The sequence below is a fragment of the Bacillus sp. R45 genome, assembly GCF_021729365.1.
Lineage (GTDB): Bacteria > Bacillota > Bacilli > Bacillales > Bacillaceae > Bacillus > Bacillus velezensis.
Map to the genome: position 1 here is coordinate 3,640,477 of NZ_CP091421.1, position 56,790 is coordinate 3,697,266.

General features: G+C 47.6%; 60 protein-coding genes and 2 pseudogenes (1 of these 62 only partly in view). 27 read left to right on the forward strand and 35 right to left on the reverse strand.

The window, feature by feature from the left end:
- Positions 1-119 precede the first annotated feature (119 nt).
- Entirely contained in the window at positions 120-932 is an 813-nt protein-coding gene (locus tag L3V45_RS18085) for a bifunctional hydroxymethylpyrimidine kinase/phosphomethylpyrimidine kinase (protein WP_003150959.1), read from the forward strand.
- Between the two features lie 30 nt (positions 933-962).
- Here L3V45_RS18085 and L3V45_RS18090 read toward each other — a convergent pair whose 3' ends face one another.
- The 5 genes from L3V45_RS18090 to L3V45_RS18110 all read right to left on the reverse strand — a co-directional run bounded on the left by L3V45_RS18090 (position 963) and on the right by L3V45_RS18110 (position 5,506).
- Positions 963-1,238: an LOG family protein gene (locus L3V45_RS18090; protein ID WP_046341456.1), complete on the reverse strand. Its 276-nt coding sequence runs from the start codon at positions 1,236-1,238 to the stop codon at positions 963-965.
- A gap of 63 nt (positions 1,239-1,301) precedes the next feature.
- Positions 1,302-2,741 (reverse strand): sucrose-6-phosphate hydrolase, encoded by a 1,440-nt coding sequence (locus L3V45_RS18095; protein WP_025853636.1) that lies wholly within the window; start codon positions 2,739-2,741, stop codon positions 1,302-1,304.
- Positions 2,738-4,120 carry a sucrose-specific PTS transporter subunit IIBC gene (locus L3V45_RS18100; protein WP_003150956.1) on the reverse strand — a complete coding sequence of 461 codons (1,383 nt, stop codon included), beginning with the start codon at positions 4,118-4,120 and terminating at the stop codon, positions 2,738-2,740. The genes L3V45_RS18095 and L3V45_RS18100 overlap by 4 nt, the downstream gene beginning before the upstream one ends.
- A 217-nt stretch (positions 4,121-4,337) precedes the next feature.
- On the reverse strand, positions 4,338-5,168 hold the full coding sequence (locus L3V45_RS18105; protein ID WP_024085942.1) for a PRD domain-containing protein: 831 nt from the start codon (positions 5,166-5,168) through the stop codon (positions 4,338-4,340).
- Between the two features lie 23 nt (positions 5,169-5,191).
- A complete protein-coding gene (locus L3V45_RS18110; protein WP_003150952.1) occupies positions 5,192-5,506 on the reverse strand; it encodes a hypothetical protein in 315 nt (104 codons plus the stop codon).
- Positions 5,507-6,031: 525 nt separating this feature from the next.
- On the opposite strand from L3V45_RS18110, the gene L3V45_RS18115 reads away from it, so the two are divergent.
- Entirely contained in the window at positions 6,032-8,443 is a 2,412-nt protein-coding gene (locus L3V45_RS18115) for a S8 family peptidase (protein WP_025853637.1), read from the forward strand.
- Positions 8,444-8,484: 41 nt separating this feature from the next.
- Here L3V45_RS18115 and L3V45_RS18120 read toward each other — a convergent pair whose 3' ends face one another.
- The 4 genes from L3V45_RS18120 to L3V45_RS18135 all read right to left on the reverse strand — a co-directional run bounded on the left by L3V45_RS18120 (position 8,485) and on the right by L3V45_RS18135 (position 12,350).
- The gene (locus L3V45_RS18120) at positions 8,485-9,486 is read right to left on the reverse strand and encodes an LLM class flavin-dependent oxidoreductase (RefSeq protein WP_015387532.1); all 1,002 of its coding nucleotides are present in this window, start codon (positions 9,484-9,486) and stop codon (positions 8,485-8,487) included.
- Positions 9,487-9,649: 163 nt separating this feature from the next.
- A complete protein-coding gene (gene nfsA / locus L3V45_RS18125) occupies positions 9,650-10,399 on the reverse strand; it encodes an oxygen-insensitive NADPH nitroreductase (RefSeq protein WP_201489111.1) in 750 nt (249 codons plus the stop codon).
- 103 nt (positions 10,400-10,502) lie between these two features.
- Entirely contained in the window at positions 10,503-11,690 is a 1,188-nt protein-coding gene (locus tag L3V45_RS18130; protein ID WP_003150942.1) for an FtsW/RodA/SpoVE family cell cycle protein, read from the reverse strand.
- A gap of 201 nt (positions 11,691-11,891) precedes the next feature.
- The gene (locus L3V45_RS18135; RefSeq protein ID WP_024085944.1) at positions 11,892-12,350 is read right to left on the reverse strand and encodes a GNAT family N-acetyltransferase; all 459 of its coding nucleotides are present in this window, start codon (positions 12,348-12,350) and stop codon (positions 11,892-11,894) included.
- Between the two features lie 293 nt (positions 12,351-12,643).
- Between L3V45_RS18135 and ywcE the strand changes: the two genes are divergently transcribed.
- Positions 12,644-12,904, forward strand: coding sequence for a spore morphogenesis/germination protein YwcE (gene ywcE, locus L3V45_RS18140; protein WP_003150937.1), 261 nt, complete (start codon positions 12,644-12,646; stop codon positions 12,902-12,904).
- A 43-nt stretch (positions 12,905-12,947) separates the two neighbouring features.
- Here ywcE and qoxD read toward each other — a convergent pair whose 3' ends face one another.
- From qoxD to qoxA, 4 genes are read right to left on the reverse strand one after another with little or no spacing between them, the layout of a single operon-like run.
- A complete protein-coding gene (qoxD, locus tag L3V45_RS18145; protein ID WP_003150932.1) occupies positions 12,948-13,316 on the reverse strand; it encodes a cytochrome aa3 quinol oxidase subunit IV in 369 nt (122 codons plus the stop codon).
- 1 nt (position 13,317) lies between these two features.
- The gene (gene qoxC / locus L3V45_RS18150) at positions 13,318-13,932 is read right to left on the reverse strand and encodes a cytochrome aa3 quinol oxidase subunit III (protein ID WP_003150930.1); all 615 of its coding nucleotides are present in this window, start codon (positions 13,930-13,932) and stop codon (positions 13,318-13,320) included.
- Positions 13,933-13,946: 14 nt separating this feature from the next.
- Positions 13,947-15,896 carry a cytochrome aa3 quinol oxidase subunit I gene (gene qoxB, locus L3V45_RS18155; protein ID WP_012118743.1) on the reverse strand — a complete coding sequence of 650 codons (1,950 nt, stop codon included), beginning with the start codon at positions 15,894-15,896 and terminating at the stop codon, positions 13,947-13,949.
- A gap of 27 nt (positions 15,897-15,923) precedes the next feature.
- Positions 15,924-16,889, reverse strand: a complete 966-nt coding sequence (gene qoxA, locus L3V45_RS18160) for a cytochrome aa3 quinol oxidase subunit II (protein ID WP_014306059.1) — start codon at positions 16,887-16,889, stop codon at positions 15,924-15,926.
- A gap of 502 nt (positions 16,890-17,391) precedes the next feature.
- Here qoxA and L3V45_RS18165 point away from each other — a divergent pair.
- A complete protein-coding gene (locus L3V45_RS18165) occupies positions 17,392-17,637 on the forward strand; it encodes a GlsB/YeaQ/YmgE family stress response membrane protein (RefSeq protein ID WP_003150926.1) in 246 nt (81 codons plus the stop codon).
- A gap of 16 nt (positions 17,638-17,653) precedes the next feature.
- Here the strand turns inward: L3V45_RS18165 and galT are convergent, their stop codons facing one another.
- The 4 genes and pseudogenes from galT to L3V45_RS18185 all read right to left on the reverse strand — a co-directional run bounded on the left by galT (position 17,654) and on the right by L3V45_RS18185 (position 20,523).
- Positions 17,654-19,195 carry a UDP-glucose--hexose-1-phosphate uridylyltransferase gene (galT, locus tag L3V45_RS18170; RefSeq protein WP_236837139.1) on the reverse strand — a complete coding sequence of 514 codons (1,542 nt, stop codon included), beginning with the start codon at positions 19,193-19,195 and terminating at the stop codon, positions 17,654-17,656.
- 82 nt (positions 19,196-19,277) lie between these two features.
- Positions 19,278-19,387: pseudogene (locus L3V45_RS19700) on the reverse strand (galactokinase family protein); the annotation flags it as partial.
- Between the two features lie 46 nt (positions 19,388-19,433).
- Entirely contained in the window at positions 19,434-19,820 is a 387-nt protein-coding gene (locus L3V45_RS18180) for a GtrA family protein (RefSeq protein WP_032857211.1), read from the reverse strand.
- 79 nt (positions 19,821-19,899) lie between these two features.
- Positions 19,900-20,523, reverse strand: a complete 624-nt coding sequence (locus tag L3V45_RS18185) for a TetR/AcrR family transcriptional regulator (RefSeq protein ID WP_003150919.1) — start codon at positions 20,521-20,523, stop codon at positions 19,900-19,902.
- A 335-nt stretch (positions 20,524-20,858) separates the two neighbouring features.
- On the opposite strand from L3V45_RS18185, the gene L3V45_RS18190 reads away from it, so the two are divergent.
- The 3 genes from L3V45_RS18190 (at position 20,859) to L3V45_RS18200 (ending at position 22,592) form a co-directional block, all read left to right on the forward strand.
- Positions 20,859-21,020 (forward strand): anti-repressor SinI family protein, encoded by a 162-nt coding sequence (locus tag L3V45_RS18190; protein ID WP_003150917.1) that lies wholly within the window; start codon positions 20,859-20,861, stop codon positions 21,018-21,020.
- Positions 21,021-21,237: 217 nt separating this feature from the next.
- On the forward strand, positions 21,238-21,918 hold the full coding sequence (locus L3V45_RS18195) for a class I SAM-dependent methyltransferase (protein WP_003150915.1): 681 nt from the start codon (positions 21,238-21,240) through the stop codon (positions 21,916-21,918).
- Positions 21,918-22,592 carry a glycosyltransferase family protein gene (locus L3V45_RS18200; RefSeq protein WP_043867536.1) on the forward strand — a complete coding sequence of 225 codons (675 nt, stop codon included), beginning with the start codon at positions 21,918-21,920 and terminating at the stop codon, positions 22,590-22,592. The genes L3V45_RS18195 and L3V45_RS18200 overlap by 1 nt, the downstream gene beginning before the upstream one ends.
- Before the next feature lie 20 nt (positions 22,593-22,612).
- Here the strand turns inward: L3V45_RS18200 and L3V45_RS18205 are convergent, their stop codons facing one another.
- From L3V45_RS18205 to cidR, 6 genes and pseudogenes are all read right to left on the reverse strand, one after another.
- Positions 22,613-23,215: a DsbA family oxidoreductase gene (locus L3V45_RS18205; RefSeq protein WP_003150913.1), complete on the reverse strand. Its 603-nt coding sequence runs from the start codon at positions 23,213-23,215 to the stop codon at positions 22,613-22,615.
- A gap of 87 nt (positions 23,216-23,302) precedes the next feature.
- Positions 23,303-24,559, reverse strand: coding sequence for an iron uptake transporter deferrochelatase/peroxidase subunit (gene efeB / locus L3V45_RS18210; protein ID WP_032857177.1), 1,257 nt, complete (start codon positions 24,557-24,559; stop codon positions 23,303-23,305).
- A gap of 18 nt (positions 24,560-24,577) precedes the next feature.
- Positions 24,578-24,900: pseudogene (locus tag L3V45_RS18215) on the reverse strand (Efem/EfeO family lipoprotein); the annotation flags it as partial.
- A gap of 63 nt (positions 24,901-24,963) precedes the next feature.
- Complete coding sequence (gene thiE / locus L3V45_RS18220; protein ID WP_003150910.1) at positions 24,964-25,638, reverse strand: thiamine phosphate synthase; 675 nt, start codon at positions 25,636-25,638, stop codon at positions 24,964-24,966.
- Positions 25,635-26,453: a hydroxyethylthiazole kinase gene (thiM, locus tag L3V45_RS18225; protein WP_236837141.1), complete on the reverse strand. Its 819-nt coding sequence runs from the start codon at positions 26,451-26,453 to the stop codon at positions 25,635-25,637. Before thiM ends, thiE begins: the two co-directional genes overlap by 4 nt.
- 2 nt (positions 26,454-26,455) lie before the next feature.
- Positions 26,456-27,364 (reverse strand): cidABC operon transcriptional activator CidR, encoded by a 909-nt coding sequence (gene cidR / locus L3V45_RS18230; protein ID WP_236837143.1) that lies wholly within the window; start codon positions 27,362-27,364, stop codon positions 26,456-26,458.
- A gap of 106 nt (positions 27,365-27,470) precedes the next feature.
- On the opposite strand from cidR, the gene L3V45_RS18235 reads away from it, so the two are divergent.
- The 4 genes from L3V45_RS18235 (at position 27,471) to L3V45_RS18250 (ending at position 29,760) form a co-directional block, all read left to right on the forward strand.
- On the forward strand, positions 27,471-27,857 hold the full coding sequence (locus tag L3V45_RS18235) for a CidA/LrgA family holin-like protein (RefSeq protein WP_007407725.1): 387 nt from the start codon (positions 27,471-27,473) through the stop codon (positions 27,855-27,857).
- Entirely contained in the window at positions 27,839-28,519 is a 681-nt protein-coding gene (locus L3V45_RS18240) for a CidB/LrgB family autolysis modulator (protein ID WP_014306070.1), read from the forward strand. The genes L3V45_RS18235 and L3V45_RS18240 overlap by 19 nt, the downstream gene beginning before the upstream one ends.
- Before the next feature lie 129 nt (positions 28,520-28,648).
- Positions 28,649-28,843: a YwbE family protein gene (locus L3V45_RS18245; RefSeq protein WP_003150901.1), complete on the forward strand. Its 195-nt coding sequence runs from the start codon at positions 28,649-28,651 to the stop codon at positions 28,841-28,843.
- Positions 28,844-28,998: 155 nt separating this feature from the next.
- The gene (locus tag L3V45_RS18250) at positions 28,999-29,760 is read left to right on the forward strand and encodes a MerR family transcriptional regulator (protein ID WP_057080315.1); all 762 of its coding nucleotides are present in this window, start codon (positions 28,999-29,001) and stop codon (positions 29,758-29,760) included.
- Positions 29,761-29,944: 184 nt separating this feature from the next.
- On the opposite strand, the gene L3V45_RS18255 is transcribed toward L3V45_RS18250, so the two are convergent.
- A complete protein-coding gene (locus L3V45_RS18255) occupies positions 29,945-31,132 on the reverse strand; it encodes a class I SAM-dependent rRNA methyltransferase (protein ID WP_236837145.1) in 1,188 nt (395 codons plus the stop codon).
- A gap of 94 nt (positions 31,133-31,226) precedes the next feature.
- Between L3V45_RS18255 and L3V45_RS18260 the strand changes: the two genes are divergently transcribed.
- Entirely contained in the window at positions 31,227-31,610 is a 384-nt protein-coding gene (locus L3V45_RS18260; protein ID WP_003150894.1) for a glyoxalase GlxA, read from the forward strand.
- Positions 31,611-31,637: 27 nt separating this feature from the next.
- Here L3V45_RS18260 and celB (L3V45_RS18265) read toward each other — a convergent pair whose 3' ends face one another.
- Positions 31,638-32,972, reverse strand: a complete 1,335-nt coding sequence (gene celB, locus L3V45_RS18265) for a PTS cellobiose transporter subunit IIC (RefSeq protein ID WP_003150892.1) — start codon at positions 32,970-32,972, stop codon at positions 31,638-31,640.
- A 161-nt stretch (positions 32,973-33,133) separates the two neighbouring features.
- Between celB (L3V45_RS18265) and L3V45_RS18270 the strand changes: the two genes are divergently transcribed.
- Positions 33,134-34,879 carry a S8 family peptidase gene (locus tag L3V45_RS18270; RefSeq protein ID WP_043867665.1) on the forward strand — a complete coding sequence of 582 codons (1,746 nt, stop codon included), beginning with the start codon at positions 33,134-33,136 and terminating at the stop codon, positions 34,877-34,879.
- A 57-nt stretch (positions 34,880-34,936) separates the two neighbouring features.
- Here the strand turns inward: L3V45_RS18270 and L3V45_RS18275 are convergent, their stop codons facing one another.
- The 3 genes from L3V45_RS18275 to L3V45_RS18285 all read right to left on the reverse strand — a co-directional run bounded on the left by L3V45_RS18275 (position 34,937) and on the right by L3V45_RS18285 (position 37,756).
- The gene (locus L3V45_RS18275) at positions 34,937-35,797 is read right to left on the reverse strand and encodes a glycosyltransferase family 8 protein (RefSeq protein ID WP_095315506.1); all 861 of its coding nucleotides are present in this window, start codon (positions 35,795-35,797) and stop codon (positions 34,937-34,939) included.
- A gap of 259 nt (positions 35,798-36,056) precedes the next feature.
- A complete protein-coding gene (locus L3V45_RS18280; protein WP_003150885.1) occupies positions 36,057-36,689 on the reverse strand; it encodes a GTP pyrophosphokinase YwaC in 633 nt (210 codons plus the stop codon).
- 131 nt (positions 36,690-36,820) lie between these two features.
- The gene (locus L3V45_RS18285; RefSeq protein ID WP_003150884.1) at positions 36,821-37,756 is read right to left on the reverse strand and encodes a 1,4-dihydroxy-2-naphthoate polyprenyltransferase; all 936 of its coding nucleotides are present in this window, start codon (positions 37,754-37,756) and stop codon (positions 36,821-36,823) included.
- A 443-nt stretch (positions 37,757-38,199) separates the two neighbouring features.
- Here L3V45_RS18285 and L3V45_RS18290 point away from each other — a divergent pair, with 443 nt between their 5' ends.
- From L3V45_RS18290 to L3V45_RS18315, 6 genes are all read left to right on the forward strand, one after another.
- The gene (locus L3V45_RS18290; protein WP_003150882.1) at positions 38,200-38,349 is read left to right on the forward strand and encodes a teichoic acid D-Ala incorporation-associated protein DltX; all 150 of its coding nucleotides are present in this window, start codon (positions 38,200-38,202) and stop codon (positions 38,347-38,349) included.
- 15 nt (positions 38,350-38,364) lie between these two features.
- The gene (gene dltA, locus L3V45_RS18295) at positions 38,365-39,876 is read left to right on the forward strand and encodes a D-alanine--poly(phosphoribitol) ligase subunit DltA (RefSeq protein WP_236837147.1); all 1,512 of its coding nucleotides are present in this window, start codon (positions 38,365-38,367) and stop codon (positions 39,874-39,876) included.
- The gene (dltB, locus tag L3V45_RS18300; protein ID WP_003150877.1) at positions 39,873-41,054 is read left to right on the forward strand and encodes a D-alanyl-lipoteichoic acid biosynthesis protein DltB; all 1,182 of its coding nucleotides are present in this window, start codon (positions 39,873-39,875) and stop codon (positions 41,052-41,054) included. Before dltA ends, dltB begins: the two co-directional genes overlap by 4 nt.
- 16 nt (positions 41,055-41,070) lie before the next feature.
- Positions 41,071-41,307 carry a D-alanine--poly(phosphoribitol) ligase subunit 2 gene (dltC, locus tag L3V45_RS18305; protein ID WP_003150875.1) on the forward strand — a complete coding sequence of 79 codons (237 nt, stop codon included), beginning with the start codon at positions 41,071-41,073 and terminating at the stop codon, positions 41,305-41,307.
- The gene (gene dltD / locus L3V45_RS18310) at positions 41,308-42,486 is read left to right on the forward strand and encodes a D-alanyl-lipoteichoic acid biosynthesis protein DltD (protein WP_165409222.1); all 1,179 of its coding nucleotides are present in this window, start codon (positions 41,308-41,310) and stop codon (positions 42,484-42,486) included.
- A gap of 183 nt (positions 42,487-42,669) precedes the next feature.
- Positions 42,670-43,761, forward strand: coding sequence for a branched-chain amino acid aminotransferase (locus tag L3V45_RS18315; RefSeq protein WP_032857213.1), 1,092 nt, complete (start codon positions 42,670-42,672; stop codon positions 43,759-43,761).
- A 40-nt stretch (positions 43,762-43,801) separates the two neighbouring features.
- Here the strand turns inward: L3V45_RS18315 and licH are convergent, their stop codons facing one another.
- The 7 genes from licH to L3V45_RS18345 all read right to left on the reverse strand — a co-directional run bounded on the left by licH (position 43,802) and on the right by L3V45_RS18345 (position 50,137).
- The gene (gene licH, locus L3V45_RS18320; protein ID WP_014419213.1) at positions 43,802-45,130 is read right to left on the reverse strand and encodes a 6-phospho-beta-glucosidase LicH; all 1,329 of its coding nucleotides are present in this window, start codon (positions 45,128-45,130) and stop codon (positions 43,802-43,804) included.
- Entirely contained in the window at positions 45,127-45,459 is a 333-nt protein-coding gene (gene licA / locus L3V45_RS18325; RefSeq protein ID WP_003150867.1) for a PTS lichenan transporter subunit IIA, read from the reverse strand. The genes licH and licA overlap by 4 nt, the downstream gene beginning before the upstream one ends.
- An 18-nt stretch (positions 45,460-45,477) precedes the next feature.
- The gene (gene celB, locus L3V45_RS18330) at positions 45,478-46,836 is read right to left on the reverse strand and encodes a PTS cellobiose transporter subunit IIC (RefSeq protein WP_003150865.1); all 1,359 of its coding nucleotides are present in this window, start codon (positions 46,834-46,836) and stop codon (positions 45,478-45,480) included.
- A 15-nt stretch (positions 46,837-46,851) separates the two neighbouring features.
- On the reverse strand, positions 46,852-47,160 hold the full coding sequence (gene licB, locus L3V45_RS18335) for a PTS lichenan transporter subunit IIB (protein WP_003150863.1): 309 nt from the start codon (positions 47,158-47,160) through the stop codon (positions 46,852-46,854).
- A 98-nt stretch (positions 47,161-47,258) separates the two neighbouring features.
- Entirely contained in the window at positions 47,259-49,214 is a 1,956-nt protein-coding gene (gene licR, locus L3V45_RS18340) for a transcriptional regulator LicR (protein ID WP_003150860.1), read from the reverse strand.
- Positions 49,215-49,360: 146 nt separating this feature from the next.
- Positions 49,361-49,495 carry a hypothetical protein gene (locus L3V45_RS19560; RefSeq protein WP_369719122.1) on the reverse strand — a complete coding sequence of 45 codons (135 nt, stop codon included), beginning with the start codon at positions 49,493-49,495 and terminating at the stop codon, positions 49,361-49,363.
- Positions 49,496-49,546: 51 nt separating this feature from the next.
- Positions 49,547-50,137, reverse strand: coding sequence for a DNA-3-methyladenine glycosylase (locus L3V45_RS18345; RefSeq protein WP_014306078.1), 591 nt, complete (start codon positions 50,135-50,137; stop codon positions 49,547-49,549).
- A gap of 241 nt (positions 50,138-50,378) precedes the next feature.
- Here L3V45_RS18345 and L3V45_RS18350 point away from each other — a divergent pair, with 241 nt between their 5' ends.
- The 8 genes from L3V45_RS18350 to celB (L3V45_RS18385) form a co-directional block, all read left to right on the forward strand.
- Entirely contained in the window at positions 50,379-51,377 is a 999-nt protein-coding gene (locus L3V45_RS18350; protein ID WP_223151858.1) for a FecCD family ABC transporter permease, read from the forward strand.
- Positions 51,378-52,391, forward strand: a complete 1,014-nt coding sequence (locus tag L3V45_RS18355) for a FecCD family ABC transporter permease (RefSeq protein ID WP_003150856.1) — start codon at positions 51,378-51,380, stop codon at positions 52,389-52,391.
- Positions 52,392-52,407: 16 nt separating this feature from the next.
- On the forward strand, positions 52,408-53,304 hold the full coding sequence (locus tag L3V45_RS18360) for an ABC transporter substrate-binding protein (RefSeq protein WP_236837152.1): 897 nt from the start codon (positions 52,408-52,410) through the stop codon (positions 53,302-53,304).
- Between the two features lie 103 nt (positions 53,305-53,407).
- Positions 53,408-53,758, forward strand: a complete 351-nt coding sequence (locus L3V45_RS18365; protein ID WP_014306081.1) for an ArsR/SmtB family transcription factor — start codon at positions 53,408-53,410, stop codon at positions 53,756-53,758.
- A 13-nt stretch (positions 53,759-53,771) separates the two neighbouring features.
- Positions 53,772-55,070, forward strand: a complete 1,299-nt coding sequence (locus L3V45_RS18370) for an arsenic transporter (protein WP_236837153.1) — start codon at positions 53,772-53,774, stop codon at positions 55,068-55,070.
- 152 nt (positions 55,071-55,222) lie between these two features.
- Positions 55,223-55,534: a PTS sugar transporter subunit IIB gene (locus L3V45_RS18375; RefSeq protein WP_015387522.1), complete on the forward strand. Its 312-nt coding sequence runs from the start codon at positions 55,223-55,225 to the stop codon at positions 55,532-55,534.
- Positions 55,535-55,548: 14 nt separating this feature from the next.
- Positions 55,549-55,866, forward strand: coding sequence for a PTS lactose/cellobiose transporter subunit IIA (locus L3V45_RS18380; protein WP_014306083.1), 318 nt, complete (start codon positions 55,549-55,551; stop codon positions 55,864-55,866).
- An 18-nt stretch (positions 55,867-55,884) separates the two neighbouring features.
- Positions 55,885-56,790: the 5' portion of a PTS cellobiose transporter subunit IIC gene (celB, locus tag L3V45_RS18385; protein WP_015387520.1), read on the forward strand. Its footprint extends 414 nt past the window's final position; 906 of the gene's 1,320 nt are visible here — the first part of the coding sequence; its start codon is at positions 55,885-55,887; its stop codon lies off the right edge, out of view.

The following is a 56,790-nucleotide window of genomic DNA, read 5'->3' on the forward strand; positions in this document are numbered from 1 at the left end:
TGTAGGTATTGTACGCACATCCCCCGCGGCTGTCAAATCATTCCTCCAAGCCTTCCGTATTGTGATCGGGAGAAAATCTAACTATAATGAGATATAAAACACTGATGGAGGCCATTGATATGTCAATGCACAAAGCACTTACTATTGCCGGTTCTGATTCCAGCGGCGGCGCGGGAATCCAGGCCGATTTAAAAACATTTCAAGAAAAAAACGTATACGGAATGACGGCTTTGACCGTGATCGTAGCGATGGACCCGGAGAACAGCTGGGATCATCAAGTATTTCCGATTGATGCCGATACGATTCGCGCACAGCTGGCGACGATTGTTGACGGAATCGGCGTAGACGCCATGAAAACGGGAATGCTCCCTACCGTGGAGATCATCGAGCTTGCGGCGAAAACGATTAAAGAAAAACAGCTGAAGAATGTCGTTATTGATCCTGTCATGGTCTGCAAAGGAGCGAACGAAGTGCTGTATCCGGAGCATGCCGAAGCGCTTCGCACCCAATTGGCGCCGCTGGCAACCGTCATCACGCCAAACCTGTTTGAAGCAAGCCAGCTGAGCGGTATGGATGAATTAAAAACGGTGGAAGACATGAAAGAAGCGGCCAAGAAAATTCACGAACTCGGCGCGAAATATGTATTGATTACAGGCGGCGGCAAATTGAAACATGAAAAAGCGATCGACGTGCTGTATGACGGAGAAACCGCGGAAGTATTAGAAAGCGAAATGATTGATACACCTTACACGCACGGAGCCGGATGCACATTCTCCGCCGCCGTGACGGCAGAACTGGCCAAAGGCGCTGAAGTGAAGGAAGCCATCTATGCGGCAAAAGAATTTATCACTGCGGCAATCAAAGAATCCTTCCCGCTGAACCAATACATCGGACCGACTAAACATTCGGCGATGCGTCTTAGCGGAAAATAAAATAAATATCCCCCTCATGATCGAGGGGGATTATTTCATTTTTTTCGCGGATGACCGCAAAAACATCTCAATCGATTGCACAAACAGCGCATATTCCTTCATCTGTTCATATGTATGCCTCAGCCGATCACTCCATTCATTGTGCGGCTCAGCCCTCTTGAGCATGCGATTCAGCTGAAGCAATACTTCTTTATATTCTTCCCGTTTATCTTCCACTTGCTCTGCGGCTTTGACAAGTAAACATTTCGGCGTCATCTTCTGATTTTTCAAAACTGAGAAAACAACTCCTTTTATTCCTGGAATCATAGGCTTTCGTTTGAAGAATAGCACAGATGGCATAGGTTTCACATAAGAAAAAAGAACGATTTTCTACAAAAGTGTCCAAATTGAGGCATTTATTTCCGTTTTTCCAACCGAAGTGACGGTTACGTCATCATTTCCCGGGAAAGGAAAATATCTGGCGCTGAATACCTCTTCTCCATCATTCAAAAACAATTCAATGGAGGATGCATCCAGAAAGAGCTGGACGGAATGCAGCTCGCTGATGGCGCAGCTTCTCTTTTCTTTTTCTTCTCCGCTGAAAGCGGTGCGCTCCAGCACAGCCAGCCCCTCTTCCTGATGAAATATAAACCGGGCCGCGCCCCGAATTGAGATTTCAAAACCGGATTCGCAAGTAATGTCTTCCAGCAGCACTTCAGTCCGGGACGCATCTTTCACCGGGAGGCTTACAGACGAGCAATTCAATTGAAGACGGCGCTTTTGTTCATCCGTGCGGCGCGATTTCATTTCCGGAAGCGGGCGCTGTATGATTCTGCCGTTGGACAGTGACAGCTGTCTCGGCATCGTTAAGCAGTGAATCCAGTGATACGCATGTGTCGGATGCTTGTCCTCATGCTGATCCGGAACGCCCATCCACGCGAACAGAATCCTCCGTCCCTTATCATCTTCCAGCGTCTGCGCCGCATAAAAATCAAATCCTCTGTCAAGCTCCGTAAATTCACCGTGCTTAAATTCTGGCGGCTCTGTATGCAGCCTGCCGAGGAAATAGCCCGCCTGGTGGCTGTTATGATATTTTATCCCGTCGGCTTCAAGCCCCTGCGGACATACGAGCAGCACGTCGGTTCCGTCAAGAGAAAACAGGTCGGGACATTCCCACATATAGCCGAATGACCCGAGACCGCCCGAGTCCGCCCCCGCAATCGAACCGAGAAACGTCCAATCCGTCAGGTTCTCTGATGTGAACAATACAGCGCTTCCGGTGAGCTTTTCTGTCTGCGCGCCGAGCACCATGTAATACGCTCCGTCTTTCTTCCAAACCTTCGGATCACGGAAATGAGCGGTATAGCCTTTTGGGAGACGCGCGACGATTCCTTTTTTTTCAAATATGACCCCGTCTTCGGATACGGCGAGGCATTGATACGTTTCCCGATTTCCTTCTCCGTCACGGACATTGCCTGTGTACATCAGGCAGAGCCGCCCGTCTTTTTCGATGGCGCTTCCGGAATAACACCCGTTTTTGTCATACCACTCACCCGGCGCAAGCGCGATTTCTTCCTCTTTCCACTCAACGAAATCCTTCGTCGTCACATGCGCCCAAAATTTCGCGCCGTGCCCCGTATGAAATGGCTGCCATTGAAAAAACAAGTGATATACGCCGTTCCATTGGATGACGCCGTTCGGATCATTTAAAAGCCCGACCGGCGGCATAACATGATAGTTCTGGCGGTATGGATCTGACGCGGCTGTTTCTTGCCGCTTCTTTTTCGCTTCCTCAGCCTGCAGGCGCAGCTCTTGATCCGGTGTCCTCATTTGACGGCCTCCTTTTCTTTAGCTCCCATAATGTAAGCGGCAATAAACGCCGAGACAGAGGCGATGCCCATTCCGATCAGATAGTTTATAAGATTTCCTAAACCGAGCGGAGCCGTGATGGCAATCATCGGAATTCCGGTCAGACCGTAGGCATTGGCGGCGACACCGGTCACCACGACATAGGCCCCTCCCAGCGCTCCGCCGATCATTCCCGCGATAAACGGCTTCCGGTACCTTAGGTTCACACCGAAAATAACTGGTTCGGTTACGCCGAGAAAAGCGGAAAATGCGGCAGGCAGAGCGATTTCTTTCATTTTCGCTTTTTTCGTCAGGAAAAATACAGCCAGTCCCGCCGCGCCCTGAGCGACATTCGCCATCGACCAGATAGGAAGGATATAGTTTCTGCCCAAATCAGCGATGAGGCCGGCCTCAATCGCATGAAAGCTGTGATGCACACCGGTGAGCACAATAAGCGGATAAAGACCGCCGAAAAGAAGTCCGGCAACAATGCCCGCGTGATCATACACATATGTCAGCGAGACGGTAATGCCCGATCCGATCGCCCTGCCAAGCGGACCGATTGCGATAAAGGTGATAAATCCTGTGACAATCACCGTGACAAACGGGGTGACCAATAAGTCGAATGCGTGAGGCACCATTTTTCTCGTGCCCTTTTCCACTTTGCTCATAATGTAAACGGCTAACAGTACGGGGATGACCGTCCCTTGATAGCCGAGCAGCGCAATGTCGAAGCCGAAGAGCTGCATAAAATCAGGCGATGCATCCGCAAGCCCCCACGGATTCAAAAGCGCCGGATGGATCATAATCCCCCCGAGCACGGCACCGAGATAGGCATTGCCGCCAAATTCCTTCGCCGCACTGAACCCGATGAATACGGGCAGGAAGATAAACGCCGCGCTTGAAAACATGTCTAAAAGCTTAAACAGCGATGATTGTTCAGACACCCAGTGGAAAGCCTTCATCATACCGAGCAGCCCCATTAAAAGTCCGCTTGCCACGATAGCCGGAATGATGGGAACGAATATGTTAGACAGTGTTTTCGCAAATCTTGCGGCCGGATTCAGCTTTTTTTTCGCCGCGTCCTGATGTGTCTCACGATCCTCGCGCCCCAAATCGGCTTCTTTTGAAAAAGCGTCATACACTTTATTCACAAGGCCGGTACCGAATATAATCTGATATTGCCCCGAGCTGCTGAAAGCCCCTTTTACTCCTTCTGTCTCTTCAATATCGGCCTGGCTGATCTTCTGTTCATCTTGAATGACGAGCCTGAGCCGTGTGGCGCAATGTGTCGCGCTGATGATATTTGATTTCCCTCCGATATGTTTGATAAGCTGTTTTGCCGTTTCTTGATAATTCATGATGTATCCCCCTTTCTAAAATCAAAAAAGACCTAAAATTCGCCAACGAAAAAGGTCAGCATGATCCCTTTTTCATGTACGCAAATTTTAGGTCTTGCCTGCATTACCAGTCACAATCCCGCCGATTCAGTTTTTTAATGCGCTTTCATTTTATTTCATGATAGCGCTTTCGTCAATATGTTTTCAAAAAAAAAGTCTGTTTCTCGAAACAGACGCGTTATTCCGGGTTTTTTTGCAGACGCTGGACATGCAGCGTAATATAGCCGGCCTCGGATTCCGGCAGTTCCAAATCATATTCATTTTTTAAAAACGCTGCCAGTTCAAGCGCACACCGATAAGCAAACGGATACTTTTTTTGGATGAAATAAAGCATCTCCTCGTCCATGGAATGGAGTGCTTCATTTGAGTCCAACCGGCTGACCGCATACCGCAAGTGCGTGACGAGGCGCTGATAGGAAATACTGTCTTCATCCACCTTCTGTTCGAAAAAGGATTCGATCTTTTCGATCATTTCTCTGATCATGGTTGTATGCTTCATCGCCGAATACATGCTTTTGGCATCCGCCTTGGCAGTGTGGATATGAAGCGCGATATACCCCGCCTCATCATCAGGCAATGATATACCGAGGGTTTGTTTCACGTGTTCAACCGCCCAGCGGCCGATTTCATATTCTTTTTTATAAAGCGCCTTAATTTCATGAAGCAATCGGTTGTGCACCTGAAGGCCGTTTTGAATCCTTTCGATCGCAAAGGATAAATGGTCCGCCAGCGCAATGTGGATGTGATCGTTCAAAGGCGCCGCAAGCTCTCCCTCCGCATGGCTGATGATATCTTCAGCCGCCTCTATATGCTCTTCGGGAAGCGTTTCTAACACTTGTTTGAACTTTTCATTTTCGTCGTGCACGACAAATATTTTTTCAATTTTATGTTTTTGAATCACATCATTTTTTCTCTTTTGAAAAGCGATTCCGGGACCCATTACGATCTTTTCCCGTCCGTCTTCTTTTATTAACGCCGCATTGTTATTTAATACTTTGTCTATTCTCAAGAGGTTCGCTCCCGTTCATATGTTTAGTGGGATTGTACCCTCTTTTTCATATGATGTAAAGGTGCCGGACCCGCGCGCTCCCGTTTCGGCAATTCTTTGCGGACAGGCATCCATCGGTTTTTATCCAGCCTGCCGCGGGCCGATTTCGTTTCATCGGTCAAATCCGCCGATCGGACTCGGCTCACAAACGAAAAAGCACCAGCCGTCCGCTTCGCTTTCTTATGATAAGCCGCTTGGTTTCCGTACACGGCGGCTAATGGATATCTTCCGTTACCCGGCGCCATCCAGTTCATCAGAAAGACCATCCACACCCGTAAAGATACTAGCAAACGTTTCATTGCAAATCATCCCTCCGCTTCTTTTTGACAGACAGCTTGTTCGCAGGCCTGTTTTTCTCTCCGCTTTAACGGAAAAGGCGGCCGATCCTTCTCCGCTAAAAACTAGCGGGTCTAGCAACCCTATGACTCTATGATAGACGCGGCAGGGCGAATTGTTTGTCACAATATGAGTGAAAAAACAAACTAGTTTTCAGAAGTTTTGTTGAAAGCTGATGGAAATGACCTGAAAAATGGAAAAGCCGATAAAAAAAGTTATACACACCTTATCCCTTGGTTAAGCACAGCTTAAACACAGGGTATATCCACATATCCACAAACTCGATCTATATTTTGTATAGGAACACTCGTTCCCGACAATATATATACACAATTTTATTCAGTTATGCACAGGATTCTGTGTATAACTCCCTCCTTATTCACAGACCAATTTCCATAAATGAGTCATATGTCACAAGGATTATTTTGAATTTTCAAGAAATATATACTAGATTTCTAATTTAGATAAAGAAAAAGGGGGAAACACGATTGAAAAAAGGAATCATCCGTTATCTGCTTCCGGCTTTTGTCTTATCCTTTACCTTATCCACAAGTTCACAGGCTGCGCCGGCAACAAAACCGCAAACTCCTGATCTTGAGAAGGCTGAGGTATTTGGTGACATTGATATGACCACCGGCAAACAAACGACAGTCATCGTCGAGCTGAAGGAAAAGTCACTGGCGGAAGCAAAGGAACTCGGCAAAGCACAGACAAAAAGCAAGCTGAAAAGCGAACGCTCAAAAGTAAAAAAGAAAGCGCTCAAAACCATTAAACACGGAAAAATCAACAGGGAATATGAGCAAGTGTTTTCCGGCTTCTCCATGAAACTCCCGGCAAATGAAATTCCGAAACTGCTGAGTGATCAGGATGTCAAAGCGGTTTATCCGAACGTCACCTATCATACCGATCAGCTGAAAGATAAAGACATCACCCTATCTAAGGATGCCGTGTCTCCGCAGATGGATGACAGCGCGCCTTATATAGGGGCAAATGACGCGTGGAAGCTCGGCTATACGGGGAAAGGCGTCAAGGTGGCCATTATTGACACCGGTGTCGAATATAAACACCCTGACTTAAAGAAAAATTTCGGACAATATAAAGGATACGATTTTGTGGATAACGATTACGATCCTGAAGAAACGCCGTCCGGTGATCCGAGAGGCGCGTCGACTGACCACGGAACCCATGTCGCGGGCACGGTAGCGGCAAACGGAACGATTAAAGGCGTAGCGCCGGATGCTACACTCCTTGCCTACCGTGTGCTCGGTCCGGGCGGAAGCGGAACAACGGAGAACGTCATCGCCGGTATTGAACGCGCCGTACAGGACGGAGCGGATGTCATGAACCTTTCTCTCGGCAATTCTGTGAATAACCCAGACTGGGCGACAAGCACGGCGCTTGACTGGGCGATGTCAGAAGGCGTCACGGCCGTTACATCAAACGGAAACAGCGGGCCGAACAATTGGACCGTCGGCTCTCCGGGAACGTCCAGAGAAGCTATCTCCGTCGGAGCGACACAGCTGCCGCTGAACGAGTACGCCGTCTCCTTCGGTTCCTATTCCTCAGCGAAAGTAATGGGGTACAACAAAGAAGATGACATAAAAGCACTGAATAAAAAAGAAACAGAGCTCATAGAGGCGGGTATCGGCGAGCAAAAGGATTTTGAAGGCAAAGATCTGAAAGGAAAAGTCGCAGTCGTCAAACGGGGCAGCATCGCCTTTGTGGATAAAGCAGACAACGCCAAAAAAGCGGGCGCGATCGGTATGGTTGTGTATAACAATGCCCCGGGAGAAATTGAAGCCAACGTACCGGGCATGTCCGTGCCGACGGTTAAGCTTTCATCAGAAGACGGCGAAAAACTCGTCAGCCAATTAAAAGCGGGCGGCACAAAAGCGACATTCCATTTATCCGTGGCTAAATCGCTCACTGAACAAATGGCAGACTTTTCGTCACGCGGTCCGGTTATGGACACGTGGATGATTAAACCTGACGTCTCCGCTCCCGGCGTAAACATCGTCAGCACCATTCCGACCCATGATCCGGCCGACCCGTACGGCTACGGATCGAAGCAGGGAACGAGCATGGCTTCCCCGCATGTAGCCGGCGCAGCTGCCGTCATCAAGCAGGCCAAACCGAAATGGAGCCCGGAACAAATAAAAGCCGCTCTCATGAACACGGCGGAAACCTTAACGGACGCGGACGGTGACGTATACCCGCATAATGCGCAAGGCGCCGGAAGCATCAGAATCATGAAGGCGATCAAAGCAGACTCCCTTGTCGCCCCGGGAAGTTATTCTTACGGAACGTTTATGAAAGACAAAGGCAATGAAACGAAAAAAGAAACCTTTACGATTGAAAACCAATCGTCCATCAGAAAATCATATCAGCTCGAGTACTCTTTCAACGGCACGGGCATTACCGTTTCGGGCACAGACCGGGTCGTGATCCCCGCTCATCAAACCGGAAAGGTCAATGCGAAAGTAAAGGTCAATGCCAAAAAAGTAAAGGCAGGCACCTATGAGGGAACCGTCACAGTGCGTGAAGGCGGAAAAACAGTCGCAAAAGTGCCGACGCTGCTGATTGTAAAAGAGCCGGACTATCCGCGCGTAACGTCAATCGACGTACAGGAGGGCACAACGCAGGGAACCTACCAAATTGAAACCTATCTTCCGGCTGGAGCCGAAGAGCTTGCCTTCCTTGTATATGACAGTAATCTTGACTTTGTCGGCCAAGCCGGCATCTACAAAAAGCAGGATAAAGGCTATCAATATTTCGACTGGAACGGCAAAGTCAATGGTGACACCGCACTGCCGGCAGGAGAATATTATATGCTGGCCTATGCCGCGAACAAAGGGAAATCAAGCCAGGTGCTGACTGAAAAACCTTTTATCATTGAATAACCGAACAACCCTGCTGGAGCATCAGCAGGGTTTCTTTCTGATTAATCGGCAAAAGCTTCTCGAAGCAGACGGTATGACTGAAGTTTATCTTCAAAATGATGTGTAATGGTTACAGCCATCACTTCTTCTGTTCCGTATGCTTTACTGAGAGCCAGAATCTGTTCTTTCACTTGCTGCTTCGTTCCGATGATCATCCGATTCCGATTATCGGCAATTCGTCTTTGTTCATACGGTGTATACGTATTGCCGCGGACGGTTTCGTAAGACGGTACGCCGTGAAGCGGAATCCCCTGTTCACCCGCAAGCAGCGTATAATCCATGACAGCCGCGAGTTCCTCCGCTTTCTCCTCCGTATCCGCGCACAGCACAAACACCGCCACGGCCGTTTTTGGTTCTTTTCCTAATAGAGAAGGTTTAAATCTGCGCTTATATTGTGCTGTCGTGCTCTCTCCGCCTTCTCCATTAATAAAATGGGCAAACATATAGCCTGCTCCCATTTCTGCGCTCAGAAGCGCGCTTTCCCCCGAAGAACCGAGAAGCCAGACTTCCGGCGCCGTCTTAATAAGGGGTGATGCGGTCAGATTCGGAAAACGGTGATTGTCATCAGCTGCATCATGCAAATACATCGCCAGCTCACGAAGCTGCTGCGGATATTGATCAGCATTACGCTTCCCGCCGTCATTCAGCGCCCATGATGCGATCGGCATTCCGCCCGGCGCTCTCCCTAATCCGAGATCGATTCTGCCCGGCGTCAACCCTTCGAGCACGCGGAAATTCTCCGCCACTTTATATGCGCTGTAATGCGGAAGCATCACACCGCCTGATCCTACCCGAATGTCATTCGTTTTCGCCGCAATATGGCTGATCAGCACTTCAGGGCTTGAGCCCGCCAACCGCTCTGAAAAATGATGCTCTGACACCCAAAACCTCTTATATCCGAGCTTTTCCGCCTCCTGCGCCAATCTTACTGTATTCCGCAGTGCACTTTCCGCAGAACACCCTTCTGATACAGGAGATTGATCCAATATACTTAATGAAATCATCACTGTCACCTCATCAACATCGTACCACTGCTAAGCCGTTTTTTCTTTCTGTATGCTTATCAGCATCCCTGATGATAAACATTTATATACCTTGTTCCATTTTGTCGAAATATGTTACACGTGAAACATAAAAAAACCTCTCCCGGTCAGGAGAGGTTTTTTCTTAATTCTTTTGAAAACCTTTATCTTTTACATATTGATTTAAATAGGTTCTCGGTTTTTGTTTCATGAACTGCAGGATTTGATCAGACCACGTTTCAACCCGCTTGCCGTTTGTCCGTTTATCATAATAATCGGAAATGGTTTCATCATATTCCTTCATATAACTGCGGAAGTTTTCTTCATTCGTATCGTACGTGTTTTCATGATATACGGCTTGTTTCGGCAGGCGCGGCTTTTGACCGGACGGATGAGCGGGATGACCGACTACCAAGCCGAACAGCGGCAGCACATGGTCAGGTGTACCAAGCACTTCTGTCACCTGATCAAGTTCATTTCGAATGCCTCCGATATAACAAATGCCGAGTCCCATTGATTCCGCGGCAACACTTACGTTTTGTGCGGCAAGTGCGGCATCAATGATGCTGACCATAAACATTTCCGTATTCTCAAGAAGCTCGGTAATGTTTTCTCCTTTTTCCTCAGCAAGTTTTTTATGGCGGTACAAATCAGCGCAAAACACAAACAAGTGCCCGTTATTTTCGACGTAAGGCTGGTTTCCGGCCAGTTCCGCCAGCTTCCGCTTTTTCTCCTTATCGGTTACGCCGATGATGGAGTAAGCCTGCACGTAACTGGACGTTGACGCCGCCTGGGCGCTTTTCACTAATGTATCTATCTCTTCTGCTGTCAGAAGCTCGTCAGTAAATGATCGGATCGACCGATGATTAAGTATGGTTTCGATGGTATTGTTCATATATAAAGCCTCCTTCTCTATATATCATATCCGAAAGAGTATCATGCCAAAAGCGAAATGCTCTAAACAAAAAAAGACAGCCCGAAAAACGAGCCGTCTCACATTAAGAATTGAACAAGTAGCTTTTATATTTCGTCAGCTGCACACTTGCGTTATATACGATCCCGAAGCTGATTAATGTAGAAAGCACCGAGCTCCCCCCATAGCTGACAAACAGCAGCGGAATACCGGTAACCGGCATAATGCCGATATTCATCCCGATGTTCTGGAAGGTGTGAATCACGATAAGTGCAGTAAATCCTACGCAAAAAAACGCACCAAATCGGTTAAACGCATGCAAGCGGTCAATCAGCACCACAAGCCTGTAAATTAAAAAGAAAAACATGACAACCGCAATGGCGCAGCCTAAAAATCCAAAACTTTCACCCAAAATCGCAAAGATAAAGTCGGTCTGTCCCTCAGGTACGTACACTTTCAGATTATGAACGCCGTTTCCGGTAATGCCGCCCGATCCGATCGCCATAACGGCCTGATCCACCTGCCAGCTTTTATCGCTCTCGGCCTGAGTCGTTGCCGCACTGGAGTCAGACATCCACGATGTAATCCGGTTAATTTGATAATCCGCAATACCGATCGAATTCGCCACATGGGGAAATTCAATTACAAGCACTAAGAATAGGCCAAGCACAAGCGCGGCCGAACCGCCGATGATGGTGATCAGCTTCCAGTTTACACCTGACATAAACACCATCACCATAACGATAAACAGACAGATCGCACCCGTTCCGGCATCCTGCAAAACGATCATCCCAATTGGAATAACCGTCCATGCCGCAATTTTCAAAAGCAGATTGACATCTTCCCGAAGTGATCTTTGATCTTTCGGGCCCGCCTTCGATATAATGGACGCGACCATCATCATAATTCCTATTTTCGTAAACTCAGAGGGCTGGAGGGTAAAGCTGCCGATTTGAAACCAGCTCTTCGCTCCGTTTTTGATCGGCGCGATGGATTCCGGCGCCACACGCAAAAGGAGCAGCGACAGCACGCCGGCAATCAATACATACAGACTCAGTTTCTCAAGCTGCTCTAAATCAAAGTACAGCAATAATCCGATGAATCCCGCACCTATAACATAGAAGACAATCTGTTTCATCCAGGCACTGCCTCCATACTGCCCGAACTGTCCGGCCGCATAAATCGCCGCAACACTAATTATTAAAAACACACCAAATATAAAAATCAAATCCCCCTGATAATAGGGATTTTGCTGTTTCTTATATCGACTCATTCTATCCCGCCTTACATTTTCATCGGAAGTCACTATTGTTTATTATACATGAACACCGTTCAAGAAAACATGATGAGGTTGCTTCCTTTTTATTTTTTACGGTTTGGGGACTACACGACATATGACGTGTCAGAAAAGGAAATGTTTCGGTCATGATGAAACTTTTCCGATAAAAAACCCCTTCTCGTCAGAAAAGGGGTTTCAGTCTATGTTTAACGTCATAAACAAGCTGTTCGGGTCCTCTTTATAATGTGCAAACGGATCACAATATTGAAACCCTGCTTTTTCATACAGGCGTCTGGCGGGGAGAAAAGCCTCCATAGAACCGGTTTCTAAGCTGATCCGCTGATAGCCCCGCCGCCTTGCTTCTTCAAGCATATGGCGGAGGATCCGGTTGGCTGCGCCTTTTCTGACATGATGCGGAGCCGTTTTCATTGATTTGATCTCACCGTGCCGGCTGTTTAGCTCCATTAAGGCGCCGCAGCCGAGCAGGACGCCGTTTTCCCTCGCACTCCAAAACGTAACGTCAGGCTGACGCAGCCGGTCCGCATTGAGCGCGTGTATACTTTCCGGGGGAGAATGCATGGTCATGCTCTTCAGATGCTCCTGCAAAAGCGCAATGACGTCCGGCGCTGTGACATCGTCTTTTGTTATGTCCACTTCAAAACCACCCTTGCTGTGCATGTTTTCTTTGAACATAGCAAAGGTTCACAGCCTGCGCCATTCCCTTGTCCGGAAATGTGACAGGGTATTTGACCTTTCCGGTTTCTTGTACCTATCCAAAAATGAGGCAATAGTTGCAATACATTTCTCGAAAAAGCGGTATCAAAAATTGGAAAACATGGTATAATAATTGTAACAAAATGTTCAAAAAACGACCACAAAACAGACACATTTTATTCTCTGTATTTCATTTTGGAAACGCTCCCATAAAATGAAAGGAGACATGTAAGATGGACATGTTTTTTGCTTATTTACTGGTCGCAAGCGCAACACCCCTCTTTATCTGGCTGGATAACAAAAAAGTCGCTCTTTCGGCCATACCGCCAATTATTCTCATGTGGGTTTTCTTCTATTTTTACGCAACCAGCAGCCTGTCCCCTCTCGGCCACACACTCATGATCATCCTGTTTGCCGTCAACGTCATCGTTGCCCATATCGCCGCCTTTATCATTTACGGCCTTCCGCGCCTGCGCCGGAGAAGAAGCCAATAAAGGCACAAAAAACCCTCTTCGCCTGAACGAAGAGGGTTTCTTTTTATTCCTGATGTTCGGAATGTTGCTTCGCACCGCCAGGAGGGTTTCCATCCATATGGTCACCGTGATGGTAGTGCGCCGCAAAGATCCAGATGGAACCAAGGATGATAACAATCGCTCCGAAAAATCCGAAGAGCGTGTTTCCGACTTGAATCCCGCCGTTTTCGCTTTCTGTCATGTGCATGAACATGAGAAGCTGAAGACCGGCTTGGATAAATGCGAATCCGAAAATGATCCACAGTTTTGCTGATGAGCTTAAATCCGTATATACCGCAACCCAAAGGGCCAGCAGGGTCAGAATAATAGACAACGCAAAACCTACGATATGCTTCCACGGAAAGTGGCTGTGTTCAGCAGATTTGTTTGCCATATTATAGTCCCCCCAATCCGATGAGATAGACGCCTGTAAAGATGAAGATCCAAACAACGTCTAAGAAGTGCCAGTATAAACTTGAGATAAAGATTTTTGAAGACGTCTGCGGCGTTAATCCGCGTTTCTTCAATTGCAGTAAGATGCCGGCAATCCAGAAGATACCGATCGTTACGTGCGTTCCGTGCGTTCCCAGAAGGACGAAGAATCCAGACCAGAAAGCACTTGTACCGAGAGATGCTCCTTCATGTACATAGTGGATGAACTCGTTAAGCTCACATCCGACGAAGCCCGCACCGAGAAGAAGCGTAATGATCGTCCAAATGACGACGCCTTTTAAACTTCCGCGACGCATTTCATGAACAGCGATCCCGCAGGTGAAACTGCTGATCAGAAGCAGGAATGTCATGATCATGACAAGCTTCACTTCAAATAATTCAGCCGGTAAGACTCCTCCTGCTGTTCTTCTTTGAAGAACGAAGAAGGTTGCAAATAGTGTTGAGAACAACACAATCTCTGCCCCTAAAAAGATCCAAAACCCGAGAATATTGAGTCTGCCGGTTTCAGATTGATATTCCATAGGCGCGTTAGAATTGCCGTGTTCTGCATGTTCCATAAATCACGCCTCCTTTATTCGGAAATCTTTCTTTCCGTCTCTTTTATTTCTTCAACAGGTATATAGTAGCCATTGTCATATTCAAATGAACGAAGCACCATGCAAAGCAGAATGCCGATCAAGCCGACAATGCCCATCCAGAACCATTCAAATACAAGCCCGAAGCCTGCAATACCGAACGCCACTGACATAATAAGCGGTCTTCCGGAGTTGTGCGGCATATGGATTTTCTTGAACTTGCTTTCCGGATGAATATCCGTTTTGTCTTCTTTCAATTGCAGGTACGCATCTTGAGATTTCACTTCTGGAAGCACCGCAAAGTTGTAATGCGGCGGAATCGCAGATGATGTCGCCCACTCAAGCGTACGTCCCACGCCCCATGAATCTCCGCTGATCTCGCGAGTAGAGTAGCGGAAGCTGTAGTAGATGTTGTAGCAAAGGATTAAGAATCCGACACCCATCATGAAGGCTCCGACAGTTGAAATAAAGTTCAATGCAGTCCATCCGTCATTCGGTCCGTAAGTGTAAATACGGCGAGGCATACCTTGCAGCCCCAAGAAGTATTGAGGGAAGAAACATACATTAAATCCGATCATAAAGATCCAGAAGAACCATTTTCCGATTCTTTCGTTCAGCTTGTGGCCGAACATTTTCGGATACCAGAAAATAAATCCTGCGAAACATGCAAATACCGTACCCGCGATCAGCACATAGTGGAAGTGAGATACGAGGAAGTACGTATTATGGTATTGATAATCCGCTGCAGCCATCGCAAGCATAACCCCTGTTACCCCGCCGACAACGAAGTTCGGGATGAACGCGAGCGCCCACAGCATCGGTGTTGTAAAACTGATCCGGCCTTTATACATCGTAAAGAGCCAGTTAAAGATTTTAACCCCGGTCGGAACCGAAATCGCCATCGTTGTAATCGAGAAGAAAGAGTTAACGGACGCACTGTTCCCCATTGTGAAGAAGTGGTGGGTCCATACAAGGAAACTCAGGACGGAAATGGCGATAATTGAGCCGACCATCGCTTTGTAACCGAATAACTGCTTTCTTGCAAACGCTGAAATAATTTCAGAGAAAATACCGAATGCCGGTAAGATAACGATATATACTTCAGGGTGTCCCCAAATCCAGAACAAGTTAGCCCAAAGCATCGGCATACCGCCGGCTTCCAGCGTGAAAAAGTGGGCGCCGAACAAACGGTCAAATGATAACAGCGCCAATGCCACTGTCAAAACAGGGAAGGCGAATACGATAATAACCATTGTAATCAGCGTCGTCCATGTGAACATCGGCATACGCATCAGCGTCATGCCTTTTGTACGCATTTTCAGGATCGTCACCATAAAGTTGATACCCGTCATCAGCGTACCGATACCGGCAATCTGAAGACCGAGCAGGTAGAAGTTCTCACCAGGCCCGGGACTCATGTCGTTGCTTGCCAGCGGCATGTAACTCGTCCATCCTGCGTTCGGAGAACCTCCGATAACGAAAGAAATATTGAAAAGCATCGCACCTACGAAGAACGTCCAGAAACTCAGGTTGTTCAAGTAAGGGAATGCTACGTCGCGCGCACCGATCTGCAAAGGTACGACAACGTTGATCAGACCGATTAAAAACGGCATCGCCATGAAGATAATCATGATCGTACCGTGAGTCGTAAAGATCTCATTATAGTGGTTTGAGTCTAAAAAACTGTTATTAGGAAGCGCTAACTGGGCGCGCATCATCAAGCCGTCGACCCCGCCGCGGAACAGCATGATAACAGCAGAGATAATGTACATGATTCCAAGTTTCTTATGGTCTACAGACGTCAGCCATTCAGACCAGAGCCATTTCCACTTTTTGAAGTATGTGAGTACAACGATGATAGCGATAGTGGAAAGCGCAATGGAAACTTGTGCGCCCAGAATTAATGGGTCACCTGTTACAAAAAATTCATCCCATCTCAATTTCATTCGGGCTTCCTCCTTTCTTGTTCAATTTCAATCTTGTTTATCGTCGGATACTTTAAATTCGTTTTTCTTTACATCTTCCCACGGGTCTGTTTTAGAGTGCGGTGATACGGCTTTGTAGCCAAGGCGTTTGCGCGCCTCCATCGCATATTCGGCATCTTGGCCGTGGTCAACGTATTTTAAGTGTGTAGAAGAGAACGTTAATTTTCCGACATTCTCCGGAAGCATCAGTTCGTCATACTTCTCTTTCGTCAGCTTTGGAGAATCGCTTTGGGCTTTTTTCACCCAGCTGTTAAAGTCTTTTTGCGTAACAGCTTTTACGTTGAATTTCTGGTCGGCAAAGTGTTCACCGGTGAAGTTCGCGTTGCGGCCTTCATATGTTCCCACTTTGTCAGCCTGTAAGTATTGATCCATCAGCATTCCCGCCATCGCGTATTTTTGTCCCCCAAGCTGAGGAATCCATAGCGATGCCATTGAATCTGCTGAAGAAATTTTAAATAAAACCGGACGGTCTACAGGAATGTTCAGGTAGTTAACCGTCTCAATATCCTGCTCAGGGTAGCTGAATACCCATTTCCAGTCTACCGAAGTAGCATAAACAACAAGAGGCTCTTTATCCTTTGTCGCTTCAGGCGCTTTTTCTAACGAATATATCGTCTGTACGGTAGGCACAGAAAGTGCAATAACAATTAAAATTGGGATCACTGTCCAGACTACTTCTAAGAACGTGTTGCCGTGCATCTCGGGCTTGTAATTTCCGCTGTCTTTGCCTTTGCGGTCGCGGTATTTCACTAAAATGATTGTAAATAGTACGAATACGACGCCGACAATGAACAGCATAAATCCGATTGACAAGAGAATCAGATCTTTCTGCTGGTCTGCTACAGGTCCTTTCGGATCTAAAACGGAAATGTCGCTGCATCCGCCCAGTACGAAAACAACAGCCAACATCGCTAATAAAAGTAACGGTTTAAATGCTCTGAACAAGAAGATCACCATCCTTCCTATTGATGTAGTGAATCTGAAATGTACTTTCTCAAAATCTTTTCTCTATCTACCTTGTTATGCTATCAAAATCTGCCCTTATTAGCTTTATTTTTTTCTAAAGTTCATCTTTTTTTCGACCTAATGTCACAAAATCGTCAAAAAATGCATGAACTTTTTCCACTTGCGTAAATCAAACATAAAAAGTTTTAGATCATTTAGCATATATAGAGAAAAAAGATAGCGAGAACGAATAATACCAAATAAAGGTTTACCATAATAAAAATCGCTGGTCAACAAAAAGTTTCATTTTGTTAAACATTCTACAAAAGAATTATTTTTTCCTTTGCTCACACCTTTTCACACGGTTTCCATTTTAACGCAACGCATTGTGAAAAAAAAGACCGGAACGCGCCTTGATATGTTCATTATAAAAAACGCATTCATATGTTTAATATGGACAAAACGAAGGAAACATATAGGCATAAATAATAAAAAATAGGAAGTGATATTTATGGGTTTTATCGTATCTCTGATTGTCGCTATTATTATCGGCTGGATCGGAAGTTTATTTGTAAAAGGCAGTATGCCCGGGGGAATCATCGGGTCAATGATCGCCGGTCTGATCGGCGCATGGATCGGGCACGGACTGCTCGGCACATGGGGTCCTCACCTTGCCGGCTTTGCCATCATTCCGGCAATCATCGGAGCTGCGATCGTGGTATTCTTATTCAGCCTGATCGCCAGAAGCAGAGGATAAAAAAAAGCCTCGTCCCTTATGGGATGGGGCTTTTTTCCGGTAGAGCGCCCAAATGACGGATAAACCGCCGGAAAGCCGCTCTACCTTCTTCTGTCTGTTTAAAGACGCCGGCATGCTCCAGTATCCGCGCAAAGGCATGGCCGATTTCCTCTTTCAGAATCTGTTCCGCATTTTCTTTCGTTACCTTCCGCTTATGCAGCACACTGAGCGCCCAATCTTTATGCTTTGCCGCAGAAGGGTCTGCCGTTAAGACCGCCTCCGGGTCCGGTGAGCACAGCGCTTCAGCCGTGTATTTCATTTCTTGTTCAAGGCGGCCCGGCAGAATCGCAAGCCCCATTACCTCAATCAGTCCGATATTTTCTTTTTTCAGGTGATGAACTTCCTGATGGGGATGAAAAATTCCCAGCGGATGCTCATCAGAGGTGCGGTTATTTCTGAGGACGAGATCTAATTCGAATAAACCGTTTCTCCGCCTGGCAATCGGCGTAATTGTATTGTGCGGTGTTTCTCCTGAACAGGCGAGGAGATCAGCCGCCTCATCGGAATAACCGTGCCATGCCCGCAGGATGGCATCCGCCGCGCCGGAAAGCTCAGACGCGCTCTCGCTTTGCAGGCGGATGACCGACATCGGCCACTTCACAATTCCCAGCACCGTTTTCGGATAGTCAGGCAGCCTGTACCGGCTTTCTGTCTCCGCCAGCGCCATCGGGAATTCATAATGGCCCCCCTGAAAATGGTCGTGGCTTAAAATACTGCCGCCGACGATCGGCAGATCAGCATTGGAACCGAGAAAATAATGAGGATACTGGCTGACGAACGACAGCAGCCGGTCAAACGTTTTTTTGCTGATCTTCATCGGTTCGTGCCGGTCTTTCAAAACGATGCAATGCTCCCGGTAATACACATACGGAGAAAATTGCAGAAACCACTGCTCATCGCCGAGAATGACCGGAATGACACGAAGGTTTTGACGCGCCGGGTGATCCGGTCTCCCCTCGTACCCGACATTTTCTTTACAAAGAACACATCCCGGATAATCGGATTGAGGCTGCTCTTTGGCAGCGGCAATTGCTTTCGGATCTTTTTCCGGTTTTGAAAGGTTGATCGTGATGTCCAGCTTTCCGTAAGCCGTCTCAGCCGTCCACCCGACATTCCGCTGTATTCTGTCCGAACGGATATAATACACATCCTCTGAAAATCGGTAAAACGCCTTTGTCGCCTGCTCCGGTCCGTGCACCGCCTTTGTTTCTTCAAAACGACGCACAATCTCGGACGGCTGCGGGGCAAAGCAGCCCATGATCTTCGCGCTCAGCAGGTCGCGATAGGTGTCTGTATCGGCTGCAATCCGGCCCGTTTCTGCCGCCCATTCATAAATCGGGGCCAATATGTCCGGCAATGATGCCGCCGATTCATTTTCTTTCTGTTCTGAAGCCTCCGGATGGGTAATATGCAAAGTTTCATATAAACGGTTTCTTGTATATTCAATATCAAGAAATGAAATCAGCTCTTTTTGCAATCCGTACCGGATTAAACGTTCCACGTGCCGCTCAATTGCCATCGTCATCCCCCTTTAGTTCTCTCGCTCCGATATCCGCCGTGTAAAAGTCAGTTTCTCCCTGTCTTCTCCTCATAGCGGCCCCCGTTAGCTCTCCGATGAGATTCACTCTGCCGGGCGCAAAGAAAAAGCGCAGGTCTCGGGCTCCCCGAATACATCAGCAAACGCTTTCTTTATTTTGCGCTTCAAACGCATCCCCCTCCACCATTACACTTTCCCCCCGGGACGCGGAAAGAAACGGTTATGACACGCCTTCTTCTTTCGCTTTTCTGAAGACAATCCACTTGCTGGCCGCATAGTTGACGACTACAATAATGACGTTATCGGCGATTTTCGCCAATGTTTCGTTCATATGAAATTGACTGACCAGAAGAATCATCATGGCGAGATCGATGGCGAGAGACAGTACCCGCACGCTGAAAAAGGCCGTTAATTCTTTCATCAGACTCCGCATCCCCGCGGTCTTTTGCTGAAAGACATACCGTTTATTCGTAACATAAGCAAATAGAACGGACAGAATCCAAGCGGCGACAGTCGCCGCCTTGTAATCCATCTCAAATGCCGACGTCAGAATGTAAAAACTGACGATATTCACGATGGTCGTGAATATCCCCATAATGATATACATCATAATTTCTCTGTAGCGCATGGCAGTTCCTCGCTTTCTGAAAGACTTTTCTAAACCTTTTGTCAAATCAAGAAGAACGTTACCCTGATTTTCTGCCGCTGACAAAAACATAGAGCGCGTCAAACATGCTGCGGAAAGTAACCGGCCTTCCCAGCACATTGGATTGCTTAATCATCCCGTCGATGAGCGCGCACATCATGTTAGCGGTATGCTCGGTATCTATATGGTCTTCTATTAAATTTCTCGATTTGAGCCAATTTATGTACATGGTGCTTTCTTCTATCCATAACTTATACAGGCGGATATAAGCTTCATATTCACTGACGACTTTGTAAGTAGGCATATGAACGGCAAAAGACACAACATTCCAGGCAGGCTTGCTGTTTACAAACCGCATCAACAGGCTGGCCGCGCTGGCCGCGGCTTCACAAAGCGTCAACGGCCGCTCTGTTTGCTTTTCTAATTCGTCGAGATAGCCAGTGATGATCCTTTTTTTAATCTGACGCCTCTCTAACAAATGCTTCAGAAAATCTTCCTTGCTTTCAAAATGAACGTAAAACGCCCCTTTGCTGAAACCCGCCGCTTTACTGATGTCATCGATTGAGACTGAATCGTAAGCTCTTTCAATCAGGAGATGAAGGCCTGCGTCAATAAAACTTTCAAATGTTTCTTCTCTCTTAATTTGAAATTTGTTTTTTTTCATTTTTTACCCCAGCTGTTTGATCATTCACTTTATCTTACACCGAATCATTCTTTTGCGGTATTTTTTATGCAAAAAGAATATGCTAATCGACGTTTTGAGGGTAAATGTTAATAGGTCATATGGTTTATTTTTATTTGCATACTATCCAGTCAGTATTTATTTGTTTATTATTATATGTAAGAATTCTTGAAGGATTTTGGTTATTTCAGTCATTTTCTTAGGGAATAGGTAGGTGAATTCATCTTCAATTTGGGATTACCGGCCAACTATGTGTGATATTTGTTATACATTGGCTGCTGTAGCTGGGCAAATCAATTTTTCAATTGGAGGTTCTTATGAAAACTCATGTAATGAAAGATATAGATCAAGATTGGCAATTGTTAATTCAAGAGGCTAGAATCATGGGTTTGCACATTGACGATGTGAGGCGCTTCTTAAATACTGAAAAAGCGGTGAAGAAAAAAACACCAATGAAAAACACCATCCGCCAGCGGTAAGATTACAGGCGGATCCTTTTACTATATGACCTGCCACAGTCCGCCCGCACCCGAGTTTTCAAAGGAACACCCGCAATAAGAGGGGAATCAGAGAACAAACCGTATACCGGACAACCATTCCCGTCCGCATTCCGCAATTGAACAGCCAAACATGGTGATATGAGATCCCCCCGCTGCATATCTTGTGTATTATGCCCATTTATGAGGTGATACACAGATGGATACGAATCCCTATTATGATGAAAAACAACAGAACTACTACGAAGGCCTGAATCCTTATTTATTGAACAAAATAGACGAAAACTGGCGGACAGTGCTTGATGTCGGCTGCGGCACGGGCAATTTAGGAGCGGCGATCGAAGACCGCGGAATAACGGTTTACGGCATTGAAGCGTATCCCGAAGCCGCAAAAAAGGCGGAAAGCAAATTGAGCCACGTGCTTTGCGGCGACATTGAATCCGCCATTCTTCCGTACGAATCAGAGCAATTCGACTGCATGCTGTTCGGAGACGTTCTTGAGCATCTTATCGACCCGTGGACAGTGCTGAAAAAGCTTCGTCCTTATGTAAAAAAAGACGGCACGGTGCTTGCATGCATACCGAATGTCGGCCACATCTCAGTCGTGCTGGAGCTTTTAGCCGGCAAATGGACTTACAGTGACGCCGGATTAATGGATCAGACCCACCTGCGTTTTTTTACCCGGGAAGAGACTCTTTCATTATTTAAAGCCGCCGGCTATGAGGTCAAACGCATTGAGGCGATCCGCGTTGATCACCCTTCTTACCACAAAGCCATCGCATCATTGCACGAAGTATGCGTACAGCTTGGCATAAGGCATGACTTTATGACAGAAGCATCGGCCTATCAATATGTGATTGAGGCCGAGAGGAGCATGTAATGGATTCACATTCATTTCTGTTTGTCGTCTGTGTGAATGATGAGTCGCTGTACTCCCGGTGCAAGAGCCATATCATGCAGCTTACCGTCCCCCCTTCATACTCCGTTGATATCATGCCGATATACGATTCAGCAAGCATGGCCTCGTCCTACAACAAAGCGCTGAAACACCCCTCCAAATATAAAATTTATCTGCATCAGGATACTTTTATCATTCATCAGCATTTCCTTCATGACATGCTTCATATCTTTCAATCTCATCAGGAGCTCGGCCTTCTCGGTGTCGCCGGCTGCAAAACCCTGCCGCCGAACGGCATTTGGTGGGAAAGCGGACAGCGGATGGGAAAAGTGATTGAATACCGGGGGAATGCTTATCACCCGCTGGATTTTGAGCACGGTGATGAAGACGGCCTGTTTACGCCCGCTGACGCCATTGACGGCTTGTTAATGGCGGCTCAATATGACGTGGAGTGGCGGGAGGATTTGTTTCGCGGCTTTCATTTTTACGACACATCACAGTCGCTCGAATTTCAAAAACACGGCTATCAAGTCGGCGTCGCCTGCCAGAAAGACCCTTGGTGCCTTCATTTTTGCGGCGACTCATTTGACGCCGCGGCATATGAAGCGGACAGACAAACATTTATCAAACACTATATGGCAAAACCCTCTCGCTGATCGAGAGGGCTTTTTTCGGGTTAACGTTTATTCAGTTCCCGCTCAATGATTTGTTCAAAGGTTTCCTTTCCCGCCGCGCCAGGGATTCTCTCATCGCCGATGATAAACGTCGGCACTGCCGTAATGCCGGCTTCCTCATAAGCATGGCGGAGCGCTTCCCGCTGTACGTCCTTGTACGCTCTTGTCTCAAGCGCCTCTTTGAAGGCAGCGCCGTCAAGTCCGGCTTCTTCCGCAAGCTTTGTCAGCACGCCAACGTCACCGATATTTTGTTCTTCCTGAAAGAACGCCTGAAAAACGCGTGTATGGTATTCGCTTCCTTTCCCGTGTTCCTTTGCGAAATGAAAGCCTTCAAATGCCAAATCCGTGTAAGGATGCGGTGACACGCGGGGGAACGTGATTTCAACGCCTAACGACTGCGCCATCGGCTCAATGGAGTTTTTCCACATCTGCCGCTTGGCGGGATCATTCACCGGATCAAGTTTCGGCGAGGGGCTCGGACGCAATTCAAACGGCATCCATTCCACCTGTACGTCCTTGTCCTTGATTGCTTCTTCAAACGCCGCTTTGCCGACATAGCAAAACGGACATACATAATCAGAATATACTTTAATCTGCAGTGTCATTGTAAGTCTCCTTTCCTTATCATTTTAAGTTGTAACTTTTATAGTTACAAGTGTTTTTTTAAAAAAACACCCTCCATATGGAAGGTGTCACGATTCCAGCAGCCTTTGGGCGATATATTCTCCTTTTTTACAGCCGCCGGGACAGGCGAATAAGGAAGAGCCGATCGTTTGTGTGTATTCATTCAGCGCATCCTTTGCCGCCAAAGCCTTCAGCATCGGGACAAATTGGCGGTCCGGGTCTTTTTGAAAGCAGATAAACAACAGGCCTGCGTCAACATAGCCCGTCTTCGGATCAATTCCGTCCGTATAGGAAAATGCCCGGCGCAGAATCTGTCTGCCGGTTGATTTTGCCACGCTGACATGCGAGTCGGCGGGAATTTGATTCAGCTTCACGGGATCGGTTTCCTTTTTTTGTCCGAAAGGCGCGCCCGAGCTTTTCACCCGCCCGAACGTGTCCTCTTGTTCCTTCAAGGATGAACGGTCCCATATATCTAAAAACATCTTAATTTTCCTAAACGCCATGTACGTGCCGCCCGTCATCCAGTCCGGCTCTCCTGATTGAATCCAAACGATCGAATTCATCAGGTTTTCATCCTTCGTGCTTTGGTTGCCGGTGCCGTCTTTGAATCCGAAGAGGTTGCGCGGTGTTTCTCCGTTTTTTCCGCCGCTTAAGAAACCTTTATTGAGAAAGCGGACTTCACACACACCCGATGCCTGTTTCATCAGGTTGCGCACCGCGTGAAACGCCGTTTGTTCATTATCCGCGCAGACCTGTATGACGATATCACCGCCGCCTTGTTTCTTATCGAGCTTGTCGTTAGGCATCGGCGGAATATCGGCGAGGTGCTTCGGTTTTTTATCTTTCAGTCCGAAGCGGTCCTTCCCGTCTTTCTCGAAAAACCCGGGGCCGAAGCCGAAGGTAACGGTCAAATTCGCCGGTGCCAGATCCTGCGACTCCCCGGTATCCTGCGGAGGCATATATTTATTTTTCTGTTCGCCTGACGGGACGGCGCCTGAAGTCAGCAGCTGCGTCAAGCTTGTCCATTGTTTGAAAAGGGAGATGACATCGGCTTTGTCGCTTGACATAACATCAAGCGCCGCAAAATACACATACGTCTGATGCGCCGTTGTGATTCCTGCTTGGTGCTTTCCGTAAAAAGGAACGATTTGATCACGATCACGTTTTTCATCATTCTTCTTTGAAGCGGTGGCCGCCGGTTTGAAGAGCGGCGCGAGTCCTCCGAGGCCGCTCGCTCCGACAGCGACGGCTGCGCCCGCGACGGCGCCCCACTTCAGGACATCCCGTCTGTGGATCTGTTTTTCCTTGTTATGTTCATCGCTCATGCTGTGTCTTAACTCCTTTTAAAGCACATCGGCAATCTTCGACATGGTTTCAGAAAGGGCCGTCAGCTTCGTGCTTATCTCTCTGATTTGATCTGTACTTAATGTATCACAAGACGTATACGATTGATCGCACGTTTTGTATTTCGACATCAAAACTTCAAATTCGCTGAATTCCGCATTAAGTTTTTCCGTGACCTCGAAATGGTCTCTCACTGCGCGCTATTCACTGTTTTATAGAGGGCTTTTGAGCCTGCGGTGATTGGTTCAGGCGTCACTTTGAGAGAAGCGATAGAGCCGTCAAACGTTTCGGTCGATATTGCAAGCTTGATTGCTCTGTTCTTGGCATACGGCTTATATTCCCCCAGTCCGTCACGCCTTTTTGCGCACACAGAAAAAGGGCCGCCCTATCGGGACAGCCCTGCTTTGGAGCGCCGAATTTCCTCTGAAAACTTCCGCGCCGCCGCTTTTGGATCTTCGGCTTGGCTGATGGCGCTGATCATGCTGACGCCGTCTGCACCCGCTTCAATGACGGGCGCCGCGTTGTCAGCCGTAATGCCGCCGATTCCTACAATCGGAATGGTGATGCCCTGACGCCGTACCTCTTCAATCAATGTAACGCCCTGCACGGCTTCAGCATCTTTTTTTGTTTCGGTCGGATAGACCGGGCCCATTCCGACGTAATCGGCTCCGGCTTCTTCCGCCCGCTTCACCTCGGAGACGTTATGTGCTGACACACCGAGAATCATATCGCCGATTGCCGCTCTCGTTTCTTCGGCGTCTGCGTCATCCTGTCCGATATGCACTCCGTCCGCCTCAAGGCGCAAGGCCAATTCGACATCATCATTAATGATGAAAGGAATCCCGGCCTGCCTGCAGACATCCTGCACCCGCTTTGCGAACAGGACACGTTCATCCCCTGTTAAAGAACCGCTCCCCTTTTCCCGAAATTGAAAAAGCGTAGCGCCGCCCTCAATTGCTTTTTTCACCACGGAGACCGGGTCTGCGCTTGTATTGTTTGATCCCATAATAAAATAAACCGATAACATATCCTTCATCATTTCCCGAGAAATACGCGTCATTTTTCTGTCACCCTTTCAATTGCGGCAAGCTCAGCCGCTTCTTGTTCTGAGATGCTTGCCAGCTTGTTTAAAAGCTCAATCTGGAAGCTGCCCGGCCCCTTATGGGAGGTGTCCAAAGCGGCAAGCTGAGCGGCGCTTCCGTATACAGAAACGGCTGAAACGGCCGCTTGCAGAACGTCCTGCCCCGCTGCGCAGAAGGCTCCGATTACAGACGTCAGCAGGCATCCCGCCCCCGTCACCTTCGTCAGCAGTTTATCACCGTTATGTACGGCGTATGTGTCGGTGCCGTCGGAGATGACGTCGGTTTTTCCGGTAATCGCAATGACCGTCTTCAGCCCGCTTGCAGCCGTCTTAGCGAGCTGAACCACATCTCCTCCGGCTTCCCCCGCATCCACGCCTTTTATCTTCCAATCAGGGGCGCCGGCAATATTGGCAATTTCCGCGGCATTTCCGCGAATAACGGACAAGCGGACCTCCTGTATGATCTTGCGGGCTGATGCCGTCCGAAACGGCGTGGCGCCGGCGCCTGCCGGATCAAAAATGACCGGAACACCGTTTTCATTGGCCGATTTTCCGGCTGCGATCATAGCTTCAACCGATGCCGAGCTGAGGGTGCCTATGTTCAGGACGAGCGCTCCGGCGATTTTCGCCATGTCGGCGGCCTCCTCAATTGCATAAGCCATAACGGGCGATGCGCCGAGCGCGAGCAGTCCGTTAGCGGTGAAGTTCGTGACGACATTATTGGTGATACTGTGAACGAGCGGGTTTTGATCCCGCACTTTACTCAAGTGTTGAGCTGCGGTTTGTGCGTCCATGCTTAATCATCCTTTTTTCTCTTTTTCGGATTCCATAAATACGATTTCGTATGCTCCAGCCAGGCTCTGGCGGCAAAGGACATATAGCGGTCCTTCCGCCAAATGATGGCTAAATGCCACGGAATGACCGGATGAACGAGCGGAATGGTTCTGACTTTGTCAGGATCAAGACCGCGGCAGATTCTTTCCGGCAGCAGGCCGATACCGAGATTGGCGGATACCATTTCGCTGATAAAGTCCCACTGTGACGTTTCATAAATGACATGCGGCCTGAATCCGGCTTTCACGCATTCCGTCATAATTCGATTATGAAGGACAAAATCCTCCCTGAAAAATATGAACGGCTCTTCTTTCAATTCATGAAGACTGCATTCTTTCTCGTCAGCGAGCCGATGTGACGGATGGACGACAAGCATAAGGGTTTCCTTGACGATTGTGAAGGTATGAAAAATCTCTTCATTCGCGGGAAGCACGACGACCCCGATATCAAGCGAGCCGTCCTCCACCCCTTGCTGCACTTTAATAGAGCCGTCCTCAACAAGCTGAAACGTCACATCGGGGTATGTGACGCGGAAGTCACCGAGCACTCTCGGGAAAAAGCCGGACCCGATCATCGGCGGAAGACCGATGCGGACGTGCCCTTTCTTCACTTCCATAATATCGTTCAGCTCTGACGTCAGGTTTTGGAATGACTTTGTGATTTCCTGCGCCTGCACATACATGCTCTGCCCGGCGTCAGTCAGTTCAACTTGCCGGCCATTGCGGTAAAACAGTTTAATGCCGAGCTCCGTCTCCAGGTTTTTAACCATTTTTGAGATTGTCGGCTGTGAAACATACAGAGACTGTGAAGCCTTCGTAAAGCTTTTCAAACGGGCCACTTCCAAGAAATACGTTAAGTGCCGGATATCCATTACATTTCATCCTTTCTATAGACAAAAGGAATACACATTATTCTTTATATGTATTTTACCTATAGCAAAACCTTCTGTACAATATAAATATAAGGGAGGCATCATTATGAAAAAATTGCTGCTTACCGTTATTCAAATCGCTCTGCTGTTTATATTTGCGCGTCTGATCAATTGGGTCACGGCGGCTCTTCATATAAATATTCCCGGCAGTATAATCGGGATTGTGATTCTTTTCACATTATTGCATTTCAAGATTATCAAACTTGAATGGATTGAGCTTGGCGCAGCATGGCTCCTCGGTGAGCTGCTGCTGTTTTTCATCCCGTCTGCCGTCGGAGTGATTGAATACGGAGATATTATGTCTAAATTCGGCGTAAGCATTTTACTTGTCGTCGTCATCAGCACATTTGTCGTGATGGTTTCAACAGGTACGCTTACACAGCTGATAGCAAAAAGAAAGGAGAAAAAACAAACGTGTTCATCGGAATCATAAGTTTATTCTTAACTGTCTTAGTATATTTGGGCGCGAAAAAACTCTACATTCGTTTTCCGCGGGTGTATACGTCGCCGCTTCTGATTACGCCCGCTGTTTTGGTCGTCCTGCTGCTTCTTGTCAATGTCCCGTATCAGACATACAATCTCGGCGGCGGACTGCTGACCGATATGCTTCAGCCGGCAACAGTGGCGTTCGCCATCCCGCTTTATAAATATTTCCCGATTTTAAAGAAATACGCCGTGGAAATTATTTTGAACGTAGCGGTCGGTTCATGTATCGCCATTCTGTCAACAGCCTTTATCGCAAAATGGTTCAATCTCGGCAGCAGCTTAGTCGACAGTCTCGTGCCGCGATCCGTGACGACGCCGATTGCCATGAACGTTTCAGAAATGATCGGCGGGATGCCGGCCGTTACAGCGGTTTTCGTCATTTTAACGGCTTTATTGGGAACGATCATCGGGCCGATGGTCATCCGCTATTTCCGCATTGATAACGAAATTGCCCGGGGCGTGCTGCTCGGAACTAGCGCGCACGGAGCGGGAACATCTAAAGCATTTGAGCTCAGCTCCGTATCAGGAACGATCTCAAGCGTGTCCATGATTCTCGCCGCGATTATGACACTGTGCGCGGCCCCGATTTTGCTTTCGTTTATGTCATAAAAGACTGCTCCTTACAGAGCGGTCTTTTTTTAGTTGCCATAAAGAATTGATTTGTCTGTCCTTCATAAAAAGACGAAAACACGATATGATAAGACATGAAGTGAAAAGACTGAAGAACGGATGTGTCATATGAACGGCCAGCAGCGAAGCAGCATCAGAAAAGGACTTGAAGTCGATATCGTCCTGAAAGCCGATCAGCGTTCAGGAAAGCTGACAAGAGGAATCGTGAAGGATATTTTGACGAACTCAAGCTTCCACCCGCGCGGCATTAAGGTCCGCCTTGAAGACGGGCGAATCGGCCGGGTGCAGCACATTATTGAATAGAAAAAAGCCGGAGCTTCACGCCCGGCTTTTTTTCTTTAATTTCAGCAATGAAATCCTCATATGTTCTCCCTTTATATACAAAAAATTTTTAACCAACTATTGACTCTTACGTTGCGTAATACTTTAGAGTAGCCATTAAGGAGGCGGCAAACGTAATGGGTATGAAAGTAAAAGAAGTAGCTGACCTGATTGGAGTAAGCATACGCACTCTCCATCATTACGATCAAATTGGATTATTGACTCCTCAGGAAACGACCGATTCCGGTTATCGGCTTTATTCTGAAGAGAATCTTGAACAGCTGCAGCAGATACTATTTTTCAAGGAGCTCGATTTCTCCTTAAAAGAGATTAAAGAAATCATTACTAATCCTTCATTTAACCGAAGGGAAGCATTCATTTTACAAAAGAAAATGTTGATTGAGAAACGGAATAGAGTCGATAAGATGATTGAAACCATCGATAAATCAATCAAACATATGATGGGAGAGATTTGCATGACGAACAAAGAGCGGTTTGAGGGAATTAACTTTAATGATAATCTTTATGAGCAAGAAGCCCGCAAACGGTGGGGTGATCAACCTGTCGATAAGGTAAATATTAGATTGAAAAACATGACTGATGGTGAGCAAAAAGATTTATCTGATAAGTGGACTGCAATGTTCAATAAATTTGCACTCCTTATTAACCAATCTCCCGATTCCCCAGACGTACAAACAGCTATCAAAGAGTGGTTTGATTTTCTCAATGAAAATTTTGGTGAATATTCTTTTGATGCCTTTTACGGATTAGGTCAACTCTATATTGAAGATGAACGCTTCACTAAGAACATCGACCGGTATGGTGAAGGGTTGGCGAAGCTCATGAGTGATGCCATTACAATTTATATAGATACTCAAAAAAAGGGTGGTGCCCATTAAAATCATTATCGAGGATACAATTGGGCGGAGGGATTAGTGAGGCCACTTTACTCGGCACAGATGAGATACTAAGTAATAGCGGTTTTTTTCTTTAAACAGTAAGATATGAAGATTATTTTGTCCCGTATTAAAGCGATGGAAGAGGGTTTTCTTTTCCCCCTCTTTCCACGCTATAAATGATATCCTATTTTTTCCGCAAGAAAACAACCTTCAAATAGTTCCCTTCTTTAAACGCGGGAATCGTTTTGAAATCTTCCGGAAGCGTGTATTCTTCCAAAATGTCGTAACGCTCATTTGTTTCTTTAAAGGCGGTCTCTATAAAACCTTTAAATTTCTTCATATTGAAGGCGCTGCTGTTTGTCGAAGCGACGATGATGCCGTTTTTTGCGGTGATGGCGATCGTTTCCTTCAGCAGGTTTTTATAATCTTTCGCCGCGCTGAACGTCCGTTTTTTTGTGCGGGCGAAAGAAGGCGGATCAAGGATGATGAGGTCAAACGCCAGCCCTTTTTTCTCCGCATAGCCGAAGTATTTGAAAACATCCATGACCTTAATGTCATGCGCCTCATAATCAATTCCGTTGGCGCTGAACTGTTCAATCGTTTTTGCGAGACTGCGGTTGGCGACATCGACGCTTGTCGTTTTCTCAGCTCCGCCAAGCGCCGCCGCAACGGAAAATGCCCCCGTATAAGAGAACGTATTCAGCACCCGTCTGCCGTTTGCATACTTGCCCCGAATCGCTTTGCGTACATGACGCTGGTCTAAGAAAATGCCCGTCATCGCCCCGTCGTTTAAATCCACCGCGTACCGTATGCCGTTTTCTTGAACAATGACCGGAAAATCTCCTCTTTCGCCTTTGACAAAATCGTCGTCTTCCACGTATTGCCCGGCAGTATCGAATCGTTTCTTTTCATAGATCGCTTTATAAGAAAGCTCCAGTCCGTCAATCGCCTCAATCATGCTGTCCTTATAAGCGTAAATTCCTTTACTGTACCATTGAATCAGCAGATAACCGTCATAAAAGTCAATCGTGACGCCGCCGATGCCGTCGCCCTCACCGTTGAAAAGCCGGAACGCCGTCGTATCGGGCGCGTTAAACAGATGGGCTCTTGCTTCAGCCGCTTTTTTCAGCTTGTCCAGAAAGAAACGTCCGTCGATCCGTTCATCTCTCGCGCGGGACAGCACCCAGCCGACTCCTTTATTCTGCAAACCGTAATAGCCTTTTCCGATAAACTCACCCTTCTCGGATGTCACATCAAAAAGATCGCCCTCTGTTAAATGAGCCGAGCTTCCGGACAGAGCGTCTTTTTCAATCAGGGGGAATCCTTTTTTCAGCTTTCCGGCAAATGTATCTTTCACTGTAAGTAGCTTCATTGTGCATTCCTCTTTCGTTTTGCTTTCTCTTATCGTACCATAAAACATGATCAACACCGCATTGTCCCGAAAAATTCAAAACAGGGGGAAAACCATGACAGCCAAAAGAATCGACCATACAGGCATTATGGTCAAAGATATTGAAACATCCATCGCCTTTTACCAAGACGTTCTCGGTATGCAGTTAAAGGATCGTATCACTCATACGAACGGCATTATTGAACTTGCCTTTCTCGGCTTTCAAGAAGGGCCGGAGACAGAAATTGAGCTGATCCAGGGCTACAGCAGCGAGCTTCCCGCAGAAGGAAAAGTGCACCATGTCGCTTTATTGACTGAAGATATCGCGGCGGAGTTCACGCATGCGAAGCGGCAGGGCGCCGTATTCATTGATGAAGAAATCACGACGCTTCCGAACGGATACCGCTACTTTTACATTGAAGGACCTGACGGCGAATGGATCGAATTTTTCCAGCGTTAAAAAAACGGGCGAAAGCGCCCGTTTTTTTTATGTTTCTTCTGTGACGTTTTGTTCCGCCGCCCGTTCCTCTCTCCATTTTTGAAGATCCCAAATTCGGAAAAACGGATAATAAATGATAAATGTAATCAGGAGATTGATCAGCTGCATGACCGATCCGGAGATTTTCCCGCCCGTCGCCAAATAACCGGAAATCAGCGGCGGCATCGTCCACGGCACGGCGATTCCCGCCGGTTTTGCCACCATCCCCGTGCTCATCCCGATGTATGTCGCCGTAATGGTCAAGAGCGGCGCGATGATAAAGGGCACGATTAACAGCGGATTCATGACGAGCGGCATCCCGAAAATAATCGGTTCGTTAATGTTAAAAATCGCGGGCCCGATGCCGAGACGGCCGAGCTGTTTCATCTGTTTGCTTCTGGAGCGCACAAGCATGGTCAGCACAAGGGCAAGCGTCGCTCCGCTTCCGCCGACATTAATCCATATTTGAAAGAACTGTGTCGTAAAAATGCTCGGCAGCGCTTCTCCCGCCTGAAAAGCCAAACGGTTGGCGTCCATCGCCCCGTACCAGATCGGCGACATGACGCCGCCGATTATGGACGCGCCGTGTATGCCGCACGACCAAAGCAGCATTTGCACGAATTCGGCGATAAGACTTCCGCCGAGACTCCCGCCCAAAATAGACAGCGGGGTGCCCAGCAGATCGCCTACGACGTTGTGGAGACTTTTAAAAGGAGTTATTTCAATAAACAGACGGGCCAGCCATACAAGCGTAATAATAATGAAACCGGGGATGAGCGCAACGAACGATTTGCTGACCGCAGGCGGCACTCCGTCAGGCATCTTAATGACGATATTTCTTTGTATAATAAACCGGTACACTTCCGTAGACAGCATTGCAATGATCATCGCGACAAACAGACCTTTGCTTCCGAGCAGCGAAATCGGTATGCCGCCTCCCACCATAATCTCTGTTGACGAGCCGTCAGGGATAAACGGAATCTGATACGGCGTCGCCAATAAAAAGGCGGCAAGGGCAATGGCTCCCGACGACAGGGCATCCACCTCATAGCTTTCCGCAAGCCGGTAAGCAATCCCAAAGGCGGCGACAAGCGCCATAATGTCAAAGGACGCATTCACGGGATACCCGAGCTTTTCAACCCAATTTTCACCGAAAAGACCAGCCATAAAATCGGCATAACCGGGAATCGGAAGACTCGTCAGAATCAGAAAAACCGATCCGATGATGATAAGCGGCATAGTCAAAATAATGCCGTCCCGCAAAGCTCTTAAGTGCCTTTGGCCGGCGACCTTTCCGGCGACAGGCATGATTTTTTCTTCCATGACCCGATTGAACGTACTCATTTATCAAAAACCCCCTTTTTGAGTTCATTGCGCAGATGTCTTAAAGCATTTTCTCCATCATATTTTGGAAACGCTTACATTTGCATACAGAAATTTTCCTTACCCCTCAGGAAAAAAAGAATTCCGCACTGCCGATATATAAAGAAAAAGGGGGAATCGCAATGTATCACACCCTGAAACCGATAATGGCCGCGGCCTTGTGCATCAGCCTGTTCTCCGCCGCGGCGCCCGCGCACGCCGAGACGCATGACCGGGACGTTATCGTGGTGTACAAAAATCAAAACGGCAAGGAATCCGCCATAGACAGCGGAGCGGATGTGGAACAGACCTATCAGCATCTTCCGGCAGTCGCCGTGTCAGCCGATTCGCAAACGGTGAAAGACCTGAAACAGGACCCTGACATCTTATATGTAGAAGAGAATGTATCCTTTCAGGCAGCAGGCGGTTCTGATATCCGCCCGTTATCAGCGGCCCAAAGCAGCAGTTACGTGCTGCCGCAATGGGATATCGAACCGACTCAGGTTAAGCAGGCGTGGAAAGAAGGCTTGACGGGAAAAAAGGTGAAAGTGGCTGTCATTGACAGCGGCATTTACCCTCATGATGATCTCTCCATTGCCGGAGGCTATTCCGCAGTCAGCTATACTCCCTCATACAAAGATGACAACGGACACGGGACGCATGTCGCCGGAATCATTGCGGCCAAACATGACGGATACGGCATTGACGGCATCGCGCCGGATGTCCGGTTATATGCGGTTAAAGCATTAGACAGAAAAGGAGCGGGAGATCTCAAAAGCCTTCTTAAAGCGATCGACTGGTCGATCGCCAATAAAATGGACATCATCAATATGAGCCTCGGGACAAACGCAGACAGCAAAAGTCTTCACGACGCCGTTGACAAAGCTTACAAAAAAGGAATCGTGATCGTTGCCGCCGCAGGAAACGACGGCAACAAAAAACCCGTCAATTATCCGGGCGCCTACAGCAGCGTAACGGCAGTCTCAGCGTCAACTGAAAAAAACGGGCTCGCAGCTTTTTCCACGACCGGAAAACAAATTGAGTTTGCCGCACCCGGCACTAATATTACGAGCACGTATCTGAATCAAATGTACGCCACGGCTGACGGCACATCTCAAGCCGCGCCGCACGTCACCGGCATGTTCGCGCTGCTCAGGCAGAAATACCCGGAGGAAACAAATACACAGCTCCGGCAGCAGATGCAGCAAAACGTCAAAGATCTGGGCGCTCCCGGACGTGACAGCCGATTCGGGTACGGACTGGCGCAATATCACACAAAACAAAAGAGCTTTGCCGAACGGGCCGTAATAAAAGCGGAAAAGACGAAAAAGCAGGCAGATATCAATCAAGCAAAAACGGCAGTCAGCAAACTGTCCAAGTCAAAGGGAAAAACCGCTCTCGAGGCGCGGATCAATAAAGTTCAGACGGCAAGAAATGTGACGGACGCAAGAGACAAAGTCCGGACTGCCGAAAAACAAAAGAAAAAAACCGCCGTCAATGCCGCACAAAGCGCCATCCGCAAATTACCGGCCGGTTCAGAGAAAAAAGGGCTGCAAAAGCGGCTGAACGCTGTCAACTCAAGCCTTTTGAGAACAGCTGAAGCCAGCGTCAAGCAGGCGGAAAAAAAGACCTCTGAGGCCAACACCGCAAAAGCCCAAAAAGCAGTCAGCGAAATCCAGCCGGGAAAAGAAAAAACCGCTCTGGAAAAACGGCTTGGCCGGATAAAAGATAAACTCAACCGGCAGCAGGCAAGAGACAAAGTAAAAACGGCGGAAAAAACCAAGACGAAAAAAGCAAAATCAGCGGCGCAAACGGCAGTCAGCCGATTGAAGCCGTCTGCCGAAAAGACCAGCCTGCAAAAACGCGTGCGTGCGATTCGGGTGAAATAATAAAAAAAACGCTTGTGAGCCGGTCAACGGCTTCACAAGCGTTTTCATCACATCTGCCTATTGGTTCATGGCCGGGCGGTCAATCGTGTTCCATTTCGTAAAGGACATATATCGGAAATAATGATCACGATACGGGTGCGAGGTGCCTGTATTCCAAGGCTTGTCCCCGCCGCAGAAATGGACGATGGCCGGTTCGGCACGTGTTTCTCTGTAACGTATACGGTCGATCAGTTCAGGAGGCGTTTTCTCATTCATGATAATATGCGTCTGCGCGTTCCAGCGCGGATGCAGTTCATGCCATTGATCATATAAGATCGCGTTAAGCGCGTCCTGATCATGAAACACGAGAAAATCCTCCGAGCTGTTATCATTGATAAAATCAATCACTTTTTTAGAAACATTCTGTTTTCTCCAAGGTTCGAAATCTATAATCATAATACCGGAATTAAAATATTTGGCAGTGTCGCTGATATTCATTTTTTTCAGTCTTTCATGCTGTCCGGCATCTTCTACCGCCGCAACTATTGCCGGGGAAATATCCAAGTCCCATAAAACCGAAATATCTTCCATCACAATTGCATCGCAATCGATGTAAATCATCCGCTTTACGGACTCATCCTTAATTAAATCAGGGATAGAAATGCGGTAATAAGCCGCTTTTGTAATGTGGCTGCTTTCGACTGCATGCTTGTATTGATCAGCGTCTACTTCTAAAAATTCAAGCGGCGTTCCGAATGACATCGCAGTCTGTTCAAGCTTGTCCTTGTTTTCGGCAGTAATTCCGCCGTCGATCACATATAATTTGGCATTCCTTGTTTTATCCATATTCATCAATAAAGAAGCGAACATCCCACCCAAATGACGAGCATAATTATCATCGGCACATGATACGATATGCATTGTTTCATTCTTTCCCACTGATATTCATCTCCCTTTTTGTTGTACAAATGTCTTTCCCTTTTTTTAAAAAGTAAACCTCAATCTTACACATTTTTTCTGCGGGAATGTGCTGTTTGCGATTTGATATCTATTGCATTCTCTATTCAAATTCAATCAGGATTTCAGCCTGAATCATTGTCAGAATACATCGCGCGGGAAAGCGAAAACACCTAAACATAAAAACAACCAGCCGGACTGCGTATAATAGCGGTCCGGCTGGTTGTGACGGGTCAATCGTTTAATCGACTTCTTTCTTAATCCCAAGCATCTTTTCGTCTAAATAATGGGCGATGTCCGCCGCTTCCTTCAGCTCGTCGGTCAGATGCTTTGGGACTTCGTTATTTAATTTGTAATAAATTTTATGTTCAAGGCTCGCCCAAAAATCCATGGCGATGGTGCGGATTTGAATTTCCGCCTTCACATATTCCACACGATTCGTCAAATAAACGGGAATTTCAATAATCAAATGCAGGCTGCGGTAGCCGTTCGGCTTCGGGTTTTTGATATAATCCTTCACCTTTACGATCTTCAAGTCCTTATGCTGCTTCAAAACCTCAGCGACATTATAAATATCGGAAATAAAGGAACAGATAATCCTGACACCCGCGATATCATGAATATGCTCTTTCATTTCCTGCGTCGTCACATCGCAGCCTTTGCGCATCAGTTTATTGACAATGCTTTCAAAACTCTTCACGCGTGATTTTGTATGCTCGATCGGGTTATGCCCGTGAATCAGATTATATTCCTGGCTGATGATAGAAAACTTCGTATCCAGCTCATCTAAAGCGAATTTATAAACTAATAATTCATTTTTCCAATCTTCCATGACCGTTTTTAAATCATCCATATGGGCTGTTGACAAGTCCATTTTTTTCATCTCCTTGCTTTGCTGTCCATATATGAGACGGGTCAATCCGCGGTCAGGTTCTTTACAATATCGTGAAGATTATGTCATAAAAAAAAGCAAATGCCGGTTATGGCATTTGCCCTTTCATTTGATCAGCGGAAATAACTGATCAGGAGTCCGATTGAAAGCAGGAATCCGAAGAATGTATTGGTTTGCGCCGTTGATTTCATCGCAATAATCATGTTCATCGGCATTTCGTTTTTCACAAAGCCTTTCACGGCCTGAACGGGTTTCGGCACGCTCAAAAAGACCAGGAACAGCCACGGGCTTGTGTAACCCATGATGACAAGACCGACGATCCAGATGTAAGCGATGGCAAAAGATGCCGCCAGTATCATAACGGCCCCTCTATGCCCCATCAAAATGGCCAGCGTTTTACGTCCGCCTTTTTTATCTTCCTCAATATCACGGATATTGTTGGACAGGTTAATCGCTCCGACCAGAATGGCGATCGGGATGGAAATCAAAATGCTCTGTTCATTAATTCTGCCTGTCTGAATGAAGAAAGAAATAAGGACAAATACAGAGCCCATGCAAATGCCGGAGAACAGTTCCCCGAACGGTGTATACGCAATCGGCAGCGGGCCGCCTGTATACAGATAGCCGATCAGCATGCCGGCAAGGCCGATAGCCGCAAGCCACCAGCTGCTGCTCATGCAGATATAAACACCGAGCACGAGAGCAATCGCATAAGAGCCGAGCGCCAGCTGCAGAATTGTTTTCGGCTTCATGCCGTGGCGGACGATCGCTCCGCCGATACCGACGGAATCCTCGGTATCTAAACCGCGTTTAAAATCGTAATATTCATTGAATAAGTTCGTGGCGATCTGGATCCAAAGGCAGGAAAACAGCATGGCCAAAAACAGCAGGAAATCAACCTTTACGTAAAACATCGCCAATACGGTGCCGAGAAGTACGGGCACAAACGATGCCGTCAATGTATGAGGGCGGGTTAGCTGCCACAAAATGCGGCCCATGCTTTCTTTCTCGGGCGTCTTTTGGCTGCCCCCCATATTGTTTTGATTCATTTTCCTCTTCCTTTCTATTAAAAGGCTTTCACAGTCAGCCGATAACAGTAGTGTTGAATTGGGGTTTTCACGTTTTCTGCTACCTTATCTATCATAATAATTTCTTCCTCATTTCACAAGATGCGGCGCTTTATCAGCTATCCTGCCGGAAACGGCTTTTCGCCCTTCTCCCTTGGGGTTCGGCACAAGCCTGCTTAAGAAAAAGCCGCCAAAATTTTTTTACCTCGTTTATATTTACGATAAGTTAAAAATCCCGCCTGAACAGCGCCTTTTTAGTATGATCATTTGCCAATTTATACATGCGTGTTTTCCATCCTTTTGTTTCTCATTCATTTTTAAGGAAATTTTAAGCTTAGGATATTAGACATATTTTGAAACTTTTTGTTAATCTAATCGTCATATACTGGTGTAATTATTGAATACGCGGGGAAGGAATTTTGAATATGATGCAAAAATTAAAACGTGCTTATGAAAATACATTGATCAAATGGACGTTTCATACGGGCTTTTATTTTCTGATATTAGTATTGCTCTTTTGGATGTATGGATTTCATACAGCGAATACCGGCACTTATATTTACAACGATTTCTAATCGGGGAGGATAACTATGAAACTACTTGATGCTATAAAAACATACGCAGACGCCAAGCCGCAGGCCGAAGCGTTTCGTTCCTTAGATCATTCCCTCACTTACGGGGAATTATGGGATTTGTCGGAGCGGGTTGCGTCCGGCATTCAAAAACATACAGCTGACGGTTCGAAAGCGCCTGTCCTGGTTTACGGACATATGGAGCCGAATATGATCGTTTCTTTCTTGGGAAGCGTCAAAGCGGGCCGCCCTTACATCCCTGTCGATGTTTCCATTCCGGCGGAGCGGATCGTCAAAATCATTGAAAGCTCAGGCGCAGAGCTGCTTATCAGCGTATCGGGCGATGCAGTCGATACGGGAAGCAATCTGATTAAAACCGTTACGCCCGAAGAGCTTGCAGCTGACGGAGATGCAGACCTCAGCCGTGAGAACTGGGTAAAAGAGCTGGATACGTTTTACATTATTTACACGTCCGGCAGCACGGGAAATCCGAAAGGCGTGCAGATATCGGCTGATAACCTGCAAAGCTTCACTGACTGGATCTGCAGGGATTTTCCTGTGGGCGGGGGTAAGACATTCTTAAACCAAGCTCCGTTTTCTTTTGATTTATCTGTCATGGACATTTTCCCGTCGCTTCAAACGGGAGGTACGCTGCACTGCGTAACGAAAGACAAAATCAATAAACCGAAAGTACTATTTGAAGAGCTGGAGAAATCCAAACTGAACGTCTGGACATCGACGCCGTCTTTCGTCCAAATGTGTCTGATGGACCCCGGCTTTACGCAGGAGCTCCTGCCTGAGGCAGAAGTATTTATGTTTTGCGGAGAAGCGCTTCCGGCTGCCGTGGCACAGGAACTGTTAAACCGTTTTCCGAAGGCCCGCGTATTCAATACATACGGCCCGACTGAAACAACGGTTGCCGTCACCTCCGTTGAAATTACGCAGCAGATTATCGATGAAAATGAATCTCTGCCCGTCGGTTTTGCAAAACCCGATATGAATATCTTCATCATGGATGAAAACGGGAATAAGCTTCCGGACGGAGAAAAAGGGGAAATCATCATCGCCGGCCCGAGCGTGAGCAAAGGCTATCTCGGTGAACCGTCTCTGACGGAAAAAGCGTTTTTCTCAATTGACGGCCAGTGGGCATATCACACGGGTGATGCCGGTTATGTTCAGCATGGTCAGATTTTCTGCCAAGGACGCCTTGATTTCCAGATTAAGCTTCACGGCTACCGCATGGAGCTGGAGGAAATCGAAGTACATGTAAGGCAGTCTCAATATGTGCAGACGGCGGTTGTCATCCCGTATCAGCCTAACGGACCAGTCGAATATTTAATTGCCGCCATCGTGCCTGAAAAACATGATTTTGAAAAAGAATTCCAGCTGACAAGCGCCATTAAAAAAGAACTGGCCGCTTCGCTTCCGGCCTACATGATTCCGAGAAAATTCATTTATCAGGATCACATTCAAATGACTGCGAACGGAAAAATCGACCGTAAACGCATTGGCGAAGAGGTTCTTGTATGACGCCTTACAGCTCGTTTTTCTTCTTTATCTTACTTGGAATCCTTCTTTTGCCGACGATTATTTTAGGGCTGAACGGCAAGAGATTCCAAGGATACAACATGTTTATATCCATCATCGTATTGGCTTTGATTTTCGCGCATGATCTGCACGGCGTGATCGCACTATGTATCTTTACGCTGTGGCAGGTGCTTTTAATCAGGGGTTATCTCGCTTACAGACTGAAAGCCAACAGCGGCTTTGTCTTCAGTATGGCCGTGATCGCGTCCATTTTACCCCTGTTTTTATCTAAATTATGGCCGTTTTTCTTCCCGCCGGCGCCTCATCATCCGGTTCATAACCTGATCAGTTTCTTAGGAATTTCTTATTTGACATTTAAAGGCGTCCAGCTGATCATGGAAACGAGAGACGGACTGATTAAAGAAAAAATGCCGCTTCACCGCCTTTTGTACTTTATTATGTTTTTCCCGACCATTTCTTCCGGTCCGATCGACAGATACCGCAGATTTGCCAAGGACGAACAGAAAGTATGGACAAAGGGAGAATACGCTGATTTACTGTATACCGGCATTCATAAAATTTTTATCGGTTTCTTGTACAAATTCATTATCGGATATGCGATTAACACGTATTTCATTATGAATCTGTCTCATATCACCCACAGTAAACTGTGGGGTAATGTGCTGTACATGTACGGATACAGCTTGTACCTGTTTTTTGATTTTGCGGGTTACACGATGTTTGCCGTCGGTGTAAGCTATATCATGGGTATCAAATCTCCGGAAAACTTTAATAAGCCGTTTATCAGCAAAAACATTAAAGACTTCTGGAACCGCTGGCACATGTCCTTATCCTTCTGGTTCAGAGACTACGTATTTATGCGCTTTGTATTCTGGATGACAAAGAAAAAATGGATAAAGAACCGGATGGCCGTCTCGAACATCGGGTATTTCCTGCTGTTCATGCTGATGGGCGTCTGGCACGGACTCGCCCTGCAATATATTATATACGGCCTTTACCACGCCGTATTAATGACCGGGTATAACTTTTTTGAGAAATGGAATAAGAAATACAAGTGGCTGCCCGCCAATCGTTTTACGGCCTTTTTAGCCATCGTCATCACATTCCATTTCGTATGTTTCGGATTTTATATTTTCTCAGGAAAACCATTTCATCACTAAAGGAGATTGAAAACACATGGAATTTAAACAGGAAGTATTAGACGTATTAGCTGAGGTTTGTCAGGAGGACGCTGTGAAAGAAAATCCTGATATTGAAATCTTTGAAGAAGGACTGCTTGATTCTTTCGGAACTGTAGAACTGCTTGTCGCCATCGAAAACCGCTTCGGCATTACAGTGCCGATCACTGAATTTGACCGTGACGAGTGGAATACGCCAAACAACATTGTAAACAAACTGACTGAGTTGAAGTAAATGAAAAAGCGTTTCTTTGGACCAATTATTTTAGCGTTTGTCCTGTTTGTCGGAGCTATCGCAGTTCCGGCTTCATGGCTTACGCGCTTCATTCCTGAAAAACGTGTCGAAGAGTCGGCAGCGGCCTTAAATCCGAATATGTTCCAGGGCCTCTATCTGCAAAACAAAATGTTTGAAGACACGAAGTATATGCCGATTTTCGGTTCTTCCGAGCTTTCAAGACTGGATGAGTTTCACCCGTCCAACTATTTCCAAGTGAACAACCAAGGCTTCACGCCTTATCTTGTCGGAAAAGGCGGGGACCAATCCTTGATACACGCCGTGAACTTTGCGGCGCATTATCAGCAGCTGAAGGGCAAAAAGCTGGTATTCATTGTTTCTCCGCAATGGTTTATCAAAAAAGGTTCTGATGAACAGCACTTTGCGCCGAATTTTTCATCACTTCAGGCATTGGATTTAGCATTTAATAACCAGATTGATCCCGCGGTCAAAAAGAACATGATGAAGCGCATGCTCCGTTTTAAAGTTGTTCAGCATGATGCCGTCCTTTCTGAATTATACAAGGGAATGGTCAACGGACAATCATGGAAAGTGAAAGCGGTCATGCCGGCTGCCAAAGCTTATTATTCTCTGCTTGAGAAAAAAGATCTTTATTATTCAATGGGAGAAACCAAGGGCCCTGAACGGACGATCTCTGAAAACCTGAAAGGGAAATCGTGGTCAGAGTTAAAAACAGCCGCCGCTCAATTAGGAGAACGGAGCTCCAAGTCCAATCCTTTCTATATCGATGACGCTTCTTATAAAAAGATTAAGAAGAAAGTAAAGAGAGTGAAAGGAATCAACAAAGGAAGAACGTACGCCAAATCAGTCGAATATCACGACTTTGAGGATATGCTGGACATTCTGAAAGATGCCGGCGCTGAACCGATGTTCGTAGTTATTCCGGTCAACGGAAAATGGTATGACTACACCGGCTTCCCGAAAAAAGGCCGGACTGATTACTACAAAAAAGTCACTAAGCAAATTAAAGCGAAGGGCTTTCAGGTTGCCGACTTATCCGGGCACGAATATGATCCGTACTTTATGAAAGACACCATCCATATCGCCTGGAAGGGCTGGGTGTACGTCGATAAAGCAATGGAGCAGTTTTACAAAACCGGCAAGGTGACGGTTCACTGAGCACGATGATGACAGAATATGTAAAAACGAACACGCAGGGGGCATTCTCTCCCCTGCTTTTTATGTGATTTGATTTTTTCACAAATTTGAGGAAAACTATTGCGAATATTTGTTGAAGGTATACAATAGAATATAAATTATTTTCAAATAAGTTTGACAATAACACCAATAGGGAGACAGAACATTATGAAACAAGACATTCGTGTTGAATTGACTTCAGCCAAAAAACCGAAACCGGACCCCCATAACCTTGCGTTCGGCAGAATTTTCACCGACCATATGTTTGTTATGGATTACGACGCCGATCAAGGCTGGTATGATCCGAGAATTATCCCTTATCAGTCCATCTCAATGGATCCTGCGGCCATGGTTTATCATTACGGCCAAACCGTTTTTGAAGGGCTTAAAGCGTATGTAACGAAGGATCAGGAAGTGCTTCTGTTCAGACCGGAGAAAAATATGGAGCGCCTGAACCAGTCAAATGACCGCCTTTGCATCCCGCTCATTGATGAAGAGCTTGTTCTTGAAGGCCTGAAACAGCTCGTAGCCATCGACCAAGACTGGATTCCGAAAGCGGAAGGCACTTCCCTTTATATCCGTCCGTTTATTATTGCGACTGAGCCTTTCCTCGGTGTAGCGGCATCCCATACGTACAAGCTGTTTATCATTCTTTCCCCGGTCGGCTCTTATTACAAAGAAGGCATTAAACCGGTAAAAATCGCCGTGGAAAACGAATTCGTGCGCGCCGTCAAAGGCGGCACCGGAAATGCGAAAACCGCCGGCAACTACGCATCAAGCCTGAAAGCGCAGCAGGTTGCGGAAGAGAAGGGATTTTCCCAGGTTTTATGGCTTGACGGCATTGAGAAAAAATACATCGAAGAAGTCGGCAGCATGAACATCTTCTTCAAAATCAGCGGCGAAATCGTGACGCCGGAGCTGAACGGAAGCATTCTTGAAGGAATTACGCGGAATTCCGTCATCACCCTTCTCAAACATTGGGGACTGACTGTGTCTGAGCGGAAGATTTCGATCGATGAAATCATCCAGGCGCATCGTGACGGCCGATTGGAAGAAACATTCGGAACCGGTACGGCGGCGGTCATTTCTCCGGTCGGCGAACTGATCTGGAATGATGAAAGTCTTGTCATCGGCAGCGGTGAAACCGGAGAGATCTCGAAGAAATTGTATGATACCATTACAGGCATTCAAAAAGGCGCGGAAGCCGACGTGTTCGGCTGGACGACGAAAGTCGCCTCACTAAGCGAATCAAAATAAGCAAAAAACCCGGAAGCGAATCCGGGTTTTTTTACTGCTCTTATGCTTCAATCGACTTAAAGAAATGGGGCAGATGTTCTTTGTGGGCCTCAAGCATTTCATCCAGAATGGCCTTTGCCACGGAGTCTGACGGGACAAGAGGGTTGATCGTCATCGCAAGAAGCGCCGTTTGATAATCTCCCGTGACGGCTGCTTCAGCGGCGACGCGTTCAAATGATTTGATTTGCTGGACGAGTCCGCGGACAGACACCGGCAGATCACCGACGGCGATCGGTTTCGGACCGTCTTTCGTCATGACGCAGTTCACTTCGACCGCTGAGTCATTCGGAATGCTGGCGATCGCGCCGTTGTTGATCGTATTGACGGGCTGGATATCATGTTTGTCGTTATAGATGGAGCTGATCAGGTTGCAGGCCGCGTCACTGTAGTACGCTCCGCCCCGTTTTTCCAGCTGCGGCGGTTTGATGGCGAGATTCGGATCTTTGTACAGTTCGAACAGTTCTTTCTCAACCTTCTGCACGACCTCGGCGCGTGTGCCCTCCGTCTGTGATGCTTCTATTTCATGCTCGAGCATTTCTTTCGTTTTGAAATAATAGCGGTGGTAGCCGCAAGGAATCAGATCGAGCGCCTTCAGGAATTCAGGCTCCCATTCCGCTCCGGAAATGTTTTTCATCGTCATGGCGTTTTTCGGGTCTCCCATGGCTTCAATGACTTGATCTTTCACGCTGACGCCGTCTAAGAAAACATCTAACCCGAAGACCATATGATTCAGTCCGGCAAATTGCACTTCGATCCGGCTGACATCCACATCCAATGCTTTTGCGACGCCCATTTTAATGCCGATCGGCACATTGCAGAGGCCGACGACTTTTGTGAGATTCGAGTAGCGGAGCAAGGCCTCGGTAACCATGCCGGCAGGGTTTGTGAAATTCACAAGCCACGCATTCGGACAAAGCTCTTCGATGTCTTTCGCGATTTCCAGAATAACCGGGATGGTGCGCAGCCCTTTGAATAAACCGCCCGGACCGTTTGTCTCCTGGCCGATTACGCCGTATTTTAACGGAATCCGTTCGTCTTTGGCGCGGGCCTCAAGGAGACCGACGCGGAATTGAGTCGTTACGAAATCCGCATCCTTCAAGGCTTCTCTCCGGTCAAGCGTCAGGTGAATCTCTATCGGAACACCCGCTTTTTCGACCATGCGTTTTGCAAGCGTGCCGACGATATTGAGTTTTTTCTCGCCTTCGGGAATGTCGACGAGCCATAATTCTCTGACAGGCAGTTCCTCATAGCGCTTAATGATGCCTTCCACAAGCTCCGGTGTATAGCTTGAACCTCCGCCGATCGTTACAATTTTAATTCCTTTTGTCATATTTTTGCTCCCCCTTGCAGACTCACTTTTTCGTAAATCTCGACTAACTCAGCGGCCAAGTCTTTCACGGTCATGGCATTCATTAAATGATCCTGCGCATGCACCATTAAAAGCGTCATGTCTGTTTTTTCTCCGCCGGCTTCATTTTGGATCAATTCTGTCTGGTAATGATGGGCTTCGGTCAGTTCCCTTGCGGCTTCCTGAAGCTTTTCCTCGGCCATGGCTCTGTCCCCCCGCTTTGCGGCGGCAATGGCTTCCATTGATGCGCTTCTGCCGTTGCCGCCATGCAGGATGATCTGAAAAATGGTCTGTTCCATTTTTTCATTCATGTGTTTCACTCCCTTTCTCTACAGCACGGCTTTTTCGTCTCCCTGTACGGCTGGCGCCTGCGATTGTTCAAGTTCGTTTTCTTCTTTCAGCTTTTGCGAATCCCACATTCTGAAGAACGGATAGTACACGATAAAGGCTGTGATGATATTAATCGCCTGCATGACAGCCCCTGATATTTTTCCGCCCGTGGCAAGATAGCCGGAGAAAATCGGCGGCATCGTCCATGGGACGGCAATGCCGGCAGGTTTGGCGACGAGGCCTGTGCTCATGCCGATATAGGTAAAGACCAGTGTGACAAGCGGTGTGATGATGAACGGAATGAGAAGCATCGGGTTCATGACGATCGGCATTCCGAAAATAATCGGCTCATTAATATTAAAGACAGCCGGCCCGATGGCGAGTTTCCCAAGCTGCTTCATCTGCTTGCTTCGCGAACGTAGAAACATGGTGACCACGAGCGCCAGTGTCGCGCCGCTTCCGCCGATGTTGATCCAGATTTCAAAGAACTGCTGGGTGAAAATATTCGGCAGCGCATCGCCTGCCTGAAACGCAACCCGGTTGGCATCCATCGCTCCGAACCAGATCGGCGCCATGACGCCGCCGACAATGTTCGCCCCATGTAATCCGCACGCCCACAAAAGCATTTGAACCGCTTCGGCTACCAGGCTTCCGCCGAGACTTCCCCCAAGAATCGAGAGGGGCGTCCCCAGTACAACGCTTACAATGTTATGAAGGCTTTCAAACGGCGTCGCTTCGACAATTAAACGCGCACCCCAGATCAGAAAGATGACGGCAAAGCCGGGAATTAAAGCGACAAATGATTTGCTGACCGCCGGAGGCACGCCGTCCGGCATTTTGAAGACGAAATTCCGCTGGATGATCAGGCGGTAAATTTCCGTCGACAGCATGGCGATGATCATCGCGACAAACAGCCCTTTGCTTCCCATGAGAGACAGCGGGATGCCGCCGCCCACCATGATTTCCTCTTTTGCGCCGGAAGGCAGAAACGGAACTTTGTACGGCGTTGCCAAGAGAAACGCCGCCAAAGATATCGCACCGGCCGATAATGCGTCCACCCCGTATTTTTCAGCCAGGCGGTAGGCGATTCCGAAAGCGGCGACAAGGCCCATGATTTCAAAGGTCGCATCAACCGGATATTGCAGTTTTTGAGACCAGGCGCTTCCGAACGTCTTCGCCATGAAATCCGCATATCCCGGAATCGGCAGGTTGCCGATGATCAGAAAAAACGAACCGATGATGATAAGCGGCATGGTGAGGATGATTCCGTCACGCAATGCTTGAAGATGCCGCTGGGAGGCAATTTTTCCGGCAATGGGCATGACTTTCTCTTCTAAAAACTGGTTCACCTTATTCACACGGCCCGCCCCTTTCTACGATGCGTTTCCGAGCTGTTCCGCTGATTTCAGAACCTCCGCTCCGTTACAAGTGCCGTAATGGACGGTATTGATGACTTCAACCGGCACTCCTTTTGATTCACCCAATTTTTTCAGCTGCGGAAGCAAATAACGGACTTGAGGCCCAAGCAGCAATACGTCCGCTTTATCAATATGCTGGTTGACTGAATCGCCTGACACCGCCCAGATTTTATATTCTTTTCCTTGTTCCTGCGCGCTTTTTTCCATCTTGGTGACGAGTAAGCTTGTTGACATCCCTGCTGCACAAACGAGTAATATATTCATGTAAAAGACCTCCTGAAAGTTTGATATTTTGTATGTCTCGATGTTAGTAACATCATATTATGAAATCGCTTTCATAACTACTCAGGCTTTTTCCGCTGCTAACGGAAAAAAGGTGTATCCCGGTCTTTCTCTGATCGTTTGTCTCTGAATACTCGTAAAACCTCCTGATAGGTTGTGCATTTTAAGAGACGGCTTACCGCGGCCGGATCATCCAACATGCCGCCGAGCCATTTGTACATATGCTGGAGGTCGGCTTTGCTTTCTTTCTCGACGCAGAGCAGACAGACAAATTGGACACGCTTATCCGCCCAGTCAATCGGCTTCTTCAGCGTGCATACCGCCCAAAACGTCGTGTCTGTCTGCGGAACGAGCGGGTGCGGAATCGCCGTAAGATTGCCGAAACTCGTAGGAGAAATCGCTTCCCTTTCAAAAATAGAATCGGTCAGAGAATCAGAAGCGAGGCCGGCTTCTGCAACCTGCTGTCCGAGAAAACGGATGACGTCCTCCTTCGTCTCCAGATCCTGCTGCAAAAATACCAGCTCCGGTTTCAGAAAGTTCAATTGTTCCCGATTTTCTTCCAGCATGGCGTCGATTTTTGTAAAATCCCCGCCGCCCAGCAGCGTATGAACCTTCAATACGGGAACGGGCAGGTCTTTTTTGATCGGCACTGTGCTGACCACAAAATCAATCGACTCAAAGGAAAGCTGGTCAAGGCTGCAGTAATCAGCCGTTCCGACGATTTCAAGACGTTTTGCGAACCGGGAACGGAGCTTTTCTCTTAAAAGCTGCGCGCTGCCGGCGCCGGACGCACAGACAATCAGACAGCGTTTAGGCGGCCGTTCCGTCTTTCTCCTTTCAATGGCGGCTCCGAAATGAAGCGCCAAATACCCGATCTCATTTTCATGAATATCAATGCCGGTTTGCTCCTTGATCACGATTCCCGCAATCACTCCCGCTTCAAATGCGAGCGGATAATTCTCCTTTATGGCGGAGAGCATCGGGTTTCTCAGGTTCATTCCGTACCGGTTTCGGTTAATCGCCGGCTTGATATGGAGCGCAAGACCCGCTTTCAGCTCATTGTCGTCCGTGATTCCGAGCTTCAGCTCCCGCTCAATGGCTTCAATCATGGCCTCCGTCAAACGGCTGGTTTCCCCGTCTATCAGTCTTGTAAGCTCTTTTCCTTCCATTTGTGACTGGGTCATGCGCTTTGTCCCGAGCAGGTGAATGGCGATATAGGCGGTTTCCTGTTCGGGAAAGGTGACCGAAAGCGCAGATTCAAGCTCTTTTACAATGGCTTCCGCTGACTGATATTCTGTTTCGAGCTTAATATCATGAAGATCTTCCGGAATGAGAGATACATAGTTTTCTGTCCGGATTCGTTTGCAGGCAATGGCGATATGGATGATGAGATTGTTCAGGCCGAAGAAAGAAAGCGGGATCTTATGGTTTCGAACCTGCTTCATAATGGCTGTGCGGATCACATGAATGTCGTCTTTCGGCAGAATACCGGCCTTTTCACTCAGGAGATCAGGCTCGGGCTCGCGGTCGTCCACTAAGTATTCCGCCATACAATAACGGAGGCGGAGCTCTTCGCCGCGCAGCTTAAAGCCGTAGTTCGGCCTTGTTTCCAAAATGATGTCATAGGGGCGGAGCCGTTTTTTGACTTCTTTTAAATCAGATTGAAGTGTGGATTTACTGATGAACAGTTCTTCCGCCAAGTCATCCAGCTTGAGGTAGCCGTCGGCCAGAAGCATTCTTTTCATCAGGTAATCTATCCGTTCATCGGGAAAAATCGGCACGGTGCTGTTCTGCTGGAAATTGTCCTGAAGCCAGTTTTTAAACGGCTGCTCATTCCGGATCAGCAGCTTATAGCCGCTCCCTCTGACAGATTGAATGGATGCGCCGTGTTTTTCTACAATGGTTTGCAGTTCCTTTATGTCATTGCGGACCGTCCGCGTCGTTACCTTTACATTTGCAGCGATGACTGAGCTTGTAACCGGTGTTTCAGCAGCTAAAAGCAAGCGCAGAAGTTCACGAAGCCGCCCATGAAGCATGAGAAAAACCTCCTATCAGATCAGATGCAGATGTGAAAAATGGGCAAAAAGAATGAGGAAGGGGTAAATGTATGTAAATTCTATACTGGGGAGGATTTCAAGTCAATGCAGCAATCCGATGCCAAGACCGTAAAAAAACAGCCGGATCAGCCGGCTGTTCGGGATGCGGACATGCGGTTCCGCTTAGATGCCTTCCGTTCTTTTATGATTTTTCTGATAATCGGATAGATGACGGGCGCCCATTTGATAATCGTTTTGAAAAATTTTTTCAATGTCTGAATCCCCTTTCTTTTACCTTGTCTTTCCCCTGTTATCAGCGTTTATAAACATGGTCAGCGTGAGACATACCGGTTCCCCGTCACCCAATAGCGCCACGGATAATCCCGGGCTTCTCCGCTGTTGTCAATCCCGATTCTCGGGCCTGTTGATATATGTTCAGGCGTAAAGCCCTCCGTAATATACAGCGGCGGTTCCGTGATCATGCCGCCGTAGTCGTTCATTGAAATGCCCATCGCCTTCGTCAGTTTTCCCGGGCCGTTTGTCCACTCTCTCGGGGGTCTGCCCGGTCTCCTGCTCTCCATCAGGAACTGTCCTTCATGAGGCTCCGCCGCCCTGATTAACACGGCCTGCGGAATGCCGATGTCCGCGGCGACGACGTTCATTAATGTATGAGTGTGCATGACGTATGTATAAATGCGGCCCGCCTCATGGAACATAATTTCCGTCCGTTTCGTGCGCCGGTTGCCGAAACTGTGCGCCGCCCGGTCATCCGCTCCCATATAAGCTTCCGTTTCCACGATATAACCTGAAGCCGTTCCCTCATCCGTCTCCTTCACAAGGAGACAGCCGAGCAATAAAGGGGCAAGCTCCACTGACGGTCTCTGGTAAAATTCAATCGGCAAAGGCTTTCCTTCTCCCGCCATTTGCCTCCCTCCTTTCTGAATATAGCGATTTCCTCTTTCACGTTTTTCACTTCTTTTTTACAATATAAACATGAAAGAAAAAAGGGCATCATTGTTGAACACTCTATTGCGTTTTGAAAATCGGCCCGGTATAATATGATGGTTCAAATGAAAATGATTCTCATATTCAATAAATGCCGGACAATGATCATAAAAGTAGGTGAATTGATTTTTGAGCGATTCTGTCACGTCCGCAAGCCGTCTGATCAGCATCTTAAAAAACGGGGTTTTCTTCCTGATCGCGGTGATCGGGCTGCTTGTTTCTATTTTTTTCGCCGTCTCATTCGGCGCGAAAGACATTACTTTACATACGGTTTGGTCGGCTGTTGCTGATTACAATCCGAACATAACGGGCCAGCAGATCATTCATGAATTGCGTCTTCCGAGAGTGCTCGGCGCGGCCGTTACAGGAGCCGCTTTTGCCGCAGCCGGCGCCCTCATGCAGGGTGTCACGAGAAATCCGCTTGCCGATTCGGGTGTCTTAGGCGTAAACGCGGGCGCCATGTTTGTTGTTGCGCTCAGCTTTGCTTTTTTCCCTCATTTGTCATACGCCCTGCTGATGGTGATGTCATTTTTGGGAGCACTGGCAAGCACCGGCTTGATTTTCTTTATCAGTGCGGCGGGAAAAGGCAGCATGACACCTTTAAAGGTGACGCTTGCCGGGGCGGTCGTGGCCGCGCTTTTACATTCACTCAGTACCGGTGTAGCGATTTATTACGATTTAAGCCAGGATTTGGCCTTCTGGTACGCCGGCGGGGTGTCGGGGATCAAGTGGGCTCATTTACAAGTCCTTGTTCCCGTGATTGCGGTCTTCATCATTCTCGCGACATTCATGGGCAGGTCCGTCACCCTTCTCTCAATGGGAAATGACGTGGCGGCGAATTTAGGGGTGAACACGGCTCTGACGCGTACCGCGGGATTAATGATCGCCGTCGTTCTTGCCGGTGTGTCTGTTTCCGCTGCCGGCGCGATCGGCTTTGTCGGGCTGGTCATTCCTCATATCGCCCGCAAGATCGTCGGCGTTACGTACAGGCTGATTATTCCGATGTCCGCGTTGCTTGGCGCGATTCTTTTGATTTTGGCCGACTTGGCCTCACGCACGGTCAGTCCCCCGAGAGAATTGGCGATAGGCATCATGGTGGCACTTGTCGGTGTCCCTTTCTTTCTTTATATTGCCCGCAAGGAAGGGAGAGACTTATAAATGAAAGTGCAGAAAGAAACAAAAAAAGCGGCGGCGGCAGGTCTCGTTCTGCTGGTCATCGCCGTTTGCATTATTCTGATCGGGCTGCACACGGGCTCATTCCGGCTTTCTCCCCTCACCGTGGGAAAAACGCTGTTCGGATACGGCACGTTTCAAAGCACAACCGTTTTATTCGATTACCGGCTCCCCCGGATACTGGTGACGATGCTGGCCGGTATCGGCTTAGGCGTGTCGGGCGCTATTTTGCAGGGTGTATCCCGAAATCCGCTTGCCGATCCGGGCATTCTCGGACTGCATGCCGGCGCTTCCTTCGGTTTGATGATGTATATCACATTCTTTCATTCCCTGGAGGCGCAGGCGTCGATGTTCATCCCGCTGTTTACGTTTGCGGGCGGAACACTCGCCGCCCTGCTGATCGTAGTGCTTACGTACGACAGGCTGAACGGTTTTTTAACGATCCGCATGCTGTTGGTCGGGATCGCCGTTTCCGCGGGCTTCAGCGCCGTTACATTGTTTATGTCGCTGCGCCTGAATGAAGAAACTTATACCTTCGCTTCCCGCTGGCTGGTGGGAAACGTCTGGGGCAGGGATTGGATTCACGTGTGGTCGCTATTGCCTTGGATCGGCATTCTCGCACCGCTTGCATGGCTTAACGCCCGGTCTTTGAATATTTTAATGCTCGGTGACCAGGCAGCCGCGGGGCTCGGCGCACACGTGCAGAGAAAAAGGATCATGCTGATCGCCATAGCGGTCGGCTTGTCCTGCGCGAGCGTCGCGATGGCCGGCGGAATCGGCTTTATCGGCTTTGCCGCCCCTCACTTGGCAAGACGGCTCGTCGGCACCATGCATCAGCATATTATTCCGATTGCTGGATTAATCGGCCTTGTCATTCTTGTCGCGGCAGACACCATCGGCCGGTCTTTGTTTCAGCCGAACGCCATTCCGGCCGGCGTGGTTGCGGCAGCCATCGGCGCGCCGTATTTTCTCTATCTCGTCATGAAAATCAAATCATAAAACAAGGAGTATTCCCATGAAAAAAATAATTGCGCTCATCAGTTTCATGTGTATTTTCTTACTGGCTGCCTGCCAATCCGATTCATCACAGCCGGAGTCAAAAAAGAAATCCGGCGATCATAAAATCGCTTCGATGTCCATTCACCTGACAAATGATCTGCTGGCTCTCGGCGTTACACCTGCAGGTTCCGTCGTGGGCGGAGAATTAAAAGATTTTCTCCCTCATGTGAAAAATCAGCTGAAAGACACGAAAAAACTCGGACCTGCCTCAGACCCGGATATGGAAGCTTTACTTGAGCTGAATCCAGACAACATTTATCTTGATAAAGAATTTGCGGGAAAAGATGTGTCAAAATACAAGAAAATCGGAAACACACACGTTTTCGACCTTGATAAAGGCACATGGCGTGATCATTTAAAAGACATCGGAAAAATCGTCAACCGTGAAAAAGAAGCGAAAGCATTTATTCAAGATTACGAAGATGAAACAAAACAAGTCAGATCCATGATGAATAAGGAATTAGGGAAAAACGCCAAAGTCATGGCGATCCGCGTGAACGCAAAAGAGCTTCGCGTCTTCAGCACACGCCGCCCGATGGGACCGATTCTGTTTGACGATCTGAAGCTGAAACCGGCTGACGGCATTAAAGAAATGAACACCTCCCGCCCTTATGAAGTCATTTCTCAAGAAGTGCTGCCTGATTACAACGCAGATGCGATTTTCGTGGTCGTTAACAGAGACGACAAGTCACAGCAAGCCTATAAAGAATTGCAAAAAAGCGCTGTCTGGGAAGGGCTTAAGGCCGTGAAAGCAAACCATGTCTATAAAATTGCCGATCAGCCTTGGCTTGATTATTCGGCACTGGGAAATAAATTAGCAATGGATGAAGCGAAAAAACTGTTCCAAAAATAAACATGAGCCGGTTTTGCAAAAAGTGCAAGACCGGCTTTTTTTATATTGCCGTTTACTTATATAAACGTCTGCTTATATAATAGTGTAAAAAAGGAGTGAGCGCATGGAACGGCGGCATAATGCTTTAAGTTCCGAAGGGATCAGCCAGTGCCTCAAACTTCTAAGCGACCCGACGAGGCTTTTGATGCTGAAGCTTCTGGAGGATAAGGAATATTGTGTCTGCGAGCTGACGGCTATTTTTCATATAAGTCAGCCCGGCATCAGCCAGCACTTGCGGAAATTAAAGAACGCCGGCCTTGTGCGCGAAAGACGCGAGGGCCAGTGGCGGTACTATGCCATTCATCCGTCCGGACCGGAATACGCGCTGGTTTGCTCGATTCTGCAGCAGATAGATGAAAAGGACGAAGTTTTACAGACATTGCGGCAAAAAGAAGTCACTGTTACATGCCGGTAAGGGGGATATATTCTTGGGAGTTGCGGTTTTATCAGCGCTGATTTTTGTGCTGACACTTGTGTTTGTCATATGGCAGCCGAAACATATATCAATCGGCTGGTCTGCCTGCGGCGGAGCGGTCCTCGCTTTGATCGCCGGAGCAGTCAGCCTGCACGATATCGCGGAAGTGACGGGGATCGTCTGGAATGCGACACTCGCCTTTATCGCCATTATTATCATTTCATTAATTCTTGACAGTATCGGTTTTTTTGAGTGGGCCGCGCTGCATATGGCCATGGCGGCCAAAGGCAGCGGGCTGCGGATGTTTCTCTATGTGTCGGTCTTAGGGGCTGTTGTCTCCGCCCTGTTTGCCAATGACGGAGCGGCGCTCATTTTGACGCCGATCGTACTGGCGATGGTGCGGGCTTTGAATTTACCTGAAAAGCTGGTTTTTCCGTTTATTATCGCCGGGGGATTCATCGCCGACACCACCTCGCTTCCGCTCGTTGTAAGCAATTTGGTCAATATTGTATCCGCTGATTACTTTCATATCGGGTACATTGAATATGCATCACGCATGCTGGTGCCCAACCTTTTTTCTCTGGCGGCAAGCATTTTGGTGCTGTATCTCTATTTCAGAAAAAACATTCCGAAACGGTATGACACCGGTCTTGTGAAACATCCGGCATCCACGATTAAGGATGAACGCCTTTTCCGGTTATCGTGGGCTGTGCTGGCCGTTTTATTGATCGGATATTTCGTCAGCGAACTGCTGTCGATACCCGTTTCCTTCGTTGCCGGCTCCATCGCGGTCATTTTTCTCATTCTGGCGCAGCGAAGCCCCGCCGTCCCTGCGAAACAAGTCATCAAGGACGCCCCGTGGGCCATCGTGTTTTTTTCTGTCGGCATGTATGTTGTCGTGTACGGCTTGCGGAATGCCGGACTGACGGATCTTCTTTCTCAGCTTATTCAGAAAGCGGCGGATCACGGATTGTTTGCGGGCACACTCGGAATGGGTTTTATCGCTGCGATCCTCTCCTCCGTTATGAATAACCTGCCGACGGTGATGATTGACGCCATAGCCATCAGCGGAACGGACACTCACGGGCTGCTGAGAGAAGCATTGATTTACGCGAATGTTATCGGTTCTGACCTCGGGCCGAAAATCACGCCGATCGGGTCGCTGGCGACATTGTTATGGCTCCACGTGCTGAGCCGGAAAAACGTGAAAATTTCCTGGGGAATGTATTTCAAAACAGGTCTGATATTAACCATTCCGACGTTATTCATCACCCTGATCGGACTTTATTTATGGCTGTTATGGCTCGCTTGAGATGAAAAACCTTTTAAGTTGAATCTTAAAAGGTTTTTTGTGTCAAAAATCCGAAAAGTAAAACTTTTATATTTTAAAAGTATAGACATTTAATTTCAAAAGATTATAATATTCATGAAAACGTTTTAACTTTATGAAAGAAGGGATTCCTCATGAAAAGAATTTTATTAGCCTGCAGCTCAGGCATGTCCACCAGCCTTCTTGTCACGAAAATGCAGAATTACGCCAGCTCCATCGGTGAGGAGGCCGAGATTTGGGCAGTCGGACAGGATAAAGCAAAAGAAGCGATGAAAGACGCAGACGTCGTACTGATCGGCCCGCAGATGAGTTTTTTAAAAGGCGAGCTTCAGAAAGAGGCGGACCCGCTTCACATCACCGTTGATGTGATTGATATGATGGCATACGGCATGGGAGACGGCAAAAAAGCATACGAACAGGCCGTTTCCTTGATAGAGAACAAATAAAGGAGGCGATAAGCATGGAAACGTACACGGATGAACAGATCAGTTTTCAGCTGATTCTTCACAGCGGCAATGCCCGCAGCTGTATTATTCAATCGATACGCGCTTATAAAGACGGCCGGCCAGATGAGTCAGACACCTTTCTGACAAAGGCTGAAGAAGAACTGGGAAAAGCGCACGACATCCATTTTCAGATGATTCAAAAAGAAGCCGGCGGCGCCAAGACGGATGTCTCCCTGCTTTTTATGCATGCTGAAGACCACTTAATGTCAGCGCTCTCAATGAAAGAGATCGTCAAAGAAATGCTCGACTTATTTCAATCAAAGAATTTATAAAAAGCCGGGGGTGAAGACGTGTTTGAGAAAATCAGCCAATTCCTTGTTCCGATCGCGGGCAAATTAAACAATAACCGCTACCTGCAAGTCTTACGGGATGCTTTTATGCTGGCGTTTCCGCTGACCATTTTCGGTTCGGTGTTCGTCGTGCTGACGAACCTGCCGTTTTTAAACAAAATCATGAGCAGCTCCGCCCTGTCTGTCTTTCAATCCGGATTTGGCGGCGCTTCGACGGCGACGATGGGGATTATGTCCATTTTTGTCGTCTTCGGGATCGGCTATTACCTTTCAAAAAGCTACGAAGTGGAGGCCGTATTCGGCGGAGCGATTGCATTGGTTTCTTTTCTGCTGCTCACCCCGTTCGTCTTAGAGCCGGAAACGGGCAAAGCGGTCGCAGGCGTCATTCCGGTTGACCGGCTTGGAGCAAAAGGGATGTTTCTCGGTATGATAACCGCTTTTTTGTCGGGTGAAATCTACAGAAGAATCGTCCAGAGAAACTTAACGATTAAGATGCCTGCCGGTGTTCCTCCGGCTGTTGCTAAATCGTTCGCCGCATTGATTCCGGCTTTTATCACGCTTACCGTCTTCCTCTTGATCAATGCGGCTGTCACCCAGATCTTTCACACCAATCTGCATGATGTCATTTATCATACGGTTCAAGCCCCGCTTGTCGGACTTGGAAGCGGCATCATTCCTACATTAATCGCTGTTTTCTTTATTCAGATTTTATGGTTTTTCGGACTTCACGGACAGATCATTATCAATTCCGTGATGGACCCGATCTGGAATACATTACAGGTCGAAAATTTGGCTGCGTATACAGCGGGAAAAGAGATTCCCCATATTATTTCTAAGCCGTTTATGGAGATTTACACCGTCGGAATGGGCGGAACCGGAATGACATTGGCCATAGTGATCACCATC

Bases quoted from the DNA above. Each gene is read 5' to 3' on its own strand.
- L3V45_RS18190 (WP_003150917.1), top strand. From the start codon at position 20,859: ATGAAAACTCATGTAATGAAAGATATAGATCAAGATTGGCAATTGTTA.
- L3V45_RS18380 (WP_014306083.1), top strand. From the start codon at position 55,549: ATGGAAACGTACACGGATGAACAGATCAGTTTTCAGCTGATTCTTCAC.
- celB (WP_003150892.1), bottom strand. From the start codon at position 32,972: ATGAGTACGTTCAATCGGGTCATGGAAGAAAAAATCATGCCTGTCGCC.
- L3V45_RS18100 (WP_003150956.1), bottom strand. From the start codon at position 4,120: ATGAATTATCAAGAAACGGCAAAACAGCTTATCAAACATATCGGAGGG.
- ywcE (WP_003150937.1), top strand. From the start codon at position 12,644: ATGGACATGTTTTTTGCTTATTTACTGGTCGCAAGCGCAACACCCCTC.
- qoxC (WP_003150930.1), bottom strand. From the start codon at position 13,932: ATGGAACATGCAGAACACGGCAATTCTAACGCGCCTATGGAATATCAA.
- L3V45_RS18205 (WP_003150913.1), bottom strand. From the start codon at position 23,215: ATGACACTGCAGATTAAAGTATATTCTGATTATGTATGTCCGTTTTGC.
- cidR (WP_236837143.1), bottom strand. From the start codon at position 27,364: ATGGATATCCGGCACTTAACGTATTTCTTGGAAGTGGCCCGTTTGAAA.
- galT (WP_236837139.1), bottom strand. From the start codon at position 19,195: ATGGCAATTGAGCGGCACGTGGAACGTTTAATCCGGTACGGATTGCAA.
- L3V45_RS18375 (WP_015387522.1), top strand. From the start codon at position 55,223: ATGAAAAGAATTTTATTAGCCTGCAGCTCAGGCATGTCCACCAGCCTT.
- L3V45_RS18285 (WP_003150884.1), bottom strand. From the start codon at position 37,756: ATGAATCAAAACAATATGGGGGGCAGCCAAAAGACGCCCGAGAAAGAA.
- L3V45_RS18195 (WP_003150915.1), top strand. From the start codon at position 21,238: ATGGATACGAATCCCTATTATGATGAAAAACAACAGAACTACTACGAA.
- dltC (WP_003150875.1), top strand. From the start codon at position 41,071: ATGGAATTTAAACAGGAAGTATTAGACGTATTAGCTGAGGTTTGTCAG.
- licH (WP_014419213.1), bottom strand. From the start codon at position 45,130: ATGACAAAAGGAATTAAAATTGTAACGATCGGCGGAGGTTCAAGCTAT.
- thiM (WP_236837141.1), bottom strand. From the start codon at position 26,453: ATGGACGCACAAACCGCAGCTCAACACTTGAGTAAAGTGCGGGATCAA.
- qoxB (WP_012118743.1), bottom strand. From the start codon at position 15,896: ATGAAATTGAGATGGGATGAATTTTTTGTAACAGGTGACCCATTAATT.
- L3V45_RS18290 (WP_003150882.1), top strand. From the start codon at position 38,200: ATGATGCAAAAATTAAAACGTGCTTATGAAAATACATTGATCAAATGG.
- L3V45_RS18355 (WP_003150856.1), top strand. From the start codon at position 51,378: ATGAAAGTGCAGAAAGAAACAAAAAAAGCGGCGGCGGCAGGTCTCGTT.
- L3V45_RS18280 (WP_003150885.1), bottom strand. From the start codon at position 36,689: ATGGACTTGTCAACAGCCCATATGGATGATTTAAAAACGGTCATGGAA.
- L3V45_RS18130 (WP_003150942.1), bottom strand. From the start codon at position 11,690: ATGAGTCGATATAAGAAACAGCAAAATCCCTATTATCAGGGGGATTTG.
- L3V45_RS18360 (WP_236837152.1), top strand. From the start codon at position 52,408: ATGAAAAAAATAATTGCGCTCATCAGTTTCATGTGTATTTTCTTACTG.
- L3V45_RS18255 (WP_236837145.1), bottom strand. From the start codon at position 31,132: ATGAAGCTACTTACAGTGAAAGATACATTTGCCGGAAAGCTGAAAAAA.
- qoxD (WP_003150932.1), bottom strand. From the start codon at position 13,316: ATGGCAAACAAATCTGCTGAACACAGCCACTTTCCGTGGAAGCATATC.
- thiE (WP_003150910.1), bottom strand. From the start codon at position 25,638: ATGACGCGTATTTCTCGGGAAATGATGAAGGATATGTTATCGGTTTAT.
- L3V45_RS18120 (WP_015387532.1), bottom strand. From the start codon at position 9,486: ATGATTTCATTAAGTATATTGGATCAATCTCCTGTATCAGAAGGGTGT.
- licB (WP_003150863.1), bottom strand. From the start codon at position 47,160: ATGAATATATTACTCGTTTGTGCAGCAGGGATGTCAACAAGCTTACTC.
- L3V45_RS18185 (WP_003150919.1), bottom strand. From the start codon at position 20,523: ATGAAAAAAAACAAATTTCAAATTAAGAGAGAAGAAACATTTGAAAGT.
- L3V45_RS18165 (WP_003150926.1), top strand. From the start codon at position 17,392: ATGGGTTTTATCGTATCTCTGATTGTCGCTATTATTATCGGCTGGATC.
- L3V45_RS18270 (WP_043867665.1), top strand. From the start codon at position 33,134: ATGTATCACACCCTGAAACCGATAATGGCCGCGGCCTTGTGCATCAGC.
- L3V45_RS18200 (WP_043867536.1), top strand. From the start codon at position 21,918: ATGGATTCACATTCATTTCTGTTTGTCGTCTGTGTGAATGATGAGTCG.
- dltD (WP_165409222.1), top strand. From the start codon at position 41,308: ATGAAAAAGCGTTTCTTTGGACCAATTATTTTAGCGTTTGTCCTGTTT.
- dltB (WP_003150877.1), top strand. From the start codon at position 39,873: ATGACGCCTTACAGCTCGTTTTTCTTCTTTATCTTACTTGGAATCCTT.
- L3V45_RS18085 (WP_003150959.1), top strand. From the start codon at position 120: ATGTCAATGCACAAAGCACTTACTATTGCCGGTTCTGATTCCAGCGGC.
- dltA (WP_236837147.1), top strand. From the start codon at position 38,365: ATGAAACTACTTGATGCTATAAAAACATACGCAGACGCCAAGCCGCAG.
- L3V45_RS18235 (WP_007407725.1), top strand. From the start codon at position 27,471: ATGAAAAAATTGCTGCTTACCGTTATTCAAATCGCTCTGCTGTTTATA.
- L3V45_RS18095 (WP_025853636.1), bottom strand. From the start codon at position 2,741: ATGAGGACACCGGATCAAGAGCTGCGCCTGCAGGCTGAGGAAGCGAAA.
- L3V45_RS18365 (WP_014306081.1), top strand. From the start codon at position 53,408: ATGGAACGGCGGCATAATGCTTTAAGTTCCGAAGGGATCAGCCAGTGC.
- L3V45_RS18345 (WP_014306078.1), bottom strand. From the start codon at position 50,137: ATGGCGGGAGAAGGAAAGCCTTTGCCGATTGAATTTTACCAGAGACCG.
- licA (WP_003150867.1), bottom strand. From the start codon at position 45,459: ATGAATGAAAAAATGGAACAGACCATTTTTCAGATCATCCTGCATGGC.
- L3V45_RS18110 (WP_003150952.1), bottom strand. From the start codon at position 5,506: ATGAAACGTTTGCTAGTATCTTTACGGGTGTGGATGGTCTTTCTGATG.
- L3V45_RS18090 (WP_046341456.1), bottom strand. From the start codon at position 1,238: ATGATTCCAGGAATAAAAGGAGTTGTTTTCTCAGTTTTGAAAAATCAG.
- efeB (WP_032857177.1), bottom strand. From the start codon at position 24,559: ATGAGCGATGAACATAACAAGGAAAAACAGATCCACAGACGGGATGTC.
- L3V45_RS18180 (WP_032857211.1), bottom strand. From the start codon at position 19,820: ATGTATATCATTATGGGGATATTCACGACCATCGTGAATATCGTCAGT.
- nfsA (WP_201489111.1), bottom strand. From the start codon at position 10,399: ATGAACAATACCATCGAAACCATACTTAATCATCGGTCGATCCGATCA.
- licR (WP_003150860.1), bottom strand. From the start codon at position 49,214: ATGCTTCATGGGCGGCTTCGTGAACTTCTGCGCTTGCTTTTAGCTGCT.
- L3V45_RS18250 (WP_057080315.1), top strand. From the start codon at position 28,999: ATGGGTATGAAAGTAAAAGAAGTAGCTGACCTGATTGGAGTAAGCATA.
- L3V45_RS18260 (WP_003150894.1), top strand. From the start codon at position 31,227: ATGACAGCCAAAAGAATCGACCATACAGGCATTATGGTCAAAGATATT.
- L3V45_RS18245 (WP_003150901.1), top strand. From the start codon at position 28,649: ATGAACGGCCAGCAGCGAAGCAGCATCAGAAAAGGACTTGAAGTCGAT.